The following is a 57,671-nucleotide window of genomic DNA, read 5'->3' as shown; positions in this document are numbered from 1 at the left end:
CGGCGAAGCGAGCGTATCAAGCATGGTGAAAAGCCGATCGAAACCAACCGTGGAACGATAGAGCGGGGAAAAATCTACGTGACGCATGTGTTAGCCCTCCTTTAGAGCGACATGATGCTTGTTTCAGCATGATCTTTTCCGAAGAGCGCTGAGCCCATTCGGGATCATACAGGGCGGCGAAATTCCCGTATGGCGAATTCCTTGGTGCCGGCGGCCCCTTCCAGGCGACCGCAAAACTCATTTGGGAACGGTTCTTTTTCATTTCAAGGCCGCACGCGCGTGACGATCGCGAAACGAAGCCTACACGCGCCGTCACTTTGCGTAACAACTCCTGATCGATAGGGGCCTATATTTTGGGGGATCGGCCGCACAATGAACCCAAAATGAACATCATCTTTGGCGAGCGTTCAGCCGCTTGGGGCTAATGTCCCACTATGCCTGCTGCAAAGCGGGTTCACTGAAGGATCACGGTTATGAGAAAAGCTGTTCTCGCTTTTGCCGCACTTGCCACCGTCGCGACCGGTTTCGCGACACCATCCCTTGCAGCCGATAGCGGCCTGCGCGTTCAGATCCAGTACTATGATGATGACGGCTACCGTCCGCCGCGTCCTTATCCAGGACCGCGTCCCGATTGGGATGGCGGCCCCGACCGCCGCCCAGGCTGGGGCGACGATTATGGCCGTCGCGACATTATGGGACCGCGCCGTATCGCACGCTCGCTGGAACGCCGCGGCTATGATGTCGGCGATATACGCCTCAACCGCGACACCTATTTGGTCCGCGCCACAAGACCGAACGGTCGCCGCGTCATCGTCATGGTCGACGCTTATTCGGGCCGCATCGTCGGTGAGCGTCGCCCCGGCGGATACTGAGCACTTCTTTCTTCACATTTTTCGATAGGCCAGCCGGCGTAACGTCCCTTGCATCGGCTGTTCTTTGAGCCGGAAGTTCGTTCTCGAACTTCCGGTTACTTTTTATCATCAATTGTCCCATTATGCTGGCAGCACCTATCTCAACCCGAAACAGAAAGGCCCGCAATCGGATGTCGGAACTGCTTTTCGAAACCGATGCGAATCCGATTCCGCATGGGATAAAGGCCGGGCTGCTTGAAGCAAAGGGCGGCAAAACTCTGCGCTATGCCATTCTGAAAGCCGAAACGCGACCGATACGGGGAACAGTGGTCCTGCTTCAGGGGCGCAATGAGTTCATCGAAAAATACTTCGAAACCATGACCGATCTGAGCGCACGCGGGTTCACGGTCGTGACTTTCGACTGGCGCGGACAAGGTGGCTCGCACCGGCTGCTGAAAGATCGCCAGCGCGGCTATGTCCGCAGTTTCGATGACTATTGCGATGATCTCGACTTTGTCCTTGACCAAGTCGCTTTGCCTGACTGTCCCCCGCCTTTCTATATTCTCGGCCATTCCGCTGGTGCCCTTGTTGCACTTTCCTCTATGGGCAGGCTGACATCGCGCATCAGTCGCATGGTTCTTTGTGCACCCTTCATGGGACTCGATGGGCAAAAACTCAGCGACGACAATGTACGCCGCATCGCCTCCGCCTTTCGATGGCTTGGCCTCGGCCAGGTTTACGCCTCCGGTGGACGCAGACTGGCTTCGCGCCCCTTTGCTGGCAATCCGCTGACCAGTGACCCGGCACGCTTCATGCGCAATATGGAAATTCCACGCCTCTATCCGGAACTGGCGCTTGGCGGGCCCACGGCACGCTGGTTATGGAGCGCACTCGAAACGGCGCGGCGCATCAATCAGCCAGACTTTTACAATGGGCTGACAGTACCCGTCCTCATCGTTGCCGCCGGCGCGGACCGCGTTGTTTCAACGCCGGTGATCGAACGTTTTGTGGCACGCACGCGCAATGTCTCGCTGACGACGATTACCGGCGCCCGCCACGAAATGCTTCAGGAAGCTGACTTTTATCGTGAGCAGCTCTGGGCGGCCTTCGATGCTTTCATTCCGGGCTCGTCGGAAGTGGAAACCTTACCGGAGACCATTGAGCCAGCGATCTCCGGTTTTTAGAGCGCGTTTCGATCTGAATGAATCAGATCGGCGCTCTAAACTTTTCTATTTGAAGCATAATCTTATCGATCCTCGTTTCACTCCGGTCGGATTATGCTCTAATCATCCATTCAGCAGATCAAGAGCTGCCCTGTGCAATTCGGGAGTAGCTGCGGCGACAACGTCACCGCCCTTTTCCGCCGGGCCGCCATCGCGTTGCGTCACCACACCGCCAGCCTGCTCGATCAGCGGAATGAGAGCAACGATGTCATAAGGCTGCAGACCAGCCTCGACCACGATATCCGCAAACCCGCCTGCCAACATGGCGAAGGCATAGCAGTCAACTCCATAACGTGACAACCGCACAGCGCCTTCCAGACGATCAAATCCCTTGCGGCTTTCCCCTTTGAAAAGGGCGGGCGTCGTTGTGAACATTGTCGCATCGGCCAGAGCGGCATTCTTGCGTACGGACAGACGACGTGGTGTGTCCTCGCCGCCATTGCGCTCGAGATAAGCGCCATTGCCGTCGCTGTAGAACAGTTCGCCCGTGAAGGGTTGCGACATCATTCCCGCCTTGGCATCGCCATCAACAGTCAGGCCCAAAAGCGTACCCCAGACTGGCAATCCGGAAATGAAGGCACGGGTTCCATCAATGGGATCGATAACCCAGACATGACTGCGATCGATATTCTCCGGCCCATATTCTTCCCCAAGAATACCGTGGTCGGGAAAAGCGCTGCCAATAACAGCGCGAATCGCACGTTCTGCCGCCCGATCCGCTTCGGTCACCGGATCGAAGCCGACGCTATATTTGTTGTCTATTTCCGTCAGCCGACGAAAACGTGGAAGCGTTTCACGGGCCGCAGCAGCAGCCACTTCGGAAAAAAATGCCTTATCGATCAGCAACCCCGAACTCCTGTTTCCAAGACATGGCGCATACTTGTGCAAACCATGCTAATTTTGCCTACATAATGAGCATACTAAAATTCGCTCAAAAAATATGCGCATTTTCTTGACGTTAATACCATTCAGACGTAACTTAAATCCCAGACAGGTTTTCCTGTCGATGCCTTTCGGGGCATTTCCTCCCTAGTCTTTGACCGCGCTCGTATCGTTCGGGCGCGGTTCTTTTTATCTGGGAGCGTACTTGATGAAGCGCGTTATTCTGCGGCCAGAGGCGGCGCGATAAAGAGATCATCCGGCAGGGACGTCAGATCGCTTAAGAAACCATACAAATCGGCGCAGAGTGTCTCGAATCCTGCAAGCTTGTGCAGGTTCTGCTCGTTCACATAGAGACTGCGATTGATTTCTATCTGCAGTGCATGGCAGGCCGTGGCGGGCCTCCCGTAATGCTCGGTGATGAATCCGCCTGCATAGGGCTTGTTGTGTGCAACAGTGTAGCCCAGATCCTGCAACAGATCGATCGCAGCCTGCGTTAGTCTTTCGCTGCACGACCGGCCAAAACGGTCACCAACAATGAAATCCGGGCGCGAGCCGACCTCACCGGGACGCACTCCTCCCGGCATTGAGTGGCAGTCGATCAGAACCGCATAACCAAAACGCTGGCGCGTGGACTGAAGCAGCACATCGAGCGTCTGGTGATACGGCTTGTAGAGGCCTTCGATGCGATAGAACGCCTCGGCAAGCGGAATGCGCCCCGGATAAATCAACTGCCCCTCACCGACCAGACGCGGCACCGTGCCAAGCCCGCCGGCAACGCGCGCCGACTGGCTGTTGACGAAAGGCGGCAGCGGCTCGGCAAACATGCGCGGATCGAGTTCATAGGCTTCACGGTTTACATCGAGAAATGCGCGCGGAAAATGCGCCTTGAGCAGAGGCGCCCCAAGCCGTGTTGCCGAAGCAAACAGTTCATCGACATAGCAATCTTCAGAATGGCGTATGCTCAATGCGTCGAGACGTGATGCCTCGACGAAGGAGTGCGGATAATAGCGTCCGCTATGGGGTGAATTGAAGACAAACGGAATGCGCTGTTCCGCCGGAGCGCATATCTCGAAGGGCGGTATCAGACTAAAATCGCGCTCCAAACTCATTCTTCACCCGTTTTCGACCGGAACACCCGAACCATCCGACGACGATCCTCGCTAGTAACACACCAAATTACGTCAGACAGCCCATGCGTGCAAATGGCAGGAAAATGAATCCTGCCGCCCTTTGCATGATGTGCATATGCGACAATCCTGTCACACTGAACAGCTTGTTGCCAAATACGCGCCATAACAATTAACATTCGCGCGAGCATTCATTCCATATTTACCAAAGAAGCGTTTTCTACGGTGGATATCGAGTCGTTAAGGGTCAGCTTTTGGGCGATGAACACGACACAGAATTCGGACGGAACAATGAAGAGAATCCTTCTAGCTGAAGATGACAATGATATGCGCCGCTTCCTCGTCAAGGCGCTGGAAAAGGCCGGTTATCACGTAACGCACTTCGACAATGGTGCGAGCGCCTATGAAAGATTGCAGGAAGAACCTTTCTCCCTTCTGCTGACTGATATTGTCATGCCGGAAATGGACGGCATCGAACTGGCGCGCCGTGCCACAGAAATCGACCCGGACCTGAAAATCATGTTCATTACCGGCTTTGCCGCTGTCGCGCTTAATCCCGATTCGGACGCGCCACGCGACGCAAAGGTGCTTTCCAAGCCGTTCCACCTGCGCGACCTGGTGAACGAAATCGAAAAAATGCTGATCGCCGCCTGAGGCGATCCGGCGGATTCGCGGCTCTTTGTTTTGTCATCAACAAAAAGACGAAAAACTTCAAAAAAGAGCATTGACGGGCGCAACGCGATATGGTGTATGCGCCACATCGAATGGGCGTGTAGCTCAGCGGGAGAGCACTACGTTGACATCGTAGGGGTCACAGGTTCAATCCCTGTCACGCCCACCATTCGATCTCCTTGAAGTTGTTCATATAATTTTGGCCAACATCGTGTTTGATCCAGAGCTGATTTACAGCCTGTCAAACTCAAAAATAATCGCGCTATGGCGCTCGCATCAGCAAACACGCTTTCCACAATCCCCTTGGTTTTCCCTGGTGTTCATTCAAACGATCTCAATATCCTGAACTGGTGTTGTATGGGGCTGATATGTTGAGAAGACCAACTCCTGCTCCACGACACTGCGTGGCCTGGTTAAAGCGGGATGGATTTTAACAGCCTAACTCAACAGCAAGAGCCGGTCACCTCACTGTCTGCTGCCACAATTGGAACGAGACAGAAGAAAGATGAGGTGTCGTCACCACGCCGAAATATCCGATTTCTTCGGCAATTCGGTTAGAGCACGTCCCGAAAAGTGTGAAACGGTTTTCGAAACAAGATGCGCGTTAAAACAAGCGGTTAGAGCGTCGATCTGATTCGATCAGATCGAAACGCGCTCTAGTGGCTTTATCCGTAAGCTTTCTCGCGGAACGGAATCAATTGCAGCGCAAGTTATAGTCATCACCAGCAAAACAAGCCGAAAGCTCAAACATACCGCGTATAGGTCCGGCTGGGCGACAGATTTCATCGTTTGCGGGTTGGACGGCAGGGACAACACCCACTGCCGGGATAGGCTCCATTATACTGATGGCACACCAACATACTTTTTGGTGCGCCTATGTTGTGCTTTTCGCAAAGATCTGAACTGGGGAACACGAAATTTTCTGCTGATCCGATTGGGCCTGTCGTCATTTTCTGCAGATGCACGAAGGAAAAGGATATCGATATGATTGTTAAGCATTCGACTCCTCATCTAGGATAACTAGATCTCATATATGCATCTTGACTACCAAGGAGCTTGAATGAATATCCGCCAATTGGAAGCGTTCCACAATACCATAGAAACAGGCTCCGTGACCTTGGCTGCTGAACGGATGCGCATTTCTCAACCCGCAGTAAGCAAGCTCCTGCGCAGCTTTTCGGATGCATGTGGGTTTCGACTTTTCGTGAGATCCGGTGGGCGCCTGACCCCTACGCTCGAAGCCCGCATGCTGGCTGTTGAAGTGGCAAAAATGTTTTCCGGCACGGACCGCGTGGCACGTCTGGCCGATGCGGTACGCAACAAGGAATGGGGGGAAATCACACTTGTCGCCCCGGCAGCTTTAACAACCCGGTTCCTCGCACAAGCGGTTGCTCCCCTGCTTTCAGAGCAGCCTGACATTCACTTCACCATGCGCAGCTTGCCATCGCCCCGGATCATCGAACTTGTTGCTGCACAACAGGTTGACATCGGCCTCAGCGTTCTTCCCTTCGAACATCCAAACGTTGAGGCCGAACGCCTGATGCGCTTTGAGATGGTTTGCGTCCTGCCTCCCAGTCATCCACTTGCAAGTAAATCGGTAATCGATCTGGAAGACCTGGGAAACGATCCTTTCATTTCGCTGGCTCGGGACGACTGCTCCTTGATGACAATTGATCGGGCATTTCAGATCAAGGGCGTACAGAAACGAAATCGTATTGAGGTGCCTCTTTCCGAAACAGCCTGTTGTTTTGTCGCTAACGGAGTTGGTGTTTCGATCGTGCCGTCCTTTGTTGGCCTCGATTTTGGTCCCGATGTTCTCTTGCGCAGAAGTATTTCACCTGAAACCACAATCGACCTTTGGCTTTATACGCCCAAAAGCCATCCAAAATCCTTAGCTGCGAACAAGCTCATTGAATTTTTACGTGAAGCTGTCGCCCCCTTTGACAAACGCCGATACCCCCTCAACCAGACGACCATTTCTAGTTCGACAACGTGATATGAGTTTTAGTTATAATGATCGGATAGTTTGCTATTTGACATTCATATCTCATCGGGCTTTCCTCCCCATCAAGAAAGAAAAGCAGGCCGCACAATCGGTCTGGCTGAATAAGGGGAATGAATATGAGAAAAGGTCTGGCTCGTGGGCTGGCATTAATGACCCTGGCGCTATCGACATCGGCCAATGCTGGAATTTTGTCAGTGTGTGTGGAAGGCTCACCAGAGATATTCAATCCGCAACTCAGCAACAATGGCACCACATCCAACGTACTTGGAAACATCTACGACAATCTGGTTTCCGTTAAAGCCGACAGTTCCGACATCGAACCTTCGCTGGCGGAAAGCTGGACAATTTCCGATGATGGCCGCACCTACACTTTCAAGCTGAGAAAGGGTGTGAAATGGCAATCTAACGATCAATTCACACCCAGTCGCGCGTACAATGCGGATGATGTTGTTTTTACATTCGACAGGATGATGAAGCCGGATCACCCTTATGCAAAAATTAACGGTGGTAATTATGTTACGTTCAATACGAAGCTTGCCGATATTCTGAAGTCAGTCACCAAAGTCGATGACTATACGGTGGCTTTTGACCTGAAAGAGCCACTGGCGCCCTTCATCGGCATCATGGCTCACCAATCTCTGGCCATTACCTCAGCCGAATATGCTGACGTTTTGTTGAAGGCTGGAACCCCGCAAAGCTTTGATCTCCTCCCGATCGGAACTGGTCCTTTTGCCCTGCAAGATTATCAGCAGGACGCGATCATACGTCTGACCCCCTTCAAGGACACCTGGGGTGCCGCCGCAGGGGAAAGGAACCGCACTCCGATGGTCGATACGCTGATCATGGCGATCAGCACCGATGCTTCGGTACGGTTACAACGTGCTCTGGCCGGAGAATGTCAGATTGCACTTTATCCCAACCTGGCCGATCGCGATCAAATCACGAAGAGTGAAACCCTCGATCTCATTCAAACACCAGTCGCTTCGACTGGTTTCATCGATTTCAATTTCCGTGATGACAAGTTCAAGGACAAGCGCGTGAGAACGGCCCTCGCTGAGGCAATCAATGTTCCCGCACTTGTTGATGCAGTCTATAACGGTATGGGCGTCGCGACCGGCGCCCTCATCCCACCGGTTCTGTGGGGGCATGACAAGGATCTGCCGCCACACGAATACAATCCGGAAAAGGCAAAGGCGCTTTTAAAGGATGCAGGCTTTCCAGATGGTTTCTCGACACAGATATGGGCGATCCCCGTTTATCGACCCTATATGCCCAACGGTCGGCGTGCAGCGGAGATGATCCAGGCAGATTGGGCCAGGATCGGCGTGAAGGCGGAAATCGTTTCCTATGAATGGGGCGAATATATTCAACGCGCACGCGCTGGAGAAGCAAAGGTGGCGATGTTCGGCGGCATCTACGATTTTCCCGATCCAAGCCAGATTCCGAACAACTATTTCATTTGTGATTCTGATGGCAAACCAAGCCCGTCCAATGTTGGCGCATGGTGCGATGAGGAATTTATTAGCCTGATGAACGAAGCGGGACGCGTTACCGATAAAGAAAAACGGACCGCCCTTTATAAAAAAGCGCAAGAACGTTTCCACGAAGAAGTGCCCGCAGTCATCCTCGGCGGAGCAGATACACTGATGGCTGTGAGCAAAACGGTGAAGGGCTTTCAGCCAGCCATCTTCGGAACTAGTCGCTTTTCGGGTGTAACTGTCGAATAGGCGGTTTCCGAGGCGAGACGCGCAGCCTTTAACATTGGGAGAAGATATGAAAGCCTTGATAATTGGTGCTGGCATTCTTGGAGCAAGCACCGCTTACCATCTGGCTCGAAAGGGCATCGACGTGGAAATAGTCGATGCCGAGCATGAGGGGAAAGCAACATGGGCTGGCGCCGGCATCGTATGCCCCTGGGCAACCAAGCTTGAGGACGGCGATTTCTACGACATGTATGCCGCTGGCGCGCACTATTATGCATCATTGATCGAGGGATTGAAGTCTTTCGGTGAAACAGAGCTGGGTTATGGCCAGGTCGGCGGACTTGTCGTCGCAGATGATAAGCAGGATTTTGACGCAGCGGCCGAACGTATTGTGCGTCGCGTAGCCAATGTTCCCGAAGCGGGCAACATCGTACATCTGAGCCCCTCTGCTGCGCGGGAGAAGTTCCCACCTCTGCGGGAAGGCACAGAGGCCATTTACATTCCTGGTGCCGCCAGAGTTGACGCGCGACTGCTGTCCGCAGCCATGGTCCGGGCGGCATCGTCTTTGGGTGCGAAAGTCCGAAAGGATCGTGTCTCACTCAGCCTGCAAGGCGGGCAACCGGTTTGTTCTGCCAGCGACGGAAAGGTAATTGAGGCCGACGAAATTGTGGTGACGGCCGGCGCCTGGGCTTCACAGATACTCGACCCTCTCGGCCTCAATCATCCTGTTGAGCCACAAAAGGGGCAGATCATCCATCTACGTCTGCCCGGCGTTGAGACATCGACCTGGCCGGTGCTCTTGCCAATGGGCAGCCACTATCTCCTGGCGTTCGACGATTCCCGTGTTGTGATTGGCGCAACCCGGGAAGACAATTCAGGCTTCGATTATCGCGTCACGGCAGGCGGGCAGGCAGAAGTATTGAACGCTGGCCTTGCCATAGCACCTGGCCTTGCCACTGCCACACATATAGAGACCCGAATTGGCTTTCGGCCTGCATCCCGAACAACGAAACCGATTCTCGGTCGGGCTCCAGGAACAAACGGGCTAATAATTGGCAACGGATTGGGAGCGGCCGGTCTGACCATTGGGCCTTTCGCCGGAAAACAGCTCGCCGACCTGCTCACGGACAACAAGACAGACATCAATCTTCAGCCCTATGCCCCTGCATAGAAGGCCTGACGGCTTATTCATTCACATACATGGAAGAGGTAAGGATATGGTAACGCGTTACCGGAAACATCGCATCATGCATGCGGCGGTAGAACACAATGGCATGATTTTTGTTGGAGGTCATGCTGCGTCGGATATTTCAGTTGGCATGAAAGAGCAGACCCAGCAGATATGCGAAAAGCTCGATAACGTATTGGCAGAATGTGGATCTGAAAAAACACAACTTCTGTCGGCCCGCATTTACTTGAGCGACATGTCCAAAAAAGAAGAGATGAACGAAGCCTGGCTCGAATGGCTCGATGGAGATGATCTTCCCTCACGTGCCACAATTGGCGTCGCGGATCTAGGTGATCCCAAGAGATTGATTGAAGTCGTTGTCGTCGCGGCCAAGAACTGAGACGTCTTTACCGGGGTGCATCACTGCATCCCGGTGTCGAATAGAGAGGATAACATGGGTAAAAAGCCAGCGCATATGGACGACCGTTACGTCACGACGGAAAGATATACGACAATGCGCGGAATTACCCAGGACGCCCGCCGTCATCTTTCCGATGTTTCCTGGAATTATCTGTGGTGTGGAACCGGCGACGAAATCACACTTCGCGAGAATACAGACGCCTTTGATCGATACCTGTTTGAACCGCCGCTTTTTGCCGGTGTGAGCAATCCGGATACATCGACGCGCGTCCTGGACTTTGATCTGAGCTTCCCTGCTTTCGTCGCTCCTTTCGGCGGAGGGGAAAGCACATTTCACCCCGATGGTCATCTGGCACTGGGCAGAGCCGCGGAAGCCATCGGTATCAAGCAGATGGTGCCGGTTGCTGCAGCTCACTCACTGGAAGATGTCAAAGCCGCCTCTTCTGCTGCCGTTATGTTTCAGATGACATTTGCTGGAGACGAACAAGCGGTTCTGGACATGATACATCGCGCCAAAACGGCGGGATATCAATACATTATCGCGACTTACTCTCCGATCCGACAATGGCGCGAAAGGATGATGGAGGATCGCTTTTCTGTCCGCGGCGACGATGGCCCCTCAAATTTCGGCCCCGGCAAATCCGACCCTGCCTCATTGACAGAACTGCTCGATTTTACCCGGCCACGCTGGAACTGGAAACAGGCCGAATATGTCATGCAACAATCGCCATTGCCTTGTATCGTGAAGGGTGTTGGAAGCGTTTGCGACGCCAGGGCAGCACTCGATGCCGGGGCAAAAGCGCTTTATGTATCAAATTATGGTGGTCGTTCCATCGATCGCACAGCCGCAGCTATTGATACATTACGTGCCATACGTGAAGCCGTGAGTAACGAAACACAGATCATATTCGACAGCGGAATTCGTCGAGGAAGTGATATAGCTTGTGCGATCGCACTTGGTGCGAACGCTGTGGCACTGGGGCGCGTGCTCGCTTTGGGACTGGCTGCTGACGGCGAGAACGGAGCACGGCGTGTACTGGAACTGCTTCAGCGTGAATTCTGGACTACCCTTGGGCATCTGGGCTGCTCCAGCGTCTGCGAACTGACACCAGACGTCATCACGCGCATCTAGCCACGCGCAATGTGCGGAAACAAACAGGAGCCAGACATCCAGTCTGCTTTTCGGCGGTATCTACTGGACTGATTTCCCTGCGTTCATAGTCTACACGCGGTATCCTTACATCTCGTTTCCAGAGCGCGATTCGATCTCATTGAACCAGATCGGCGCTCTAAATACTTGTTTTAATGAGAATTTTTCCCGAGAATCATTTCACACTTTTCGGGATGCGCTCTAAAATGCTTCCGCTGAAGAGTCACAACTCATTTGCCCCGCAAATCAAGAATTTGAGGCACGTAACCATGGCTAAACGCCCAGCAATGCTGGAAGCAGAAGCTGTATTTATCGGGGCGAAATATCTGGCCAGCGACTGACAACAACGGGCGGTGATTGTTATGTGCGCAATATTCCAGCCCCGGCGCAGAGCCAAGCAGATTGACCAGAACTGCGGTGATCTCACCGGAGCTCAGGATCGTTTCTTCGATAATCAGCAATTTCATGCACGTCGCAAGGAACTGAATTTGCAATCTTGACATATGTCATAAGTTAGAATTAGCTTGATTGAAATTGAGCAGATGCTGCTTCGAGGAGACCCACTCCAGGGTGAAGCACGTTGAGCTTGGGAGGAAATATTTGTGACTAAATTGTACATTGCAATCGTCGATTGCATGATTGCGGGCGGCTGTGTTTCACGCGAAACGACCGCCTGCAAATGGTTGGGCGCAGATCAAAAACTGGTTTGTGAATTGCAGGACACTTCGTCCGGTTCGGTGAAGTCTCTATGAGTTACGAATTCAGTTTCAGCTTCCTAAGCCAGTATTGGCCGCTGTTACTCAAGGGCACATTGGCGACCATCCAGATGTCCCTGATAGTTACGGCGCTCGGTTTCATCCTGGGCACGATCTGTGCGGTTGCCAGCATCAGCAAATACAAATTCCTGCGCATTCTCGTGGCAGTCTACGTAGAAGCAATTCGCAATACGCCGCTGCTGGTCCAGTTATTTCTGGTCTATTTCGGCCTGTCTTCGATGGGCATCAAATTTTCCGCCCAGACATCGGCGCTGATCGGCCTGACCATCAATGTCGGCGCCTATTCCAGCGAGATTATTCGTGCTGGTCTGCAAGCCATCCACCCCGGCCAACTGGAAGCTGCAGATACGCTGGGGCTGTCGCGTCTACAGATGCTTGCAGGGATCATGTTGCCGCCTGCGCTTGAGAAAGTTTATCCCGCTCTCGTCAGTCAGTATGTGCTGTTGATGCTGGCAACCAGCGTGGCATCGCAAATCTCGGCTGAAGAGCTGACCGGGGCGGCGTCGCGAATCCAGTCGATGACATTTCGTTCTTTCGAAGTCTATCTCGTCATTCTGGTCATCTATCTCGTCCTTTCCCTTTTGATGCGGGGGCTGTTCAAGCTTCTGGGGTTGGCGTTGTTTCCACGCAAGCGCCGCCTTGGCACCAATCTTTAGGAGGTCGGGATGTTCACGAATTTCTCCTGGATACACATCGAAGTTCTGCTGCAGGGACTGGTCTGGACAGTCTTGCTCTCCGCCATTGCCTTCATATTTGGTGGCTTGCTTGGCTTTGCTGTTTCATTGGCAGGAATAGCAAAAAACAAGGCTGTGGTTGCGCTGGTCGATGCCTATATCGTTCTGGTCCAGGGCACGCCGGTTCTGGTCCTGATGTTCATCGTTTACTTCGGCTTGCCGGTCTTTGGCATCGAGGTTTCCTCGCTCTTTGCCGCAAGCCTTGCAATGACAATCTTTGCGAGCGCTTTCCTTGGCGCCATCTGGCGGGGCAGCCTGCAATCCGTGCCACGCACGCAATGGGAAGCGTCCGATTGCCTGGCTTTGACCGGCTTGCAGGGACTCTGGCTTGTCATCATGCCGCAAGCCATGCGTATCGCGACACCTCCAACAGTCGGCTTCATGGTTCAGATCGTCAAGAATACGTCGCTCGCGTCGATCATCGGCATGGCGGAGATGACTTATATCGGCAAAGAAATCAACGCTTCGACGTTCCAGCCCTTCACGACCTATCTCGTGATCGCGTTCTTCTACTTTTGCATTTGCTTCCCGCTCTCAGCGGCCAGCCGGAAATTCGAGAGGATGTACAGTGTCAGCCGTCGTTAAGTTCGTTGACGTTCATAAAAGCTATGGCTCGCTGCCGGTGCTCAGAGGCATCAATCTCGAAATAGAGAAGGGGCAGGTTGTTGCACTGATCGGACGCAGCGGCTCCGGCAAAAGCACGGCGCTGCGTTGTGTCGATCGGCTTGAAACAGTCAATAGCGGAGATATCTGGGTTTGTGATCACCGTGTGAGCGATCCTGACATCAATCTGCGCGCACTGCGTCAGGACGTCGGCATCGTCTTCCAGAGCTACAACCTTTTCCCGCATCTGACGGTTGAACAGAACATCACTCTGGCGCTGCGCTGGGTCAAGAAAATGACGAGACCGGTTGCGCGGGATATAGCCGAAACCGTTTTGCGGCAGGTTGGGCTGGCAGAAAAGATCGATTCCTATCCTGAACAACTATCCGGTGGGCAACAGCAACGTGTGGCTATTGCCCGTTCGCTGGCCATGAAGCCGAAAGTCATGCTGTTCGATGAGGTTACCTCGGCACTCGATCCCGAGCTGACCGGCGAAGTGCTGAAGGTCATAGAGGACCTTGCCAGAAATGGCATGACGATGCTGCTCGTCACCCACGAGATGGATTTCGCCCAACGCGTCGCAGACAAGATTGTCTTCATGCATCAGGGCCAGATTTGCGAACAGGGCAGTCCGTCCATTTTGACGAGCCCGCAGACCCCTGAATTGCGCAGCTTCGTTGGCGCGCGCCACTGAACATCCAATCAAAGCATGTGGTGTCGATGAGGAGAGACATCATCAACAACAGGAGGAGGAAATATGACTATTCTGAACAAGAGAAAATTTCTGGCAATAATGGGCTTTGGCATCGGCATGGCCGCCATGATAACGCAGCCATCCTTTGCCGATCAGTTGGATACGATCCGTCAGAAAGGTAAGTTGCAGGTCGCCATCGATCTTGGAAACCCACCTTATGCGATGCGCGATGCACAATTCCAGCCGACAGGTTCGGAAGTGGAAACAGCGAAGCTGCTGGCCAAAGACATGGGCGTGGATATTGAGTTCCTGACGGTTCCGACCTCGGGCCGTATTCCGTTCCTGGTTTCGGGCAAGGCGGATCTGGCCGTGTCGACGCTGTCGATAACAAAGGAGCGGCTTGAGGTTGTGGATTTCAGCATCCCCTATGCTGAAACCGCAATCGTCGTCGCAGCCCCCAAAGAAGCAAACGTAAAGTCCTATGCGGATCTTACCGATGCATCGGTTGCGGTCACGCGCGGCACGGTCAACGACACCAATCTCACGGAAAAGACGGCAGATGTTTCCGGCGTCCAGATCGTGCGGTTTGAAGATGATCCGACATCAAGTGCAGCAGTAACCAGCGGCCAGATTGCAATCTATGCAACTTCGCGTCCGCTTCTGACCGAACTGATCAAGGCCAATCCCAAACTCGACCTCGAAGAGAAGTTTGTCGCCAAGGCTTACCCTCTGGGCGTTGCCCTTCGCAAGAATGAGCCGAAGCTCAAGGAATGGATCGACGGCTGGATCAAGACCAATCTCGACAATGGCAAGTTGGTCGACATCTACGAAAAGTATCATGGCGCTCGTCTGGACCCGCAGAAGCTGCTGGCCAGTGACTTGCCTCGGTCGTGACACAGGTGCCGTCGCGGGGCCGGTGCAAACCATGCCCCGCCACAGCAATTGCCTGAATGCTGATGGAACGGAACCTTGCTCTTGAGAACTTGGACGATCCCCGAACCAGTAGATGAGAGCGCATCCCGAAAAGTGTGAAACGGTTTTCGGAAAAGATGCGTGTTAAAACAAATATTTAGAGCGCCGATCTGATTCAATCAGATCGAAACGCGCTCTAACGTGCAGGAATGAAATGATGACAGACAAGTTCAGTGTAAGAGACAAGATTGCCATTGTGACAGGCGGGCTGGGGCAGCTCGGAACGCAGTTTAGCAAGTCGCTTGCAGAGGCTGGCGCCAAAGTGGCGATCTTCAGCCGCCGGGCAATCGACGCTGCCGATCTCGAAGCAAAATTTCCTGGTTTGACGAAGAACATTCGCGTCTATGTGGCGAGCGTTACGGACAAGGCCAGCCTGGAGCAGGCAACCGAAAAGCTGATTGCCGATTGGGGCGTACCGCATATTCTGGTCAACAATGCAGGCATCGATTCAAAGCCGTCAGGATCGGCCGACCAGAACAGTCCCTTTGAAATCTATCCGCAGAAATACTGGAACGAGATCATCGAGACCAACCTGACAGGTGTGATGTTGTGTTGTCAGGTCATCGGTTCGAAGATGGCCGATGCCAGACGCGGCAGCATCATCAATGTCGGTTCAATCTACGGCATCGTGTCACCAAATCAGGCGCTTTATGCGTATCGCGAGGCGCGAGACGGCGAGCCTTTCATCAAGGCGGTATCCTATGCCGCTTCGAAATCCGGCCTTGTCAACTTGACCCGCTATCTCGGCACCTATTGGGGAACCAAGAATGTCAGAGTTAACCTGATTTCCTTCGGCGGCGTGAAAACTGCAAACTTCGACAAGGAATTTGTGGATGCGTTTCTTGAACGCGTTCCCATGAACCGACAAGCGGAAATCGATGAATATAATGGCGTGATACAGTTTCTGGCATCCGATGCCTCGTCATATATGACAGGCTCGAATGTCGTTGTGGATGGAGGCTTTACGGCATGGTGACAGAACAGGCAGACAATCGAACTCTGACGAGGCGCGCGTTACCTGATCGTGACAAGCTGCACGTCTCGGTCGTTGAGACGCTGGAAGCACAGATTCTTTCCGGCAAACTCAAGATTGGCGATCGTCTGCCTGCCGAAGCCGCAATAGCGCGTGAATTCAATGTGAGCACGCGATCTGTTCGTGAAGCGCTGCAAATTCTCGAAACAAAAGGCCTCGTTCGCCGCAAGCATGGTGAAAGAGCGCTTGTGGTGCGCGACGATGTCGGAGAGTTTCTCGGTTCGCTTGCAACGACTGTGAAACAGCTCTTTGCCAATAATTCCGACTATCTCGTCCAGTTGATGGATGTGCGCCGGATCATCGAGACGGAAGTCGTGACGCGACTGAGTTCGGAAGACCTGGTGATGACGCCGGAAGTGGATGAGGCGCTCGCCAGTATGAGAGCTGCGGCCGAAGCCAATGACATGGCCCGGTTCACCGACAGTGACGCTGCTTTCCATCTTGGGCTCGTGCATTCCGTGGGCAACGAGATCCTCAATGTCGTCTATGACAATCTTTTCTCGATCATCATCGATGTCATCCGGGTTACGAGCCGTGTGCCGAACAAGTCGCTGGAGGACGGATTTGCCGAACATGAGGAAATCTACAACCTCATAAAGGCCAGAGAGCCCGAGACTGCCCGCCAAGCTATCCGCAGACAGATCGATGAAAGTTCGCGCTATCTCAAGGTCGCGCTGGACAATTCCAATCTCAAGAACAAGGTCAAAACCAAATGAGCAACTTCGATTATTCCGATACAGACTGGGCGTCGATCGAGCGTCTTTCGAAATGGTATTCAGGCGATGTCCATGACAGTCTGGAACAACTCGGCGGCTGGGGTTATCTGGACGGTATATCGTTGCAGGGTGAGTTGAAGCCGGGCGAAGTGGTCTGCGGTCCCGCCGTCACCGTTCAGTTTGCTCCAAGCGAACGTCGCAATCAGCCGCAGGATGTCTATCACAACGCCATCGACAACGCGCCGAAGGGTGGAATTGTTGTCGTCGATGCATCCTGCGCGCAAGGCTCCTGCTCGGGAGAGCTGATGAGCACAGGTGCGAAAACACGCGGCGCCGCGGCGACGATTGTCAACGGTACGGTCCGTGATATCGCGCAGGTTCGCCATCTGGGCTATCCGCTTTTCGGTCGCGCCCGGTCACCTGTTTCGGTGTCCGGTAAGATGGAACCGAAGCTTTCACAAGTTCCAATCGAAATAGCCGGTGTGAAAATTGCTCCGGGCGACGTTATCTTCGCGGATATTGACGGGGTTGTCGTCATTCCCAAGACCATGGTTGCCGCAGTCGCCGATCAGGCCGACAAGCTGGGTGCAAATGAAGCTTCGGCGCGTGACCGCATTCTCGGTGGTGAGAAGCTTCAATCGGTCTGGCCGGTGGAGTCGAAATACGGCGCGTAGCCGAAGCCGGAACGCATCTTCAAAGAGGCGAAGATCATAAATCAATCGTCATTAATGTTAAGAACTCACCCCATTGCATCATGCTGTGAGCTATCAGATCAGCCTGGTTACGGCAAAGGATAGCAAACACTTCGGCAAGCGTCATAAAGCCAAGGCACATGCGCGGTCTCGACACCGATTACATACAGAGGCGGCCAGTTGAGTGTGGCCGCCTCTTTCCAGGCAAATGTTCATGCAACTCGGCCCCATATTCAGACCACTTTTGCTGTCGTTCAGCGTCACATTTCCAGACCCGCTTTACGACTTTCCAGCGTGGAGATGAGGTTGAAGCCGATGGACCGGAGGGGTTCTGGAGCAATCCAGCTTGCTGTGCCCATGATGGCAGACATGCTTGTATGCTCGCCTTGGCCCAGCATAAGTTCTGCAAGATGTCGCCCCAGCATTGTTCCTTTGGCAATGCCGCTCCCATTGCAGCCGCCCGATGCATAAAGACCGTCTTCAACGCGCCCCCACCATGGCGCCCCATTCATTGTGAACGCTGTCGTACCAGCCCACAAATACTCCAATTGCATGTCTTTGAGATTTGGCCAGCGGCGTTCAAAGCGATCCCTGAGCTTATTCGAAGCCTCACGCTCACCGAGCTCGGCCTCATGCGCATATAGACTGCGTACCATAATCCGATTACGGCCAATGCGACGCAACGTCGTGCCAAGCCGGTGCGAGGGCAACAGGCCCCATGCCTCGGACTCGCCGAGTTCATCAAGCCGGTTATCAGCGATTTCTTCAGTCACGGCAGCATAAGTGTAAATGGTCGCCATGCGCGATTTCAGATAGCCGAATTTGCGGATAAAGGCATTGGTCGCCAAGGCAAGGTTCTTGCATTTTACAACGCCGCCCGGCGTCTCCAGAACCCATCCATCGCGCTTGACCAAGGTCTTGACCGGTGTGTTTTCATAGATCGCAATGTCGCTTGGCAACGCATCGGCAAGACCACGTATCAAGGCGGCGGGTTGTAGCAACCATGTATCCTGCATGTGGATGCCAAAGCGATAATAAGCACTCCCGATGCGACGATGGATGTCCTCTCGCGACAGGAGAGTGTGAGCAATTTTATTGACGCGAGCGACTTCCGCAACATTGCGTAACGACGCTTCGCCAAGTTCTGTCGCCGCACCGCGGATCGATCCTACCTGTCGCATGTCGCAATCAATGTTGTTGTCACTGATGATCTGCATCAGCCATTGGAAAGCTTCGTTAAAAAAGCCGGATTGAAGACGCGCCTTTTCAGCCATTTCTATCGAAGCATTGCGCGGCAATACATCCGAGCCTGTGAAACCCGAATTTCGGGCAGAGGAACCTTCCCCTATCGTAGTCGCTTCAATCACTGCGATACTGGCGTCAGGGTTCAGTTCACGCAATCGACGTGCGATGGCGAAACCAGTGAATCCGGCTCCGACAATTGCGTAATCGACCGTAATGTCTTGGGTGAGTGCGGCGCGCGGTTGGCGTGGCGGGAGCATGGCATTCCAGCCGCACAGGCTGGAATAGGAGGGATAGGTTAGCTTTGTCATTTTGGTGCCTGAAAGATTTCGGGATAGTGCACCGCACCATCCCGATTGTTCTTATCATTCCTTGAAGTGAGCTTGTTCGGTGAGTAGCGGGCCCAGCGACATCGAGCCCTTGAGCTCGAAACCCCAGTCAAGCTTTTCGTTCCTGATCCAGACCTGGGCGGTCTCTGTCACCGGCACAGCGCAAACATCAACCACAATCAATTTCTGCGCTTCCTGCCAGAGTTCGATCTGCTTTTTGGGATCGACCTCCGTGCGAGCGGCCTCAATCTGCTTGTCGGCAACCGAGCAATGGCTGAAGTTTGTTACTTGCCCCGGCGCACCAATAGCGCTGTTGGAGTGGTAGAACTGCGTTAGATAGGTGTCGGCAACAGGGAAGCGTGCCGCACCGTAATCCACAAGCGGACTTAAGTCCTTACGGATCATCTGATGCCAGGTCGCATGTTCAACCGGTTCAAGCTCAAGCTTGATGCCGGCCTTGGCAAGCTGCGCCTGGAGAAGCTGATCCGTGGTCGCATAACTGGGCATCTGGCTAGAAATCATCTTGACGGTAAGACCATTGGGAAAACCCGCTTCTGCAAGCAGTGCTTTGGCCTTGTCTACATCGGGTTGAACGAGGCCTGGATCGGGATTGAGGCCCAGATTGTTCGAAGGAATGACTGACTTTGCAACTCGCGTGAATTCAGGCCCACGGAACTGCGCAATCTGTGCAGGATTAATCGCGTAGGCAACGGCCTGCCGGACTCTGATGTCATCGAATGGCTTCTGGTTGCGGTTGATATGTACCACGGTCAATTCGGCAGGATCGAAGATATCGACCTTGGCGCCGGGTGTTTCCTTCATTCGCTGTAACCAGCGCCGATCAGTCGTACCTGCGGATACATCGATTTCGCCGGCTGTAAAAGCAAGGTCACGACCTGCCGCCGCGTTGAGAAAACGATAAGTCACCTTTTCGATCTTCGGCTTGCCACGGAAATACTTTTCGTGGGCAATAAAATGAACCGCAACACCGGGTTCGATTGATTCAAACTGGAAAGGCCCAAAACCAACAGGATTACGGGTAAAGCCCTCCCCGCGCTCTTCATACGCTTTCTTGCTGATGATGAAGCCGCCGGAATAGTTGGTCACAAGGCCAAGCAGACTTGGAACCTGATTTGCAAGCGTGATGCGCACGGTGTGCGGGTCTACGGCCTCGACGCTTTTGATCGCCTCATAGTCTGTTGCGAAAGCTGAACGCTTCGGATCTGCCGCCTTCTGCAAACTGAAAACGACATCATCGGCCGTCACTTCGCCGTAGCTATGTTGCCATTGCACGCCAGGGCGCAGCTTGAAGGTCCAGACCAGATTATTGTCTGTTGCTTCCCAGCTTTCGGCAAGGTCACCTTCGATAGTCGCCGGATCGGTAGACCCGGGCGCGAATCTGACCAGTCCTCCAAAAATCCATGCGACGAGGGTACGGTCCGATGTACTCGCGGCGAAGTGCGGATCCAGATTGCCGATATCGGCAGCGGCGGCACCAAGGCGTAATTCCGTCTGTGCTGCGTATGCCGAGAGCGTGCCGAGTGCCGTGAAGGCCATGAGAGCGGCAAGCGCCGGTGGACCCATGATGCTTTTCAGTTTCATGATTGTTCCCTTTTTATTGAATATTATTGTCTTGAGGCTTGGCAAGCGCACTGAGCAGTGAGGTAAATCCCGTTTCGTTCAGACTGCTAATCGCCGAAATAATACTGTCCTGGTTTTGGGGGCTCAGACTGACGCGTCCAATATTCTTGAACTTGTGAGCGACCTGATCCCAACTCATGGGATTGGCTACATCGCCAAGCGGATGGTCGATAACCAGTTCTTCAGCACCGTCGCCCTGATCGATCAGAACACGGGCTGGTGTACGCACTGGAAACGCTGTGACGAAATCGGTCGAAGCTTCGAGCTCGATCCGGTTCGCAAGGCCGAGCACCTCTATGTCTTTCAAGCTGTCGGGGTCGACGGGCTGCAGTGCCTCCGGCCCACGCAACGCCGCAAGCGCGCAACTAAAATAGAAACTATACTGGCCGCCTTCCAACGTGCTCGGTGCGCGCTCATTAGCGAGGCGAAGACCCTGCGGGAAGGTTTCGATACGGAGCCTGTGAATCTGGCGTCCGTCCCTGCGCATTTTCAGGATCGCATCGATGGCTGCGTGCATGTAACGACAGCAAGCATAAGGCTTGAGATAGCAGCGTTGCAGTTCCCAGACCTCGCCGAGCTGTCCCAGCAGAATTCTGCGATCATAACGCTCTTCATTGTTGAGCAGATCTACCGGCCCGGTTGCTCCTGCCTTCGCGCGATAAGCCCCGGTGATACCGGCAACCACGGCAGGTGGAATTCCTTCCTTCACCGTGCTGCCCTGAAACTTGGAGGAACCGGTTGGAAAAACGATAGGGCCTTCAGAACCTGCAATCGCCAACGCATGCGCCATCTCGTCGGCCTCGAGCCCGAGAAGCCGTCCGGCAGCCGCAGCCGCACCATAACTTACCCATCTGCCGCTTGCATAAGTTTCGATGGTGCTGCTGGGGCGTGATGTGGCAACACGCAGGGCTACGTCGTAGCCCAAAGCGATTGCATCAAGCATCTCGGTGTCCGACGCATCGATGGATTGGCCGACAGCAAGCGCCGCTGGAATGACACCAGCACCAGCATGGCCCGCCGCTCCACGATGACCGTCATCAATATCAAGCGCACTGGCAGCCGCGCTGTTTGCCATGGCAGCGCCGGCCACGCTCAGCTTCATATCTGTAAGCCAAACCTGAGCAACACCTGAGCCATATACATCGGACGCTGCTTGTCTCGCCGAGGCTGCCAGACGCGAATGAAGGCCCGCTGCGGTCGCTCCCATCAGATCGAGTAGTAGAAGTGAGATGGCTTCGCGCGTTTCCGACGGCAACGCGCCTTTAGGGTGGCCAGAAACAAATTTAGCAAGTTGAGTTAGGGCATGCATTTCCAGAAGACTCCAATCTAGCTCGCCATACGAATGAAATGACCGTCCGCAGCCATGCTCCAGCGCGCCGTTGGCGCGCTATAGCCGAGGGGCTTGAGCGGACTTCTTGGTGGACCAGCATCGGCAGCTCGCCGCTGCCGTATTCCGCGTTGATCGGGATGTGTTATGGGGATCGCCGAAAGCAGCCGCTGCGTATATTCGTGCCCCGGTCGTCCGATCACATCGTCCCGAGGACCAATCTCGACAATCTCACCAAAATACATGACCGCAACGCGGTTGCAGATGCGCTCGACGGCAGCCATATCGTGGCTGATAAAGAGATACGAAATGTCGAATTCTTTCTGGAGATCGATCATCAGCTCGATGATCTGCCCCTTGATGGCGACATCAAGTGCGGAAACCGCTTCATCGGCGATGATCAAACGGGGGGCCATTGCGAGAGCTCGTGCAATGCAGATGCGCTGGCGTTGTCCACCTGAAAATTCGTGAGGCAGGCTGGATGCGCGATTGGGATCCAATCCAACACGCTCCATCAACCATTCCATTTTCTGCTGTGCGGCTGCACCGGTCTCCAGACCGTGAACCTTCATTGGCTCCTTGATCGCCGAGCCGATGGTCTGACGTGCATCAAGCGAGCCGAAAGGATCCTGAAAGATCATCTGCACCTGCCGTCTCAATGAAGAAAGGCTTTTGCGATCCAGATAGTCGATTGTCTCCCCACCGACGGTGATCTTGCCATTGTGGACAGGTGCAAGATTGATGATCGCCTTGCCAATGGTGGATTTTCCCGAACCGGACTCACCGACGAGTCCAAGGGTCTCGCCCTTGCCTATGCTGAACGACACATCTTCGACCGCGTGCACTGCACCTCTGGCGCGACCAAAGAGACCACCGTGAACAGGAAATCTCACAGAAAGGTCGTTTACCTCCAGAACCGGTGTTGCGGTATTTGCCATCACCGGACTGTCGACAGGTCGCGCCGGAACCGTCCCGGCCTGTAACTTGCCGACTAGGCTGGGAGCTGCCTCGATAAGGCTGCGCGTATAGGCGTCCTTTGGATTGCTAAAGATTTCCATCACCGGGCCTTGCTCAATGACGCGGCCATGGCGCATGACCAGCACGTCGTCGGCGACTTCAGCAACAACACCCATATCATGCGTTATGAACAGAACAGCGGTTCCCGTTTCCTGCTGCAGCTCCTTCAAAAGCTGGAGCGTCTGAGCTTGCACGGTCACATCCAGAGCAGTTGTGGGCTCATCGGCGATGATCAGATCCGGATTGCATGCCAGTGCCATCGCGATCATCACACGCTGTCGCATACCGCCGGAAAATGTATGCGGATACTGATTGACGCGCTGCTCCGGATCGGGAATGCGCACCTTGCGCAAGAGCTCCAGAACGGCTTCCTGCAGGTCCCTTCCCTTGATCTTCTTGTGAATTCTCAGAACTTCAGCAAGCTGCGTTCCCACGGTCTGTACCGGATTGAGTGACGTCATCGGCTCCTGAAAGATCATGCTGATCTTGCCACCGCGTACTCGGCGCATCTCGGCTTCGGGCAATGTAAGCAAGGCCTGCTGGCCAAGCATCACCGCGCCTTCAGCTTTGGCGATGCGATCAGGCAGAAGACGCATGATCGCCAGCGAAGTAACGCTCTTGCCAGAGCCGGATTCCCCCACCAGAGCCAGTGTCTTCCCAGGCTCGATCTGAAAGCTGATCCCATGGACAACCGGCTTTCTGGCGAAGGAAATCTTGAGATCTCGAACGATGATTGCAGGCTGATCGGTCATTAGCTGGCATCCTTCAGTCGTGGATCGATTGCGTCGCGCAGACCATCGCCGATCAGGTTGAGAGCGAGAACGAGCACAAGGATTGCAAGGCTCGGATAGAGGGCCAGATGGAAGGAGCTCAGAATATTATCGAAGCCTTCGCGAACCATGCCCCCCCAGGTTGGTGTGGGCGGCGCGAGCCCCAATCCGATGAAAGCAAGCGAGGCTTCTGTGCGGACGGCAGTTGCCATCCATAGTGATGCCATGACCATAATTTCGGGCAGGATCGCAGGCAGAATATGGCCGAACAGAATGCGCGCGTGGGAAAAACCCATTGCATGACAAGCCTGGACATATTCACGGTCGCGCTGTGTCAGAACGCCAGCGCGTGCAATTCGCGCAAAGGCCGGTATCGCTGTAAATGCAATAGCGATAACAATGTTCGTCAGTGTTGCCCCCATCAGAGCAACGAGCGCCAAACCAAGGATCAGCGATGGAAACGCCAGCACGACATCCATGATCTGCATCAGGATGATGTCGGTCTTGCGACCCATATAACCAGCTATCATGCCCAGAAATGAGCCAATTATCAGCGCAACCACAATGGCCAGAAAGCCAATGGTCAGCGAATAGCGCGCTCCATAAAGCAATCGCGAAAGAACATCGCGGCCGAACTGATCCGTGCCCAGCAGATTCTCTGCGCTTGGTGGCGACAGATACACAATGATGTTCTGTTCGTTCGGATCGTACGGCGCCAGGACCGGCGCGAAAACCGCACACAGAATAAGCGTCAGGACAATGGCTATGCCCAGCCAGGTGGAAAAATTCAATCGACGTAGAAATTGCCATCTGGACTGCGCGCGTGGAGCGGCAGATGAATTGGTTGTAATGGATGTCATTTGTACTGAACCCTCGGATCGAGGAAACCATAGGTCAGGTCAGTCAGCATGTTCACCGCAACAACGATAAGCGTATAAATGACGATCATCCCCTGCAGCAGGGTATAGTCACGCTGAGTCAGGGCGTTGAGAATGAGCTTGCCCAGGCCCGGCCGGGAGAAGACGATTTCAGTCAGAACGGAATTACCGATCAGAATACCAAGATAGAGCCCTACCACCGTCGTAATCGGGATCATGCAGTTACCGAGCGCATGACGCCAAACAACTGCGTGATGTGAAGCGCCTTTGGCTTTCGCCGTACGCACGAAATCCTGATTTAGAACTTCGAGCATGGCCGAGCGCGTGACACGCGTGATGTATGCCATCATGATCAGCGCCAGCGAAATGGTCGGTAACGCCATTTGTCTCAGCCGATCCAGCAATCCATCACCGCCACCTGAGCTGATGACAGGAAACCAGCGCAGTTGTATTGCGAAAATCATCAGCAAGATGATCGCCGCAACAAAAGCTGGAAGGGAAAGACCCAGTAGCGAAACAAGACGCAACATCAGATCAGCAGGTTTATTTCGTTTCACTGCCGCCCAGACACCCGCAGGAACACCGAGCAAAATCCCCAATACGAGCGACGCGATCGTCAGCTCCATTGTATAGGGCAGCACGTTCATGATCTCGGCCGTGATCGAGCGGCCCGTTATCATGGACTTACCAAGATCACCTTGGAGAACGCCCAGCATGAAGTTTGCGTACTGAACAATGATCGACTGATCCAGGCCGAGCTTGTGATGCAGTGCAGCAATACTTGCGGGGCTGGCTTGATCGCCCAGGATGACAAGCGCCGGATCGCCCGGCAAAACACGAACAATTACGAAGACCAACGTCAACACGCTGAACAGCGTGAAAAGCGCGAAGCCCATTCGTTTGATCAGGAACGACACCATGCTGTTGTCCTCGCCTCAAACAGAGATGGGGGAGCATGGCAGGGGCGTGCGTCAACAACCTGAGATCAGGTGTAAAAGCAGCAATCTTTGAACGCTCCTCCCTCGGTTCAAAGACTTAACGCCGGAGTTGAATGACAACGAAAAATATGACAGAAGTCAACCTATTCCTTTTATTGGAATGAATTTTATTAAATGTTCTAATAGTTAGAACCTTGGAGTCGTCTGTGACTACGAACGCATCAAGCAATGCAGTACGCGCACTTGATATTCTAATTGTCCTGGGAGAAGCAGGTGCCGATGGTTTCGCATTAGCCGATATTGCCGAACGCATCGGCGAGGCCAAACCTGCAGTTCACCGCAGCCTCGTTTCGCTTCTTCAAAAGGGTTTTGCAGAGCCTGCTGGCAAGCACGGCTTTTACCGGCTTGGGCCAGCTATCCCAATGCTTGCTAGGGGGCAGGCCCGTCTCGAACCCCTGATTTCGAAATTCCGACCCGGAATGACCGAGTTTGCGCGGCGAAGCGGACACACTGTTTACATGATGGTACAGGCGGGCGTTGACGCCGTTTGTGCCGAGATGGTTTCGCGATTTCCAGACCGGCAGTTTACGATGGGGGTTGGCGGGCGCGTGCCGATGGGTGTCGCAGCTGGAAGCGTTGCTCTCATGTCCATTATGCCTGAAGCCGACTGTCTCGCGCTACTTGAGGCAAATGCACCACGTTATCTTAGTCATCCTTCCGTTCAATATGTCGATAAGGCTGTTGTCATGTCGCAGATTGAGGACGCGCGACGGCGAAGCTTCGCTGTCAACATGGCATATTATCTGCCTGGGGAAGGCGGACTCGGTTTGCCAGTGCGCGCCACAAGTCCCTATGAGCTAAATGCTGCGATTTCATTCACAGCACCGCTTGAGATGATGACGGAAGACTGGCTCCCCAAGATCATCGATGAGCTTCGCGATTGCCTTGGCGACGCGATACAACCTGTGCCCGCTTCATAAACAACATGAGAGCGGAATTTTTCCAATCTTCAATCCGGGAGGAAACCAAATGCAGATTGAACGACTTGATGTGAATCACCGCCGCAGCCGTCTGGTGAAATACAATGGCATGTGTTTCCTGTCGGGCCAGTTTTCGGATTCAGATAAGGACATCACTCAGCAAACGAGAGAAACTCTCGCCAAGATTGATGACCTTCTGGCACGCGCCGGGACTGACAAATCTCGTTTGCTTACGGCGCAGATCTGGTTGAGGGAAATGTCAGACTTCAAGGCGATGAACGAGGTGTGGGATGCCTGGATCGATCCGGCCAATCCGCCGACCCGATGCTGCGGGCAGGTATTGATGGCTGATCCAGACATGCGTATCGAAATCGTCGTCTCCGCTGCGATTTAGAGCGCGTTTCGATCTGATATGATTAGATCGGCGCTCTAACTTCTTCTATTTCAAGCATAATCTTATCGATCCTCGTTTCACTCCGGTCGGATTATGCTCTAAAGGAATGATGCAGGACCAGCTATCCGCCCATTCAAATATAGCGGGAGCGGAAGCTCCCCCATAAGCCACTCTACTCCGCAAACGAATGAGCGTTATATTCTCCACAAAGGAGAAATCGGATGGAAAATCTCACGGCTGCCTGCATCGTTCTGGTCGTTCTTTCCGGGTGCGTTACTCGAGCACCCGTGCCGGAGTACAAACAAATCCGATGCAAACAGCTTCTTCAGCGGACCGAATATCCCGCTTTGAGGGAAATCCAGCGGGTGCAGGCCAGAACTGAAGCGGTGCAGTTAGGTTGTTACAATTAAGCCAGTAAAGCGTTCGACACCCTCCTATGACACGACTTTGATCGTTGAGTGAGGTAAACATAAAGGAACTGTTCAATATCGAAGAATATTGAGAAGCCGCGGCAAAAACTCTTGGCTTCCCGGACGCAATCTCACTCAACTGAGCCGCAGGATTTCTTTCTTCAAATCCCAGACAAGGGGCATAATGCACTGAAGAAGCCAAATCCTTTGAAACCAGAGCAATTTTGGATCGACCGCCTCTTGCCAGCCCAATTGCCCCTCTTGTCTGGTCGCTGCTGACGTCATAGGGGACGGTACTTATCAGTCAAATGATTGCGGGCAGTTACAAAAGATTACCCCAAACACGCATGTGCAAGCCATTTCGATAATAGTGTCGCTACACTCCAGGGAGATGAAAGGAATGCTGCCTGCTTCGCAGAAGCTTCTGAACAAATGCTCAAGGGCGGAATAGGGCCCGGACATCGTTTACTTGGTTCAAATCAGCTAAGTATCGTTTCTACCCACACGGCTTGTCTATTGTGGATCTTGGCTCGGAATACGACATCGACCGATAGATTTTTGTGATGTACCTGTTGCAATACTTGAGCAACTCGCAGTTGTTCATCGTAGCCGACATCGTTCAAGCTCGGCTCAGCGTTTCGTCGGAGTGCCCGCAATTGAATGAATTGGATTGTGCAAATCACGCGGGGAAATCGCCGTTCCTGATGTTCGCTGAACCCACAACATATGATCGCCAGCAGGTTGCTGAATTATTCTTCTTCACAACCATATAGCTTTTGCCTGACGTCAAAGCCGTGGGAAGTTAATTCCCATTCCGGGAGGAAGACGCAATCTTCTTTCCTTCATTGCCTACAAAAATTGTAGATTATAGACCCTCCACTAAAGGAGGATCCTATGCCCAAAACCCTATCCAATTCTATCGAGCTTGGCACAATAGCGGCCGATTTCCTCCTAAGCGATGCAAATGGAGTAGCGCACAGGCTCTCCGATTTTGAAGCCGCGCCGGCGCTTCTCGTCGCTTTCATCTCCAATCGCTGTCCCTTCGTACAGCTCATTCGCAATGAATTTGCATCCTTCGCCCGCGAGTATCAGACCAAAGGCCTGCAGATAATTGCCATCAACAGCAACGATATCGAGGCCCACCCTGAAGAAAGCATCGAGGCAATCGGTCGGGAAGTCGATGAGATCGGTTACTCGTTCCCCTATCTGAAGGACGAGGAGCAAACGGTCGCGAAGGCTTACGGCGCGGCATGCACGCCTGATCTTTTCGTTTTCGATGGCGACCGCAAGCTCGCCTATCATGGCCAATTCGACGATGCGCGCCCAGGCAACGGCAAGGTGGTAACGGGCAAGGATCTCCGCGCTGCAACCGATGCAATACTTGCTGGCAAGAAGCCTGCGGCGGCACAAACACCCTCGATCGGCTGCAACATCAAATGGACTGCTGGCAACGAACCATCCTGGTTCTCCAATGTGGCATGACAACAGACAGTTACGCGGTCGCATACCCGCATAATGTTTTCCGGAAATCTCAATGTCATTGAAGCGAAAAGACCTGACAGGCGGTGATCCGCTGCATTTGCAAACGGACGTACTCGTACTGGGGGGTGGCCCTGCAGGTGCCTGGGCTGCTTTGTCTGCTGTGCAGAGCGGCGCCCGCGTCGTAATTGCCGACAAGGGTTATTTAGGCACCAGCGGCGCGACGGCACCGTCAAATACCGGCACCTGGACCGTACCGCCGGGGGACAATCGGGCACAGATCATTGAGCGGCGCTGGCAGCGTACAGGCAATCTTGCTGATCAACGCTGGATGCTGCGCACCGTTGATCAAGCCTATGAAAATCTGCTTAAGCTGGCTGAATGGGGATATCCATTTCCCGACGACGAAGATGGCAAGCTCTATATCGCCAATCTACGCGGGCCCGACTATATGGCTTTCATGCGCCGCCGCCTTCTACGAGCCGGAATTACGGTGCTGGACCACCATCCGGCCTTGGAACTCTATTTCGACGGCGAAGCGGTCACTGGCGCTGCGGGCATGGATCGCCAGCGCAATCGCGACTGGCGTGTTGATGCCGGTGCAGTCGTGCTCGCGACAGGCGGCTGCGCCTTCAACGAGCGCATCCTGGGTGCCGCGACCTTGACGGGCGACGGACATCTTATGGCCGCTGAAGCCGGCGCAGCCCTTTCCGGCATGGAGTTCACGGGCAAGTACACTCTGGCGCCCTTCGGTACGTCGCTCAACAAGGGATTACCGTTCCGCTGGGCTTCATTCTATCGCGAGGATGGCACGCCAATTCTCGATAGTGACGGCAATCATCTGCAGAACGGTATTGGTGAGCGCGAAAAGGAAATCGCCAAGGCAATGATCGACGCCCCGGTCTATGCGATACTCGATCAAGCAGAGCCTGCCCTGCAGGACTGGTTGCGCCGTGGTCAGCCGAACTGCTTCGTGCCCTATAACAGAATGCCGGTCGATCCTTTCCACGATTTATTCCGTGTTACTTTCCGCGCCGAAGAAACCGTGCGCGGCACCGGTGGTATCCGTATCGCCTCGTCCGATTGCGCAACTGACGTCGCCGGTCTCTATGTCGCCGGAGATGCCGCAAGCCGCGAACAGATCGCCGGAGCTGCTTCCGGCGGAGGGGGACCGAACTCTTCCTGGGCGATTGCCAGTGGCTGGTGGTCCGGCCAAGGAGCCGCATCTCATGCGAAGCGCCGAGGCGTGAGGGCCTTCAGGCACAATTCCAGCGCGCTCGGCCAGGCAGGTTTGCGTCCCGTCTCGGCGACCAAGGTTTCGCTCACGCCGAAGGATGTCATTGACAGCGTGCGTGCTGAGGTCACGCCCCTGGAGAAAAACTATTTCCGCGAAGGCAATCGCCTGACGGCCAGCAGCGAAAAGCTCGATGCGATCTGGAGCGATGTCAAACACCATCTTGCTGGATCAGGGCTTGATCGCCTGAAGGCGCGCGAGGCGGCAGCGATCGCTGCATCGGGACGCTGGTCAGTAACGGCAGCACTTGCCCGCACGGAAAGCCGTGGCATGCATCGCCGAAGCGATTTCAAAGGTAACGATAAGGCATTTTCTCAACCCATCACGTTACGTGGCATCGACGAGATCACCGTCTCGACCGCCATCTATGGGCATCAGGAGATCGCGTCGTGATTGAGATCATTTCCCAAAGCCGCTGCGTTGAATGCGATATCTGCGTGAAAGTCTGCCCGGCCAACGTCTTCGATGAGTCGGACGGTGTCCCCCTCATTGCCCGTCAGGATGATTGTCAGACCTGCTTTCTGTGCGAAATCTATTGCCCAACGGACGCTCTTTATGTCGCCGAACGGGCGGATGGCCCGCTTTCGATAACCGAGGCCGAAGCAGAAGAGCGAAACCTTTTCGGCAGCTATTCACGCGCGCTTGGATGGAAGCGTGGCAAACCCGGCGGAACGGAACTCGACCCGACACACCGCATCCGCGTTGCGCAAGTCTGAATGGAGAATCAAATGGACCGCATCACAGTGACTGACGTCCACAAGACATTCCGGCTGAAGCCCGGCCAGTCGGTTTTGGTCGATGGCCGCACCTCCGACAGCGTCACCGTCCTGAATGGCGTCGATCTTGCCATCCAGAGGGGTGAGTTCATAACGCTGGTGGGACCGAGTGGCAGCGGCAAGTCCGTCTTGCTCGACATTATCGGCGGGCTGACAGCGGCTTCCAACGGCATCGTCAGCATCGACGGCAAGCGTATCGTCAAGCCGGACCCGAAGACGGGTTACGTCTTTCAGCAATATGCCCTGTTTCCGTGGCGCACAGCACTGTCCAACATCGAATATGCGCTGGAACTGCATGGTATCTCGAAGCGGGAGCGCACCGATAAGGCGCGCTATTTCCTTTCACTTTTCGGGCTCTCCGGATTCGAAGACCGGTTCCCCAATCAGCTTTCGGGCGGCATGCAACAGCGCGTTGCAATCGCCAGGGCCCTCGTCACCGACCCTGAAGTTCTGCTCATGGACGAGCCCTTCGCAGCACTCGATGCGCAGACACGGGAGATTCTCCAGACCGAGTTGCTGCGCATTTGGGAGAAGATCAGAACAACTGTTGTTTTTGTTACCCACTCGATTGATGAGGCGATCTACCTCGCGGACAGGATCGTCGTCATGACTGCACGTCCGGGCACGGTGAAGGAGATAATCGATGTCGATCTTCCGAGGCCTCGTGGCAGTGATATCCGCGCCAGTTCCGAATTCAACCGGCACCGCAGCCGCGTGTGGGAAGCGCTTCGCGATGAAGTGAACAAGGCACAAAAGGACTGGGTGCTTTCGCCTGACTATGCCCACTGAAGGAGTCCACTACGATGGCCTATCTAACCGATAAGACCGCATTCGGTGCGCGCTCTTCTTCCAAGAGGGGAAAAGGGCGAGCTTGGAAAATCAAGCCACCCGAAGTCGGCACATTTGCGTACGGCCTGCCCCTGCTCCTGGCTTTCCTGGCACTATGGGAGATCGCACCGCGGCTCGGCTGGCTCAATCGCATCTTTTTTCCTCCGCTGAGCGAAGTATCAGAGGCGTGGTACGCGATGATGCTCGACGGCACACTGACGACCAATATCGGCATCAGTCTGCAACGGGCGGCGATTGGTTTCGTCCTGGCCGTCATCGTTGCGGTGCCGCTCGGCTTTCTCATGGGGCGTTACCCCCTGTTCGAAAAAGTTTCTGATCTTCTCGTGCAGACGCTGCGCAACACCTCGCAGTTTGCGTTGTTGCCAGTCTTCATCCTCCTGCTCGGTATAGGCGAAGCATCAAAGATTGCGATCACCTTCTATTCGTCGATCTTCTTTCTGTTGATCAATACGATCTCGGGCGTCAAATCCGTCGATCCGTTGCTGTTGAAGGCGGCACGCTCGATGGGCACATCGGACATCGATATGTTCCGGAAAGTCATTTTGCCAGCCAGCATTCCTTCGATCGTCTCAGGCATGCGGCTTGCCGTCAAAGCCTCCATCTTCGCGGTAATCGGCGCAGAGATGCTTGCTGCGAAATCCGGCCTCGGATTTTTGATCCAGCAATCGCAGCTCATGATGGAAACTGCCGACATGTATGCCGGCATCATAACCATGACCGCAATCGGGCTGCTGGTGAACTATCTGCTGGTCTGGTTCGAACGCTGGGCCACCGCCTGGAAAGGCAGTTCCGACATCTCCCCTGCCTGAGCTCACATCAACATCAACCTGGTCTCAAGGGAAACACCGTATGATCGTTTTCAATTCTCCCATCCTGCGCCGCGTCGTGTTGAGTGGCCTTGTGGCACTCGCACTCGGCAACCTCACCCCCTCATCGCCTGCTTTTGCCGACGACAAGCCAAGTGTGATCCGTATCGGCAGCACGGCACCCGGCCACTTGAAATTCATCCTTGAAAGACACAATGGCACGCTTGCCAAGGAATTTGAGGACGATGGCATCAAGGTCGAATTCATCGCTTTCACCAACGGTGGTTCCGAAGCAACAACGGCCCTTGCAACTGGAGCCGTAGAGTTCATTTGTACCGGCAACAATCCAGCGTTGCGGGTCGCCGCAGCCGGTGCGGATGTCAAAGCAATCGGCCTTTCCAGCTTCATCAAGGAAAACGGTTCAGCGATTATCGTCAACACAAACTCGTCGATCAGATCGCTGCAAGATCTGAAGGGCAAGAAGGTCGCCTATCTCACAGGGACAGTCCGTCATTCAATCTTCGCCAAGGCTCTCAAATCGGTCGGATTGTCTCTTAACGACGTGGAGTCTCTCAACCTCGCCTTTGATGCTTCAGGCCCGGCCCTGGTGCGCGGTGATGTGGATGCCGTCGTCGAAAGCGGCGACGTCGCCGCAAAACTCGTCGAAGCGGGTCAGGCCCGCGTCATCCTCGACGCCTCCTCGCACCCGGAATGGTCAGCCCCATTTCTCATTTCCGCAAATGGAGACTTTGTCCGCAAACATCCCGAGATCGTCAAGCGCCTCTTGAAGGTCGATATCGAGACAGCACGCTGGGCCGACGCCCATCCCGAAGAAACGATCAAGATTTTCGTTGCCGAAACAAAGTCGTCAGAGAAGTCGGTTCGCCAGACCTACCGGAATAACGTGTTTTACCAGGACCCCAGAATTACTCCCGAAGCACTCGCTTCGCTTAAAGTCGAAGAGCAATTCATGGCTGATGCCAAATTGCTCAAGGGTTCAGTTGACTACGACAAGTGGATCGACACCAGCTTCCTCGATGCGGCTTACAAGGAAGTTGACGGGAAACAATCCAACTAGTGGTCTGATTCCGACATTTGCATCCCCCGGCGACAAGCATCGGGCAAATGTCGGAATCAAAAAGACCACTAGCAAGTATATGTATCGAGTGGATTTTTCGAATTTGACGTTTGAAACAGCGTTTCAGTTGGTCGGGATTCAAACGTCAAATTCAATCCAACTAGAGCATTTCCTGTTTTGATTGAATCACTGGGAGTGCTCTATTCATGGTTCCGATCTATTATCCCCCGATCCTGTCGTTTCAGCCACGCGAGGCGAAGCCAGTATTGAGCGTTGAACGCCGCATCAGCCGAAGTGTTGCAGGATGATTACAGGCATAAAAACATGACTTATTTTATCAGGTAATTTCTTGCCAGTACAGATACATGAGTATAACGGTCATGATTGTTATACTCATGTTGGGAATATTCCATATGCGCTCAGACTGCACGCCTCTTCGCCGCACAATTCTGGCCGGTACCTCCCTGATTGCCCTTGCCGCTACGGCAATGGCGCAGGACCAGACCACCCCTCCTCAGGCAGAGAGTGGCGCAATCGTACTCGACAAGATCGTCATTGATGGCGGCAGCGGTGGTGTGATTGATGCAGACGGTTATGTGGCGCGCAGCAGTGCAACCGGCGCCAAGATCGACACCCCGTTTGTGCAGACCCCACAGTCTATTTCTTCCGTCACCCAACAGCAGCTTGAAGATCGTAATCCGCAGACCCTGCTCGACGCCATTGCCTATACACCCAGCGCGCGCGTTGGTGGCTACGGCTTTGATCCGCGCTTCGATTCCTTCACGGTGCGCGGTTTCGACGTCACTTATACCGGTGTCTTTCGCGACAATCTGCGCCAGCCGGGAGCGAGTTCAGCTCTCTTCAAGACAGAACCTTATGGTCTGGAAGGCGTTTCCATTTTGCGCGGCCCATCGTCAGCCCTCTACGGCGCGTCCGGTGCAGGCGGTCTGTTCAACCTGATCAGCAAGCGTCCGACGGAAACTCCGCTTCATGAGGTGCAGATTCAATACGGCACCAACAATCGTTATCAGACCCAGTTTGATCTGTCCGGACCGGTCAAGGAAGGTGACCCGCTTTACTATCGACTGACCGGCCTTTGGCGCAACGCCGATACCGAACAGCCGTCAGTTCCTGATGATCGCATTTACATCGCACCGGCTTTTACGTGGAAACCGGATGAAGACACCCGCTTGACCGTTCTCAGCGAGTTCTCCCGCATCAAGACCGGCGGCACTGCCGCTTATTATTATGATGCCATTACGGGCAAGGTGTCCGACATTTTTGCAGGCAACACCGCTTTCAACGACTCTGTACAAACACAGGGGCGCATAGGCTATGAATTTGAAAAGCGCATTAACGATACCTTCGTGTTCCGCCAGAATGCCCGCCTTGCCTCGACCAAGATCGGAGCCGATTGGGCTTTTGCCTATCAGGCCAATGAAGACGATCCATTCCTTCTCGACAGCAGTGCGGGAACTTTTGAAGAACGTCTGACCAGTTTCACCATCGATAATCAACTGGAAGCGAATTTCGATACAGGTAATCTGGAACACCAACTGCTGACCGGTATTGATCTGACAAAACTGCAATGGAAGGGATTGAACGGCTATGGCTATACGCCGCCGCTGGATACCAGACATCCGTCCATGGGGCGCCCTGTAGCGCCGATCGACTTCCAGACAAAAGACGTTCAGGACCAGTTTATGGCTGGCGTCTATCTCCAGGATCAGATCCGCTATGATGCCTGGACTTTCACCCTCGGTGGCCGCCAGGACTGGGTCAGCACCGACACCAAAAGCAGCGACCTGACAACCAATACATCCAGCGATTCTGACCAGAGCGACAAGGCCTTCACATGGCGTGCCGGACTGACTTACGAGACGCCTTGGGGTATTACGCCATATGCCAGCTATTCGACGGCGTTTTCGCCCAATGCCGGTGTAAACCAGGAAACCGGTAATCCGTTCAAGCCAACGGAGAGTGAGCAGCAGGAAATCGGGATCAAGTACCAGTTGCCCAACAGCAATACCCTGATAACGGCCGCTCTGTTCAACATCAATCAGGACAATGGCCTCTATTACGAAGTGGTTGAACTGGATACCGGGCCGGCCAACATTCAGGTACAGCGTGGTAAACTACGCTCGCGTGGTCTGGAATTGGAAGCCAGCACCAGTCTCGACAATGGCCTGTCTCTCATTGCGTCGTATAGCTATATGCAGACCAGCATCAAAGACGGGCCGGAAGGTACGGTGGGCAATGAAATCTCGTCCGTACCGACCCACATGGCATCGGCCTGGGCGCATTATAAGTTGCCAGAAAACAGCATCCTCTACGGTCTGGGCGTCGGCACGGGCGTGCGCTTTCTCGGTTCAAGTTACGGCAATGACGAAAATACCATGAAAAACAGTTCTCGCGCCTTTGTCGACGCAGCGATCGATTTCGACTTTGGCGCCATCAAGAAGGACTATGAAGGCGTAAAACTGCAGGTCAACGCCACCAACCTTCTCGACACCCGCAAGCCGGTCTGCTCGGCAGGTTTCTGTTATCGCGATCAGGGCCGAACGGTTGTCGGCAGCCTGAAATATTCATGGTAGACGCCGATACACAAAATGAAGCTCTCAGGCCGCAAGGCCTGAGAGCACTGTTCCATGGTGAAAATGCATGGTGCGCCGACACTATGATGCTGTCATCCGAACTGACTGACGGTATGCCTGTGCTGGAGTTTCTGCACGGCGCTCAATTGACAAAAACCCTGCATAAATGCGCGGCTACCTATCCCGATGCCGATCTGCGAGCGGTTTCGTCGTTCTGGTCGCTCTATTATTTTTCTCTGCTGGTCATTCCCTATATCTGCGCCAGACAGAACGGAGTGGCCCTTCCGGTCGAGCTGGAGAATATGACCATTGCCGTCAATGAGCAGGGTCTGCCACGTTCCTTTGGCTTGCTCAATGGCGGGCGGGCGTGTGATGCGCTGGATGTCATGGACGTGATCAGCCATGTCGCAAAAAATCACTTGAACACTGTTGTTCAGGTCCTCAAGGACCGCACCGGCATCTCGCCGCGGCTCGCCTGGAATAATGCGGCAGTCTATATCGATTATGCCGTCAACAGCGCGGCGGAAGATCATTCTGATGAAGGCTGGCCGTGTCGTCCGCTGTTTGAAACACAGACTTTCGCCGATGGAACGCGCAACCCGTTTGTTGGCTGTCTGCGCCAAGAAGCAGATCATGGCGCAAATCTGTGCCGCCGCAAGATCTGCTGTCTGCGCTACAAACTGCCGGGTGTTGCAGGATGCGGTGAATTATGTGCGCTACCCGAACTTAGAAGGCAATGAAATGATCCGTCTGGTTGTCTGTTTGACTGTGATGTGGCTGGCTCTCGGTAACAGCGCAATTGCAGAAGTGACTTATCCCATTCATGTCAAGGATGCCCTTGACCGGGACGTCACCATTCCCGCCCAGCCAAAGTCCATATTGCTTGGTAGCGGCTTCAATCTGATTGCATTGTCGCTTATCCATCCCGATCCCGTCAGCGTGCTGGCCGGCTGGGCTGATGACCTCAAGGGGGACAACCCGGAAATCTATGCCAGTTTCAGACAGCGTTTTCCGGAACTTGACAAGGTCCCGGTCATTGGTGACGGCATGACGGTTTCGGTCGAGAAGATCGTTTCTGTAAAAGCCGATCTGGCCATCCTTTCAGACTGGCAGATGCGCAATGACGAAGGTATGCAGGCGATCACCTATCTGGAGAAAATGGGCGTACCGGTGATCGTGGTCGATTTCGGCAACCATGCACTCAAAAATACCTCGAAGAACATGCGCCTGTTGGGCAAGGTACTCAACCGCGAGGAGCAGGCAAACGCCTTTGCCGATTTCTATGACGAGCGCATTGCGCGAATTCGTGATCGGGTGGCGACGAATGGGGCCGGGCCTACTGTATTGCTTGAAGCCTTTCCCAATTCCGAACAATGCTGCTACGCTTATGGGCGAGACAGTATGGGCGAGTTCATCACGCTGACCGGCAGCCGAAACATTGCCGCCGACGGTCCGTCCCAGGGGGCGGTGATCAGCAGCGAATATATTGTCGCCGCCGATCCCCAAGTTTACATCGCCACCTCATCCCCAGGGGGTAAATATAGCGGCTTCTCGATTGGACCGGGCGTAAGCGAGCAGGAAGCCCGCGACACACTTTCAAACGCCTTGAAAAACCCTTTCCGCGCCGGTTTGGAGGCCGTAGAGGATCGGCGCGTACATGGGTTGTGGAACTTTTTTAACGCCGTTCCCCTGAACATCCTGGCGGCAGAGGCCTTCGCTGTCTGGCTGCGACCGGAATTGTTTGCCGATCTCAGCCCCGAAACGACACTGGCGGAGATTAACCGCCGTTTCGCAGCCGTTCCCTTTGAAGGTTCATACTGGATCAGCCTCAAACCCTAACCCGTGGTGCTGCGTTTGAAACGAGCCGAACGCGGTGACCAAGATTATTGGTGCAAATCTGCTAGAGCATTTCCAGCAAAAGTGCGAAGCGGTTTTGCGTAGGATAATGCGTAAAAACAAAAGGATAGAGCGGTTCTACTGATTCCGTTTTAACTGGAACTGTTCCAAAATGAACCCGAAAAGCACACAGGGGCTTAGCGAACGCTAAGCCCCTGCTTATCTGCGTTGGTGCGTGACCGCTATTGGGTCATCTCATCGACCGTTTTTACGAGGGCAGGAAGTCCGTCTTCGGGGGTAAGATCACCCCGCATTACCTTGGCGATGACATCGCGTGCTGCTCGCCAGATGCGAACCGATGAACCCGTCGGATAACCTTCCCATGGTCGCGCCTGTTCTATCTCTGATGCCACCGTTTTGAAACGCGGCTCCTTTTCGTAGAATGGAGCAAGATAGTCAGCACCGTCAGCCAGCTTGTTTGTCGGCAGATAACCCGTTGTTTCCACCACGATAGTCTGCCCTTTCGGGCCGGTAGCGAATTTCAGATATTCCCATGCAGCTTTCTGCACGGCTTCATCTTGCGAAAGAATGATCCCGGCTGCGCCACCAGTGGGAAAGCCACCATTCTCCTTGTCGTCGAGCGGCACTGTCATCGTGTTCAGTTTAAAGCGATCTCCAACCAGACCGATGATCTGTGCGAGACGTGCCGGAGTGTCTACAAAATAGGCCGTCTGGCCCGCAGCGAACTGCTGGCGCGCTTGTTCGAATTCCAGCAAGGTCTCGCCACCATCGGTCACCATACGGCGAAGAATTTTCAGGGCTGCCAGGCCCTTTTCATTGTTGAAACCGGCCTTTCCTGTTTCGGGATCAACGAGTTGTGTCCCTTCCTGGCGCAAAATGGTCTGCCAGAGCCAGTCGTCGGGCCAGTCGTAGATTGTATAACCGATACCCGCCATTTTCGGGTCCGCGTCATGGATTTTTTTGGCGCGCGCCAGCAGATCGTCCCAACTGGATGGTACTTCCTTTGGGTCCAGACCAGCTTTCTCTACTGCGTTTTCATTCACATAAATAATGGGAAGCGACGCATTGAAGGCCATTCCGTATTTGACGCCGTCAACGATGCCCAAGTTGAGCATCGACTGCGAATAATTCTCCGTTTTCCAGCTTTCCGGTTCAGCATCCAGAAACGGTTTCAGGTCGGTAATCTGTTTGCGCTTGGACAATGTGCGCGCAAGTTCTGGCAGCAGATGGTAGCCTGGGAAATAGATGTCGGGCAACTGATTGGTCACGGCGAGCCGCTGCATCAGAAGGTGCCCTTCATCGTAATCCTTCGCCGGAGCCCGGAATTTTATTTTTATGTCTGGATGCTCCTTCATGAAGGCCTGTGCGATCGGATCGTGAAACTTTGCGAAGCCCGGCTGGGCATAGAGCACGTCCAGCGTTACGTCGGCGGCCAGCGTTGTTCCCGTCATCTGCATTGTCAAAACACCGGCAGCGATGAGTTTTGCTATGTGTTTCATTGGTTCCTCCCTGGATAAAACTCTTCTATTTATTGAGGCTTTTTATTTAACGCCGGTCATGGTGATGCCCTGAATGAAGCGTTTGCGAGCAATCAGGAAACAGATCACCAAAGGCGCAGTCAGCATGGCTGCTGCAGCCGTCAGTGCGCCGTAATTCGAACCGGTTTCGGCATCCGCAAAGAGCAGCATTCCAAGCGGTGGGGGTGCGAGCTGGTTGTCGGAAATCACAATGAGTGGCCAATAAAGATCGTTCCAATGCGCTACGATCGAAAAGACCGAGAATGCCGCAATGGCGGGCATGGCGCTTGGCGTGACAATGCGCCAGATGATTTCCAGCTCCCCCATGCCATCCAGACGCGCGGCATTAATGATGTCATCGGGAAAACTCCTGAAGAACTGCCGGAACAGGAAGATCGCGAAGGCCGACAGGAAAAACGGCAGCATCATCGAGAAATAGGTATTCAACTGACCGACCCAGGCCAGACCTATGTAAAGTGGAAGCGCCGGCACCTGTATGGGTATGGCCAATGCGAGCAGGATCAGAACGAAAAATACGTTGCGACCAGTGAATTCCAGCTTGGCCAGCGCGTAGGCGCAGGGAATGGCCACAATTAGCTGCACCAGAAGTATCCCGGCACAAACAATGACGCCATTCAAGGCAAAGCGAAGCAGAGGTGCGCTTTCAAGCGCAAAGCTGTAATTTTCGATGCCATAAAACTGCGTTGGCCATAATCGCAACTGCGCACTGAATATCTCGTTCGGCGGCTTGATCGATGTCACAAGCATCCAGACGAACGGCATGAGAATGAAGATCGCACCGAAGATCAGGATTCCGTGGACCGTCAGAAACATCAGGCCCTTTTTCAATCTCGTCGAATTTCGGGCTGCGGGGGTGCCGATTGCAGCGGTTTCGTTGTGTTGCGCTATCAATAGTGGACCCTCCTATCGATGAAAAAGGTCTGGATACCGGAAAAAATCAGAATAAATGTCAGGAAGACAAGCGTCAGGGCAGCGGCGTAGGCAGTCGAGAAATACTGGAAACCTTCCAGATAAATCGCATAGAGGATCACATTGGTAGAATCCTGCGGACCGCCCCGCGTTATAGCAACCACAGTATCAAACACCTTGAAGGCGGTGATCGACGTCGTGATGAGGACGAACATCGTTGTCGGTCCGAGCATGGGCCAGGTTACGGTTAGAAACCTGTCGATCACGCCCGCTGCGCCGTCAATATCTGCGGCTTCATAGAGATCTTTGGGGATTGAGGAGAGCCCCGCCAGAAACAACACCATATTGAAACCGACGAGCTGCCAGATGCCGATGACCGCTAGCGTCGGCAGCGCATAAGAGGGATCGCTGAGAAAATTCACCGGTTCGCAGCCCAGTGCAACGATAACTGCGTTGATAGGGCCGAGAGTAGGGTGGAGTAGAAATTTCCAAACCGACGCCATTGCGATGAGGGTCGCGGTGACTGGCAGGAAGAATATCACCTCATAGATCGCCCGACTTTGTTTTCTGCCGTGAATGAGGAGTGCAAACAAAAGGCCGAGACCAACCGAGCCAGGAACGACGATGGCTACGTAGATGAAGGTATTGAAAAGCGACCGTCGAAACGCATCGTCCTGCAAGGCGCTCGAAAAGTTCTTGAGGCCGACAAAATTCAACGCAAGGTCACCCAGTTGATAGTCGGTGAGGCTCAAAACGATCAGCATGATCAGAGGCACGATATGTAACAGCAGGAGCAGCAGCAGTGCTGGCCCTGCAAGCCCGAGCCCTGTCAGTTTCTCGATGAAAACTCGCCCCCCCTTTCCGAAGATAAAGGCATTTTCAGACGATGGAGCCATGTTTCGGCCTCCCTGCCTCATCGCCCGATAAAAGCACAGGCGTTTTTTCCACCCGACGTCCATCGGGACCGAAAATATGACAAAGAGCGGGATCGAAGGTGAGCCGGACGGCATCCCCTTCATGGATAACGTTATGAGAAGAAGCCGCCCGTACGATAAAGCTGTTCGCGTCAGTGCCGGTCAGATCGAAATGGTAGAGGAATTCGGCCCCCAGATTCTCCATGCGGCGCAAGCGCGCGTCGATGATCGACCGGCATGCGGATGTCCGCTCGTTCGTAAGCAAGCTGAGCGCCTCTGGCCTGATACCCAGGATCACATTCTGGCCCTGGGCCAAATCGACGGCGATACCGAGGGATCTGCCCTGTATCTCCACGCGACCGCCTTGTCCGACGGTGGCAACCATCGTGTTTATTGTCGGGCTTCCAATAAAACGGGCCACTTCCAGATTGGCGGGTCGCTCGTAAAGCTCAGACGGTGTTCCAAGCTGTTGTACCTTGCCGCCATCCATCATCGCGACACGATCCGACATGGTCATGGCCTCGGTCTGATCATGGGTGACATAAATGAAAGTCGCCCGCATGCGCCTATGCAGTTCCGTCAGTTCGGTACGCATATGGACGCGCAGTTTTGCGTCCAAATTGGACAGCGGTTCATCCATAAGGAAGGCACGCGGCTGGCGAACCATTGCTCTGCCAAGGGCAACGCGCTGACGTTGCCCGCCCGAAAGCTGAGCGGGTTTTCGCCCAAGAAGAGCTTCTATTTTCAATTGCGCGGCGACGGATTCCACCTGTTCGCCGATCCCGTGCATCAGCCTTTTACGCCGCGGTGACAGATATTTCAGAAGTGGAATTCGCTCGAAGAGACTCAGTTTTTCAACCGTTAGCGGAACGGCGATATTGTCGAAAACAGTCATATGTGGATAGAGCGCATAACTCTGAAAAACCATGGACACTTTGCGTTCGTGGGGACGCAAATGGTTCACAGACGAACCATCCACGCAAATCGTGCCGGAGGTTTGGCTTTCCAGACCGGCAATAATGCGCACCAAGGTTGATTTCCCACAGCCGGAAGGGCCGACGAGTGTAAGAAACTCCCCGTCACGGATCGAAATATTGATATCATCCAACACCCGAAGAGTGCCGAACGATTTGCTTATGTTCTGAATATCAACCTGGGACAAAAGCTCTCCTCCAGCATTCGTCGTCCGCCAATTTATCGCGGGGGGTAAACTTCGTGCACGACGTCGTCGATCCACATCATCGTCAGCTCTGGCAGATGGATGCGTTCGAATGTGAAACCCGCATCCGAGAATTCATAACGCACCGCGCCAAGCTGCTTTTCACCGCCCAGCGGCGGCTGCATGTCGGGACCGACTGCGAACGCAGCCGACGGACACCAGACGAATTGAACCCCATCGAGAACAAAATCGTGCGAAAGATGAAGATGGCCACTGGCAATGAGATCAACGCCGAAACGCTTGACCAGATCCTCCAGTCGGCCACGTGGTTCACGCTTGACCGACCAATAACCATTATCGACGTCATCCCAACTATTTATGAACAACGGCTGATGACAAAACCATGCGATGTGGCGGCCATTCGCATTATCCATCTGTTGTTCCAGCCAATGAAACTGCTCTTCTTCGGCTGCTAGACCAGAACTAAGGATCATGGAATCAAAACCGATCAGGCGCCAGTTTCCCTCGTCTTTCACCCAAAAATCCTTGCCAAACCGGCGGTTCCAGCGCTCCAAACGACGATTGTCAGTCGGCTGATGCACGCTTTTCGGTTCACCAACATCGTGATTTCCCGGAACGACAAGCATCGGAGCTGGCAGATCCGCCATGATCTCGTGACAGAATACAAAATCATCATCGACATCCGCACCATCCACGCTGATGTCGCCGGAATGAATAATGAGATCCGGATTCTGACTGACAAGCCATTCTCGCAAGGGTTGCCAGTTGCCCACGAAATGCGCCTTCTGGCGGCCGAGATGGGTATCTGAAATCTGTATGACGCGGGCCATTTTTTGTTCCCCAGATTGTAAACTGATTAGATCAATTCACCGCATCTATTAAAAAGCTTACAGTTGTTGGTGCAATCTTGCAAATGTAACACGGCGTTCAAGCCACCCTGTTCGCTTCACCGAGCACGTTATTGGCCGCAGATATCGCGGCCAGCAATTCTGCTGCACCATTGGCGATGAACGATGCCCCACTGGCCATCAGAAGGGATGCGCGATCAGGCCTCGGATCTGCCGGATCGACAAATCCTATTGCCACAGCTCCGGCCTCTACAGCGGCGACTATTCCATGCGGACTGTCATCGATCATCACGCAATGCTCCGGCCTGACCTGGAATTTCTCCGCGCAAAGCAGAACAAGGTCTGCAGCGGGCTTGGGCCTGGCCACCATTTGAGCGCTGAACACAGCCGGATAAAAATGCTCCCAGAGATCAAGCCTTCCCAAGCTTTTCTGCAAACGGTCTGGAGAACTGTTAGAGGCCACACATTTAGGGCGATTGATACTCGCAACCACCGCATCCATGCCCGGCATCGACCTAAGCGAACGGCCGAATTCCCGGTAGAGGTTTTCGTGCCAGGCTTCAAAACGCGCATCAACGTCCGTCAAACCGAACTCTTCTTCGCATATCCTGCGAATTGTCGGTTCCGAATTGCCAGTGAACCTGACATGCGCCTCCCGCGCGTCAATAGATATTCCGGCTTCCTGCAGCATTTCGGCAAGCGTCCGGCTGGCGAGGGGTTCACTATCGATCAGCACGCCGTCGCAATCGAAAATGACCAGCGCAATATTCTCGGGCTCGTTCGTCAAGCACATGCTGTTCATCGCGATCACCAAATTGCACCAAAATTGAGTCGGCAGGAGAAACCACGAAGCGGCTTCATCGTCTGGTTTGCTCGTGGCATAGCCTTCTTCTCCCATTGGCTTTCGGTTGTTGCCTTTAATCTAGAAGAGCGTTCATACAAGTGTCAATATTAATTTACACTTGTAAATTCCTATGCGATATGAGTTGGAAGGGAAGAAGGGCACGCTATGCAGCCGATCATGCAAATATCTTTTCGAACAAGGAAAGCGCTGCTAATCAGGGATGGACAGACGTCTTCAAACCAGGACGCCGAACAGCGAATTTGCATGACGGGAAAATGAGGTCCAGACGATGAACGGGAAGCCGACGCAAAATTCTTCAGTCGTTCACGCTGACGAGCGAATGCAGATGCGTGTAGTGTGGCAGTACTTCATGGAAGGCCGCACTCAGGGAGAAATAGCCCAGGCACTTTCCACCAATCGATTGCGCATCAACAAGATCATTGCCGAAGCGCGCCGGTCGGGGCTGGTGACGATCACGCTGAACTCCCGACTGGCTTCGTGCGTCGAACTTGAACAGCAGCTTGTAGCCGACTTTTCTTTGCATCATGCAAGCATCGTACCCACGCCCGACAACGCCGATCTCGTGCCGGTTCTGGTCGGGCAGGCAACGGCCGATTATCTTGTCACTCAACTGAACACCACCGAAATATCGGGAATCGGCGTTGGCTGGGGCGCTACATTGCGTGAAATGGTGCGCCATATTCCAATGATGAAGCGCCCTGACATCTCCGTGAACTCAGTACTGGGTGGGTTAACGCACGGGATCGAAATCAATACATTCGACATTGCGAGCGATCTTGCACGCCAGCTCAATGCCCAGTGCGCCTATCTCGCAGCACCGATCTATGCCGGCAGTCCTCAGTCGCGGGACGCGATCGTAAGCCAGGATGTTTTCGAGAATGCCTTCGAGCAGATTCGAAAGAACGATATTATCATCGTCAGTATCGGCGACATGACCCCGCGCTCCCTGTTAGTGCGCTATGGATTGCCCAGCGATGTCAAGCTGGAGGAGTTGATCGCGGCAGGTGCTTGCGGCGATATCATGGCGCAGTTTATCGACAAGAACGGATCGCCGATCAATCATCCGATCAATCAGCGCGCTATAGCGCCTTCCTTCGACACTTTGAAAAACGTGCCAACGGTAGTGTTTGCCTCGGGCGGCCTCAACAAGGCTGAGGCGCTTGCCGCAGCTCTGCTGTCCGGGACCGGCAACGTACTTATTTCCGACGAAGAAACTGCACGGCTCGCCAGCCAGATCGCGCTTGAAAGAAAGCGTTTGGGTTGAGAGGCACGCTTGGGACAGATCAGCATCTGTTTTGTTCTGGCTTCATGACTCTTGGCGCGTCGTCGGCGATCGTTCCGCTGCGTGTTCTTCACCCTGCTCCAGTTCAAACTGAAGCACGATCAAATTCAGCATTTATGAATCCAGTGGCTGCTCTGTCACCGGTCGGTATTGCGATCGCGATTTGCCATGCTGCGTGTCCCGATAAAGGAAGCGGAAGAAGAAGACATCGCCCGTTCCACGCAGGAGTCTGGCAAATATCGCGATCAGGAGCACGGAGAAAATCAGACGTCCAAACAGCACTACATAGATATCCGCGCCAAGAGCCACCACGATCAGCGTATCTTCGATCAGGCTGTGGCAGAGGCCCATGAAACTCGACGCGAGAAAGACATCCCGAGGCTGAATGTGCCCGCGTTGCGCTTCGCGAATGATGAGGCCCCCGCCATAGGACAGACCCAGCACCAGCCCGACGACGGTCAATGGAGCGGCATCCTTCGCTATGCCGAGCAGGCGCAACAGGGGCGAAAGAAGCAGGTTCAGGAAGCGCGTCACATCAAGCGCATCCATTGTCCTCAGCACGGCTACCAGACCAAGCAGAACAACAAATATCCAGACCAGCGTGGAAGCAGTGTCGGCGACGAAGCTGCTCCAGCCTGAATCGTAGTGGCCCGGCACCCAGCTCGGCGCAGCCGGTTCCGCCAACCAGCCGGTATGGCTGGAAATCAGGTTGATCCCCCATGCGAAGACAAGCCCGCCGCCAAGCCGGATCAGGGTAGAAACGATCAAGCGCGGCCCCGCTTTTTGCACGATACGCTGTTCAATGGGAATGGCGTGGGCGAAGAGGAAGAGCGAACCGAGGATCGTCACCTGCGCTGTGGTCAGCGTGTCGACCGGCAACACGGCGAACATCACCACCGCCCCGCTCCATACGCCAACGAGCAGGTTCATCGCCCAGACGAAACCCGCTTCCGGAGGCAGTCCAACGAACTGCATGACCGGAGCGAAGGCGGGCGAGATGGCCTTGATCAAACCCATCTCGATTGCCAGTTGTGTCAGGACCATCACCGGCAGCATGATCTTGATCAGCGTCCAGTAGACGCTGATCGCTTCGCGCAGGATAACCATGCCGAATACTGTCAGTCGCTTTGCCAATCCCCCGGCCATCGCATCTCCCCCGCTTTTATCCGGAGCACGCGACGTCTCAGGCCGTTTCACGCACGACGGATTGCGTCTTCGCCGCGGTCATCGTGGCGATTTGCGTCTCCGATACAAGCGTTCCATTGGAGAAAACACGCAAATGCGGTGTTCCGCCGGCCACGAAGCCGTCGATTCTTTCGGCTTTGGCGAGCAGAAAATCAGCCCGTGCGCCCCGATGCAAGCCATATTCCTTGAGCCCCATGAGTTTTGCAGGGATCGCCGTAATCATCGCGTAGGCAGTGGCAAGTTCGTCGCCCTTGAGATGCCCCGCGAGCAGGGTCCAGCGTGCGATTTCCAGCATGTCACCGGAACCGGTCGGAACGAAAGGGTCTTCGATATTGTCGGAAGCAGTGGCGATAGGCACACCGGCCCGCACGATCTCGGCCACCCGCGTCAGTCCGCGTGGCGGCAGCTTGTCGCAATCGCGCGCCTGCAGATAAAGATTGGCCGCAGGCAGCGTGACAACACCGAGCTTCAACGCGACGATCTGTTCAAGGATTGCTTCGAAATCCGGCCGGTCCATCGCACTGAGAACCGAAGCATGGCTGAGCACGGTGCGCGCCTCCAGACCATAGCGGCGGACCCGCTCGAAAACAGCATTAAAAAGCGGGCGTTGCGGGTTGAGATGTTCATCGAGATGCAGGTCGACTGGACGGCCATGCCGCGCCGCAGCGGCGAACAGGATATCGAGATAACGCTCCGGGTCTTCCGCCACTGCGGGCGTGCCCCCAACGGCATCAGCCAGCGCGACCGCGCGATCGATATTGGCCTCCAGCCAGTCCAGATCCTGCCCCGGATGCGGGATCATGAAAGCTACAAGCTGCAGCTTCACCCGGTCGGCCCAGTCCGATCGTAGTTTCGCTAGCGCCTCTATACCGTTGAAGCCCGCATCCTTGTCCACATTCACATGGCTGCGGATAGCCGTGGTGCCGCGGCTGAGACAACGCTCAATGGTTCTGGATGCCCGCTTGAAAATATCGTCGGGCGGGGCCTGTCGTGCATATTTTGCGAAAGCATCGCGCGCGCCCTGCAAAGTGCCCGACGGGTTGGGCGCGAAACGCAGTACGCCTGTCTTGTCGAGGTGCTGGTGCATATCCACCAGACCCGGCGAAACAATGCAGCCTTCCGCATCGATGAGCTGCATGTCGTCTTCAAGCTCGATGTCGGACGCAATATCCAGGATGACGCCCTTTTCGGAAATCAACATATCGGCCTGTCGGACATCCCTGGCGCCGACTGCGACCATACCTCCCCGGACAAGACGACGGCGCGGCGCGGCGGATTGCTGGAACAAATTGTCCATCGTGAAACCTCATTATCTGAATGGAACTGAAAGGGTAGAACGGCCTTATGTCGCCTGCCGCCTTCGGCGATGTCTGTGACGGCGGGTGCGAAGCTTCCGCTCGCAGGCCGGGCAGTACGCCCGGCCCCGTAGCTGGTTATGTTCAGCCGCCGTCTGTCTGGGACTTCGCCACGGCCAGATGACCATCATGTGCCTGATTGCGGTCTCCCAAACCGTTAAGGACAAGATTGAGCGTCACTGAAACCACGCAAGCGACCACGACACTCGAATGCAGGATAGACTGCGTCCAGTCCGGCAGTTGCTGGAACAGATTGGGTGACATGATCGGAATGAAAGCGATGGCCAGCGTCAGTGCGACAATCAGAATGTTGTACTGATTATTCGCATAATCGACCTTGGACAGCGACTGGATGCCAGCCGCCGCGACAATGCCGAACATCGCCACTGCTGCGCCGCCGAGTGCCGGTGCGGGCACCGCCGCGAGGACTGCACCGAACTTTGGAAAGAAGGCGATAACGCACAGCATAAAGCCGCACAGGGCGACAACCCAGCGGCTGCGCACGCCGCTCAAAATGATGAGCCCGACATTTTCCATATGAGCAATGAAGGGGAACCCTGCAAAGACACCGGCAACCGCGCTGGCCAGACCGTTGGCGCGCACGCCATCGGCGACCTGTTCAGGCGTCACATCCTTGTCAACGATCTCGCCGATCGAAATGAACAGCCCCATGGATTCAACCGTCTGGACGATCATGACGATGACGATCGTCATAAAAGGCAAGACGGCGAAAGTCGGCAGACCGAAATGGAACGGCGTTGGAACAGTCACCCAGGGAGCGGTTTCGACCGGACTGAGATTGCCCATCCCCAGGAGAAAGGCGACGATAGCCCCTGCCCCCATGCCGAAAAGCACGGCCAGATTTTTCAGGAGCGGAGATCCAAGCCGATTGAATGCAAGGATGACGATCAGGACCAGCAGCGCCACGCCCAGAAAGGCCGGATCGCCGAAATCGGACTGGCCCCGCCCGCCGCCTGCCCATTGATAGGCTTCCGGCAGAAGCTGCACCCCGATGGCGGTGACAATGCAGCCCGTTACGACCGGCGGAAAGAAGCGTCGCAGATGGCCGGTGATCGGTGCGATCAGCATGATGAAGATGCCGCCTGCGATCACGGCTCCGCAAATCCCCGCTATCCCCACCCCCGGCATGGAGCCGATAGCGATAATGGCCGAAACACTCGAAAAGGCGACACCATTCATGATCGGGAGACGCACGCCGAAACGCCAGAACCCGATGGTTTGCAACAGCGTCGCGATACCTGAACAGAAGAAGGTAACACTGATCAATATGATGGTTTCTTCGGAGCTGAAGCCGAGCGCATTGGCGATAATCAGCGGCACCGCAACCGATCCCACATAGGACACAGCAACGTGCTGCAGCGCCAGAGTGAGCATTTTCTTGGCTGGTAGTATTTCATCGACTGGATGTATTGCAGATGTCATCGTTGTTCCCCTTATTGAGTCAATTTCCAACGACTTGTGGCCGTTCCTTTCGTGACGTCTTGTCTTGACGTTTTCATCGCCTGTTCCATCAAACCGGCTTCGGAAATCATCCCCGCACCAAGCGATGCAGCGAATAAACTCCCGGCTCCGAAGCCGGTCGACTGCGGGTCATTATGCCCGACACGCTTCTATGCGGGCCTGCAACGAAGCCCGGTCGAGATTGCGCCCGATGAAGATCATCTTGTTCGAGCGCTGGTCTCCGGCCCATGGATGATTGGGGCGGAATTCGATCTCGTTGTGGACGCCGTGCAGGACATAGCAATAGTCATCGTCCTGCACGGAAAAGATGCCTTTCATTCGGAACAGATTCTCGTTGTTCTGTCGCTTGAGTTCTTGCACCCAGCGTGAAATTTTCTGCGGGTCCATATTGCCCGGAAGCTCGATGCCGACCGACGTGACTGACACGTCATGCGTATGGCTGGCATCCCCGAGCCATGCATGGTCGTGACCGTGATCCTCGTGGTCATGAACGTGACCATCGCCGTGCCCATCACCATGGTGATTATGATTGTGCACGTGCCAGTCGAAATCGATCTCGGCTGCCATTTTGCGATTGCGGTCGAAGGCCGCCAGCCCCAGGATTTTGGTCAGATCGATCTGCGCATAGCTCGACAACACGATATCCGCAGTTTCGTTCAGGTGGCGGATGCGTTTGGTCACATCAGCGATATCAGCATCCTGCGCCAAATCCACCTTGTTGAGCACGATGCGGTCTGCACAGACGATCTGATCGACCGCCTGATTGTCGATGCCATCCAGATGAATATCGTCCAGATGCTGGCGGATGTGCTTGACGTCGACCAGCGTGATGACACCATCGAGATTGGTTTCGTTGCGGATCGGATCGTCAAGGAAGAATGTCTGTGCAACCGGATAGGGATCGGCAAGTCCGCTCGTCTCGATAATGATATGGTCGAGACGCTCGGGTCTGGCCAGCAACTGACGTATAACCCGCAAAAGATCATCCCGCGCCTCGGCCACACAGCATACGCAACCATTGGTCATTTCGAAGATTTCTTCCGTACTGCCGACGACCAGATCGCCATCAATACCGATTTCCCCGAATTCATTCTCGATTACGGCAATCTTCATGCCGTGATTTTCCTTCAGGATGTAGTTCAGCAGCGTCGTCTTGCCGGAACCGAGAAAACCGGTAAGCACGGTGACCGGAATCTTGTCCTTGACTGTCTTCAACATCGTTTCTTCTCCCTTGGATTTTCGTTATCAGGGCGTCTTGAGCCACCGCCGCACGCCACCCGTCTCAAGATCGAAAAGATCGAGAACCCGGCCCACCGTGTGATCGACCATCTCCGCGATGCTCGCGGGCCTGGCGTAAAATGCCGGAACAGGGGGCGTGACGATTGCGCCCATCTGGGTGACGGTCAGCATGTTAGCGATATGGGTTTGCGTCAAAGGCGTTTCCCGGACCAGAAGCACTAATTTGCGCCGTTCCTTCAACGTGACGTCGCCCGCCCGGCTGATCAGGCTTCCCGACAGGCCGTGCGCTATTTCCGCCAACGTTTTCATCGAGCATGGCGCCACGACCATACCCATGGTCCTGAAGGATCCGCTCGAAATGCTGGCAGCCATATCGTCGGACTTGTAGAGATAGTTTGCCAGATCACGGATATCGGCGAGCTTATAGTCTGTCTCGTGGGTCATGGTCAGAAGCGCCGACCGGCTGACGACGACATGGGTTTCTATCTGGAGCCGCTGCAGAATTTCGAGAAGGCGAAAGCCATAGACGAAGCCCGATGCGCCGCTGATACCGACGACCATGCGTGGGCGGTATTCGTCTGGTCTTGGAGAAATGGCATTCATGTCACCGCTCCCCTCAGTTTTACCCCGGCCAGACTGCCCACCAGATCGCGCGCACGTCCCAGCGCATCGTCGCCGATGACCGCACGAATACCGTGGAAATCCGGGCTTCGGGTTGCATCGAGGGCGAGCCGTGACGTCGTGCCGTCGGCGCTTGAGGAAGGATCGAGCGGGCTACCCGGCAGACCGTCAATCCTGAAGAGATCACGATGCGGCTGGAAATGCGTGGCCAGTGCCCACAGCACCTGGCTGTCCTGGGTGACGTCTATATCGTCATCAACCGCTATTACGGTCTTCAAGTAAGGGTCCCAGCCGAGAAGGCCGAGCATGACCTGGCGCGCCTCGCCGGGTCGGCTTTGCTTCAGCGCCACATAGCAATGAAAGTGCGTGCCGGAAGTGGGGTAGTGCAACCGCGTCACCGATGGGAACCGTGCCTTCAGCTTTTCGAACATTTCGGCTTCCCGCGGCAGGCGAGCAAGGTTGAGATGCTCATCCGTCGCGCCGCCCACCACATCGACCAGCCAGGGCGCCTTGCGACGCATGACCGCCGTTATGTGAAACAGCGTATTGGTCGAACGATCCGAGGAATAACCGGAAAACTCGCCGAACGGGCCCTCCTCGACATGTGCGTTAGGGTCAAGGTGCCCCTCCAGTACATATTCCGCCGCCGCCGGAACGCCGATGGCGTAGCGTGGCGTCCTGACAAGACGTAACGGCTCGCGCATCAGCCCACCAGCAACTGCACGCTCATCGGCACCGAAAGGCAACCTTGCCGAAGCGGCCAGCATGAAAAGCGGATGCGCTCCGATCACCATCGCGACCGGCAACGGGCGACCGGCTTCACGCGCCGTCTGATACATGCGCCATAAATGACCGCGTGAATGCAGGCTCGTTGCCAGCGCCGACTGGGAGTGCCGCATCGATCTGTGATAGCTGAGATTGGCGATACCGGTTTCCGGATCGCTCGCAACAATGATCGCATTTGTGATGTAGGGTCCGCGGTCACTCTCGAAATGCCGGATCATCGGCAGTTTGTCGAGATCGACGTCCTTGCTCTCATCGACCTGTTCCATTACCGGGCCGTCGGCAACATATTCAGGCTCGATCGGAGTGTTGGCGCGTTTCTGATACTCGCCATGAAGCTCAGAGACACTCGTTCCGAAAATGCGGGCGATCCGTTCGCGCGACGCGAACACATTCGTGACCAGCGGCACCTCGCTGCCCGGAACCTGATCGCAGACCAGCATGGGTGTCTTGCCTTTTTCGGCCAGCGCGGCCACCAGAGCGGTGACATCGCGACCATCCTGCAGAGGTTCGCGGATATGAACAACGTCATCGGGATAAAGTTGCCGGTAGACGTTCGCGAAACCCTGAAAATCCTGTGTTCCCGTCTTGGTGACTGAATGCAGCTCGTTCATGACTCCTCCCGATGTCATTTCCTGAAATGTGCGGGGCGCAGGCGCACCCCGCACAACGCCTCAGACGTAGGTGGCCTTGAGACGTTTCTCCGCTTCCGCCAGATCCTTGGGAGGCTTGGTGGGTTCGATACCGACGAGACGGGCAATATTGTTACCCAGATAGTCTTCGAGAATATCTTCACTGAGGTTCATGCCTTGCGGCTCGGGCGAACACAGAACCTCCAGTTCGCGCAGCCACATGCCCGGATTGTTCGGCGGCGAATCAGTTCCGAACACGATCTTGTTTGGCGGCAGTTGCTTTGCGAACTCCACGATGCGCGACTGGAAGCACCAGCCGGACTCGCAATAGACATTCGGTGAGTCCATCGCCATCCAGAACGCTTCGAACGAGTAGTTACCGCCCGTCTGTATCCCGAAATGGCCGATGATGAAGTTTACCATCGGGAATTCGCGAATGATGGGATAGAATTGCGTCGGGATCGAATAGGGCCCGTCACCCGTGTGGATAAGCACGACGACGCCCAGCTCCGCACATTTCTTCATGGCAGGCCGGAGCCATTCCAATGCCCGGTCAGGGCGATAACCATGCATGTTGGAATGCAGCTTCAGCATTTTGAAGCCGTATTCCTTGACGTGAAATTCCAGTTCCGCAGCCCCGTTCTCCGGGCCCCAGCGAGGATTGAAGTTGAAGTTACCGATGAAGCGGTCCGGATATTTCTGGCAAAGCTCGGCGACATAAGACATGTAATCGCGAATGCCGTCGCGCCCGCGGCGGTTACCATCGCGATAACCCGTATTGCCGGGTGGCGGCTGAATGAAGCCCATATCGATCCGGCGCGGCTTGCCGTTGATCATATAGGGGCCGTCCATGAGCTTCAGCATACGCTCGCCGGTGAACGGCTCACCGGTATGACGCCAGGCCTCGTCGACCAGATTGGTTGGATGCAGATGGGTGTCGATGATCATGTGGATTCTCCGCTGAACTAGGCAAGGGTCGCCAGGTAGTGCTTGTTTTCGATGCCATGACGTTCAAGTTCGGCGACTGCATCCTGATAGGTGGCGGGCGGAGGGGTTGGCTCCATGCCCAACATGCGGGCGAGATTGTTGCCGAGGTAATCCTCGAGCGTGTCCTCGTCGAGATTCATCCCTTGCGGCGGTTCGTGGCAAAGCACTTCCAGAAGGTTCAGCCACATGCCCGGTTCGTTGGGCGGAGTGTCTGAGCCGTAAAGGATCTTGTGCGTCGGCAAATCCTTGGCAAATTCGACGATGCGCGACTGCAGGCACCAACTGCTTTCACAGAATACGTTCGGATATTCCATTGCCCATTGGAAAGGCTCGAAGCAGTAGACCCCTCCCGTCTGCACACCGAAATGAGCCATGATGAAATTGACGTCTGGATATTCCTTGATCAGCGGAATCCACTCCGTCGGAATGCTGTAGGGACCGTCACCTGTATGCAGCTTGACGAGCACGCCAAGCTCCCGACATTTGTCGAGTGCAGGGCGCAGCCAGTCCTTGGCGCGATCAGGCCGGTATGCGTGCATGTTGGCCTGCAACTGAACCATGCGGAAACCGTGTTCCTTCACGTAACGCTCGATGGCCTCGACCCCGTTGCGCACGCCGCAACGCGGATTATAGACGAAGCAGCCAATGAAACGGTCCGGATATTTTTGAACCATTTCAAGCGTATACGCCATATAGGCATCGATGGACTGACGCCCGTCGAGTTCCCCGTCCGTCCATGTATAGATGGTGTTGCCTTGTGGCGGCTGGATGAACGCCTTGTCGATGCGGCGCGGTTTGCCATTGATCGTATAGGGGCCGTCCATCATTTGAATCAGGCGCTCGCCGCTGAACGGATCGCCATCATGCTGCCAGGCCAGATCGACCAGATTGGTCGGATAGCAACTGGTATCGATGATCATTGATTGGTCTCCTTTTCCCGGTCATGAAGGACCGATCCACGAGAAAACCAACTGCGTCCCCCTTTGGTGCGACAACCGTTCGCCAAGCGACGGCAGGCTTATTTTTCGACAGCAGTGATTTTCGTCACTACCCACTATCGCCGCATAGATGGCGAGACGTACAATATCGCTTTCAGTACATGGTGAGACGATTTCGATATGGTTGGGACGCGGTTTCGACATCTGTCCGCCTCCGCCCCGAAAAGCGAAATCACGCAATAAAAAAGCCGACCCAAGGGCCGGCTGTAACGCGTGAGGGACAAGGACCGCCGCAGGCGATCACTTTGAAGACTGCTTGGTCCAGTCAAACAGCATGGTTGCGCTGAGAACAGCGAAGATAAGGATGATATCGAACACGTAAACCTCGAAAATGGGAAGCCACAGGGCCTTGTTGAACGGGCAAGGAATTTACCGGTCAGCTTCCTTTGAAGACCTCTCGGATCTCCACCCCCACGCCTGACATGCGCCTCATAAATGCAATCGGGTTACGAAATCAAGGTGTGTTTCGCGATTCTTCATCGTCACGGCAGGTCTCGAGTAAAGCTGGCAACACTGGCGAGTAGGGCGGACAGAGCACCCGTGTAAAGCGCATAAAGTGGCCCGAAATCGCCATAAAGATTGAACATTGCCGCCACGAGTGCCGCTCCGAGGGATTGTCCGGCAATGCCGACAAGCGTGGATATACCCCCAGCACTGCTGCTTCTGTCTGGAGGGGAGGACATTAGCATCGCCTTCATGTTCGGCGCTTGAAACAGACCAAATCCGGCCCCGCACAAAGCCAGTCTGGTGCCAATGGCGTGAACACCGCTGTCCGGCGGGAGAAGCGCCAGCAGAAATAGCCCCATTGTAATTGATAAAAGCCCGATGCCGCAAAGAAAGGCAGGCGACACGCGGTCTGAAATAGTTCCCGCAAGGAGCGATGTCAGCGTCGCAAATACCGGCCATATCGACAACACAAATCCGGCTTCTATCTGGCTAAATCCGAAGCGCTGTTGAAAAAGAAATGGCAGGGAAATAAACGCTGCAGCCATGGCTAGAAATGACAGAATGGCTGTCAGCGCCGACAGAGCGAATATGGGGTTGGCGAAGAGGTCGACCGGCAATGCTGTTATCAATGCTGACTTGCCACGGCGTATGAGAAAAATCAGAACGATTACACCTGACGCGGCAACAATCATGCTCAACTGTTGCTGGCTGTGCGCGAGGAAATGCAGGCTCAGACAGCAGATGGTCGTCAGCGCTGCCGCCAGAACGAGCCCGATCGGGTCAACGTCGCGCCCGACAGGACGAGCGGACGGCGGCATGGCATAAAGTCCCAGGACCATACCTAACATCCCAATGGGTACATTAATCAGAAACAACCATGGCCATGAAGCCACGCTCAGGATAAGCGATGTCAGAGTCGGTCCTGCCGCCAGCGACAGCCCGACCACAAACGCGTTGATACCCATGCCGACCCCAAGCAGCTTTTCCGGAAATATGAACCGCGTGAGTGCAATTCCAGTTCCAGCGATGCAAGCGCCCCCAATACCCTGAAGCGTTCGGCCGAATATGAGCGAGCCGAATGAGGATGAGAATCCGCATATTAGGGAAGCGAGGCTGAATAGAATAATGCCGGTTATAGCGATCCTTCTCGCCCCCAGTCTTTCCGCGTAGACAATCGCGGGCAATAGGGCAAACACCATGGATAGCTGATAAGAAGCAGTAATCCATATGGCTTGTGATGCGGTCAGCTGGAGGCTGAAGGCCATTTGCGGCAACGCCGTGTTGGCAATCGCAATATCGAGGTTGGCGACAGCCACATTCAGCAAAACTGCAACAATCGCGAGCACCCGATCCGCACCATGAAGCCCGTCCTTTGTTAGGTCGGTTGCGGTATCCGTGACTGAACCGGCATATTTCAGCCTGAAGGATAACACGCTTCGCTCTTTCCGTTGGCTGCGCTTTGATTTCTACGACTTAAAGATGTCGACAACAGTGTTTTGCATTTTCAGTCACTATCGCTCTGTCTCTTTTGAGACGTACAATATTGTTTGTTCGGGCTGGTGAGAGGTTTTCGATATGGCTTACAATCATCTGAAACCGTTCGATCTGCGAACGCTGCGTTACTTCCTGGTCGTCGCAGAGGAACTCCATTTCGGTCGCGCTGCCGTACGTTTAAACATGTCCCAGCCTCCTCTCAGTCAGCAGATCAGACAACTGGAAGACCGTCTCGACGTTGTGCTGTTCAAACGCAGCCATCACAATGTTGAACTGACTGCGGCCGGCCTAGCTCTGAAGGAGCAGGCCCCGCTGATCTTCCAGCAGTTGGAAAAGGCTGTTGTCACGACCCGTATGACTGCCGCAGGATCGATCGGTCGACTGGACATAGGTGTGATCAGTTCATCACTGGTTGGTATCATACCCAGGGCGCTTGATATCTTCACCAGCCGTTATCCGGATGTCGACTGGCAGCTTCACGAATTGACGCCAGCGCTCCAGATACAGGGATTGCTCGAACGTCGCATTGATATTTGTCTTTTTCGCATGCCGCCGCATCAGGAAGGCCTGCAACGGGAAATCATTATGCAGGAAGCGCTTATGGTAGCTATGCCGAGATCGCATCCTCTCGCCAGTCAAAACACCGTCTCCCTGATGCAACTGAAAGATCACCCCTTCGTCATGTTCGGCCTGCATCAGTCGAGATTTGCAGATTTCCTCTATCAGTGTTGTGTTAAAGCCGGATTCACGCCGAGAATTCGCCAGCAGGTTGTCGAGGTACAATCTCTTCTAAGCCTCGTCGGCGCCAATATCGGCGTTGCCCTGTTGCCCG

At 54.6% G+C, this 57,671-nt stretch carries 54 protein-coding genes and 1 tRNA gene (2 of these 55 running past the window's edge); 30 read left to right on the top strand and 25 right to left on the bottom strand.

Annotated elements, in window-relative coordinates:
- Positions 1 to 87 carry the beginning of an Hsp20 family protein gene (locus FIB18_RS16645; RefSeq protein WP_140021768.1) on the bottom strand. Its footprint begins 384 nt before the window's first position, so 87 of the gene's 471 nt are visible here — the first part of the coding sequence; the start codon lies at positions 85 to 87; the stop codon falls past the left edge of the window.
- A 386-nt stretch (positions 88 to 473) separates the two neighbouring features.
- Here FIB18_RS16645 and FIB18_RS16640 point away from each other — a divergent pair, with 386 nt between their 5' ends.
- Positions 474 to 872: a PepSY domain-containing protein gene (locus FIB18_RS16640; protein ID WP_140021767.1), complete on the top strand. Its 399-nt coding sequence runs from the start codon at positions 474 to 476 to the stop codon at positions 870 to 872.
- 170 nt (positions 873 to 1,042) lie between these two features.
- Positions 1,043 to 2,035: an alpha/beta fold hydrolase gene (locus FIB18_RS16635; RefSeq protein WP_140021766.1), complete on the top strand. Its 993-nt coding sequence runs from the start codon at positions 1,043 to 1,045 to the stop codon at positions 2,033 to 2,035.
- Between the two features lie 102 nt (positions 2,036 to 2,137).
- Here FIB18_RS16635 and hisN read toward each other — a convergent pair whose 3' ends face one another.
- Together hisN and FIB18_RS16625 are read right to left on the bottom strand one after the other, a co-directional pair.
- Positions 2,138 to 2,920 (bottom strand): histidinol-phosphatase, encoded by a 783-nt coding sequence (hisN, locus tag FIB18_RS16630; protein WP_140021765.1) that lies wholly within the window; start codon positions 2,918 to 2,920, stop codon positions 2,138 to 2,140.
- 254 nt (positions 2,921 to 3,174) lie between these two features.
- A complete protein-coding gene (locus tag FIB18_RS16625) occupies positions 3,175 to 4,065 on the bottom strand; it encodes an N-formylglutamate amidohydrolase (RefSeq protein WP_140021764.1) in 891 nt (296 codons plus the stop codon).
- Positions 4,066 to 4,374: 309 nt separating this feature from the next.
- On the opposite strand from FIB18_RS16625, the gene cpdR reads away from it, so the two are divergent.
- The 7 genes from cpdR (at position 4,375) to FIB18_RS16590 (ending at position 11,183) form a co-directional block, all read left to right on the top strand.
- Entirely contained in the window at positions 4,375 to 4,737 is a 363-nt protein-coding gene (cpdR, locus tag FIB18_RS16620) for a cell cycle two-component system response regulator CpdR (RefSeq protein ID WP_002966536.1), read from the top strand.
- A gap of 112 nt (positions 4,738 to 4,849) precedes the next feature.
- Positions 4,850 to 4,924, top strand: a tRNA-Val gene (locus FIB18_RS16615).
- Positions 4,925 to 5,815: 891 nt separating this feature from the next.
- Positions 5,816 to 6,751, top strand: a complete 936-nt coding sequence (locus FIB18_RS16610; RefSeq protein WP_140021763.1) for a LysR substrate-binding domain-containing protein — start codon at positions 5,816 to 5,818, stop codon at positions 6,749 to 6,751.
- A gap of 125 nt (positions 6,752 to 6,876) precedes the next feature.
- On the top strand, positions 6,877 to 8,487 hold the full coding sequence (locus FIB18_RS16605; RefSeq protein ID WP_140021762.1) for an ABC transporter substrate-binding protein: 1,611 nt from the start codon (positions 6,877 to 6,879) through the stop codon (positions 8,485 to 8,487).
- Positions 8,488 to 8,533: 46 nt separating this feature from the next.
- Entirely contained in the window at positions 8,534 to 9,634 is a 1,101-nt protein-coding gene (locus tag FIB18_RS16600) for an NAD(P)/FAD-dependent oxidoreductase (protein ID WP_140021761.1), read from the top strand.
- Between the two features lie 46 nt (positions 9,635 to 9,680).
- On the top strand, positions 9,681 to 10,031 hold the full coding sequence (locus FIB18_RS16595) for a RidA family protein (protein ID WP_140021760.1): 351 nt from the start codon (positions 9,681 to 9,683) through the stop codon (positions 10,029 to 10,031).
- A gap of 54 nt (positions 10,032 to 10,085) precedes the next feature.
- Positions 10,086 to 11,183, top strand: coding sequence for an alpha-hydroxy acid oxidase (locus tag FIB18_RS16590; protein WP_140021759.1), 1,098 nt, complete (start codon positions 10,086 to 10,088; stop codon positions 11,181 to 11,183).
- 248 nt (positions 11,184 to 11,431) lie between these two features.
- Here FIB18_RS16590 and FIB18_RS16585 read toward each other — a convergent pair whose 3' ends face one another.
- Positions 11,432 to 11,668 (bottom strand): hypothetical protein, encoded by a 237-nt coding sequence (locus tag FIB18_RS16585; RefSeq protein WP_140021758.1) that lies wholly within the window; start codon positions 11,666 to 11,668, stop codon positions 11,432 to 11,434.
- Positions 11,669 to 11,949: 281 nt separating this feature from the next.
- Here FIB18_RS16585 and FIB18_RS16580 point away from each other — a divergent pair, with 281 nt between their 5' ends.
- From FIB18_RS16580 to FIB18_RS16550, 7 genes are all read left to right on the top strand, one after another.
- The gene (locus FIB18_RS16580; protein WP_140021757.1) at positions 11,950 to 12,633 is read left to right on the top strand and encodes an amino acid ABC transporter permease; all 684 of its coding nucleotides are present in this window, start codon (positions 11,950 to 11,952) and stop codon (positions 12,631 to 12,633) included.
- 9 nt (positions 12,634 to 12,642) lie between these two features.
- Positions 12,643 to 13,296: an amino acid ABC transporter permease gene (locus FIB18_RS16575; RefSeq protein WP_140021756.1), complete on the top strand. Its 654-nt coding sequence runs from the start codon at positions 12,643 to 12,645 to the stop codon at positions 13,294 to 13,296.
- Positions 13,280 to 14,008, top strand: a complete 729-nt coding sequence (locus FIB18_RS16570; RefSeq protein ID WP_140021755.1) for an amino acid ABC transporter ATP-binding protein — start codon at positions 13,280 to 13,282, stop codon at positions 14,006 to 14,008. The genes FIB18_RS16575 and FIB18_RS16570 overlap by 17 nt, the downstream gene beginning before the upstream one ends.
- A gap of 63 nt (positions 14,009 to 14,071) precedes the next feature.
- Positions 14,072 to 14,902: a transporter substrate-binding domain-containing protein gene (locus FIB18_RS16565; RefSeq protein WP_235894906.1), complete on the top strand. Its 831-nt coding sequence runs from the start codon at positions 14,072 to 14,074 to the stop codon at positions 14,900 to 14,902.
- Positions 14,903 to 15,137: 235 nt separating this feature from the next.
- Positions 15,138 to 15,956, top strand: coding sequence for an SDR family oxidoreductase (locus FIB18_RS16560; RefSeq protein WP_235894905.1), 819 nt, complete (start codon positions 15,138 to 15,140; stop codon positions 15,954 to 15,956).
- On the top strand, positions 15,950 to 16,729 hold the full coding sequence (locus FIB18_RS16555) for a FadR/GntR family transcriptional regulator (protein ID WP_140021753.1): 780 nt from the start codon (positions 15,950 to 15,952) through the stop codon (positions 16,727 to 16,729). The genes FIB18_RS16560 and FIB18_RS16555 overlap by 7 nt, the downstream gene beginning before the upstream one ends.
- Positions 16,726 to 17,403 (top strand): RraA family protein, encoded by a 678-nt coding sequence (locus FIB18_RS16550; RefSeq protein ID WP_140021752.1) that lies wholly within the window; start codon positions 16,726 to 16,728, stop codon positions 17,401 to 17,403. Before FIB18_RS16555 ends, FIB18_RS16550 begins: the two co-directional genes overlap by 4 nt.
- Positions 17,404 to 17,681: 278 nt before the next feature.
- Here the strand turns inward: FIB18_RS16550 and FIB18_RS16545 are convergent, their stop codons facing one another.
- Genes FIB18_RS16545 through FIB18_RS16520 form a run of 6 tightly spaced genes read right to left on the bottom strand, consistent with a single transcriptional unit; the run spans position 17,682 to position 25,545 of the window.
- Positions 17,682 to 18,974: an NAD(P)/FAD-dependent oxidoreductase gene (locus FIB18_RS16545; RefSeq protein ID WP_140021751.1), complete on the bottom strand. Its 1,293-nt coding sequence runs from the start codon at positions 18,972 to 18,974 to the stop codon at positions 17,682 to 17,684.
- A gap of 54 nt (positions 18,975 to 19,028) precedes the next feature.
- Positions 19,029 to 20,594, bottom strand: a complete 1,566-nt coding sequence (locus FIB18_RS16540) for an ABC transporter substrate-binding protein (RefSeq protein ID WP_140021750.1) — start codon at positions 20,592 to 20,594, stop codon at positions 19,029 to 19,031.
- Positions 20,595 to 20,607: 13 nt separating this feature from the next.
- The gene (locus tag FIB18_RS16535; RefSeq protein ID WP_140021749.1) at positions 20,608 to 21,942 is read right to left on the bottom strand and encodes an MmgE/PrpD family protein; all 1,335 of its coding nucleotides are present in this window, start codon (positions 21,940 to 21,942) and stop codon (positions 20,608 to 20,610) included.
- Positions 21,943 to 21,959: 17 nt separating this feature from the next.
- Positions 21,960 to 23,729, bottom strand: coding sequence for an ABC transporter ATP-binding protein (locus FIB18_RS16530; RefSeq protein ID WP_140021748.1), 1,770 nt, complete (start codon positions 23,727 to 23,729; stop codon positions 21,960 to 21,962).
- The gene (locus FIB18_RS16525) at positions 23,729 to 24,607 is read right to left on the bottom strand and encodes an ABC transporter permease (protein WP_140021747.1); all 879 of its coding nucleotides are present in this window, start codon (positions 24,605 to 24,607) and stop codon (positions 23,729 to 23,731) included. The genes FIB18_RS16530 and FIB18_RS16525 overlap by 1 nt, the downstream gene beginning before the upstream one ends.
- Positions 24,604 to 25,545 (bottom strand): ABC transporter permease, encoded by a 942-nt coding sequence (locus tag FIB18_RS16520; RefSeq protein WP_140021746.1) that lies wholly within the window; start codon positions 25,543 to 25,545, stop codon positions 24,604 to 24,606. Before FIB18_RS16520 ends, FIB18_RS16525 begins: the two co-directional genes overlap by 4 nt.
- A gap of 224 nt (positions 25,546 to 25,769) precedes the next feature.
- Here FIB18_RS16520 and FIB18_RS16515 point away from each other — a divergent pair, with 224 nt between their 5' ends.
- The 12 genes from FIB18_RS16515 to FIB18_RS16460 all read left to right on the top strand — a co-directional run bounded on the left by FIB18_RS16515 (position 25,770) and on the right by FIB18_RS16460 (position 38,062).
- Entirely contained in the window at positions 25,770 to 26,543 is a 774-nt protein-coding gene (locus FIB18_RS16515; protein WP_140021745.1) for an IclR family transcriptional regulator, read from the top strand.
- Complete coding sequence (locus FIB18_RS16510) at positions 26,491 to 26,937, top strand: RidA family protein (protein ID WP_328596246.1); 447 nt, start codon at positions 26,491 to 26,493, stop codon at positions 26,935 to 26,937. The genes FIB18_RS16515 and FIB18_RS16510 overlap by 53 nt, the downstream gene beginning before the upstream one ends.
- 221 nt (positions 26,938 to 27,158) lie before the next feature.
- Complete coding sequence (locus FIB18_RS16505) at positions 27,159 to 27,347, top strand: hypothetical protein (protein WP_140021744.1); 189 nt, start codon at positions 27,159 to 27,161, stop codon at positions 27,345 to 27,347.
- An 894-nt stretch (positions 27,348 to 28,241) separates the two neighbouring features.
- Positions 28,242 to 28,829, top strand: a complete 588-nt coding sequence (locus FIB18_RS16500; RefSeq protein ID WP_140021743.1) for a thioredoxin family protein — start codon at positions 28,242 to 28,244, stop codon at positions 28,827 to 28,829.
- Positions 28,830 to 28,881: 52 nt separating this feature from the next.
- Positions 28,882 to 30,513 carry an FAD-dependent oxidoreductase gene (locus FIB18_RS16495; protein ID WP_140021742.1) on the top strand — a complete coding sequence of 544 codons (1,632 nt, stop codon included), beginning with the start codon at positions 28,882 to 28,884 and terminating at the stop codon, positions 30,511 to 30,513.
- On the top strand, positions 30,510 to 30,836 hold the full coding sequence (locus FIB18_RS16490; RefSeq protein ID WP_140021741.1) for a 4Fe-4S dicluster domain-containing protein: 327 nt from the start codon (positions 30,510 to 30,512) through the stop codon (positions 30,834 to 30,836). The genes FIB18_RS16495 and FIB18_RS16490 overlap by 4 nt, the downstream gene beginning before the upstream one ends.
- Before the next feature lie 12 nt (positions 30,837 to 30,848).
- Positions 30,849 to 31,685, top strand: coding sequence for an ABC transporter ATP-binding protein (locus tag FIB18_RS16485; RefSeq protein WP_140021740.1), 837 nt, complete (start codon positions 30,849 to 30,851; stop codon positions 31,683 to 31,685).
- Positions 31,686 to 31,699: 14 nt separating this feature from the next.
- Entirely contained in the window at positions 31,700 to 32,554 is an 855-nt protein-coding gene (locus FIB18_RS16480) for an ABC transporter permease (protein ID WP_140021739.1), read from the top strand.
- Between the two features lie 40 nt (positions 32,555 to 32,594).
- The gene (locus tag FIB18_RS16475) at positions 32,595 to 33,629 is read left to right on the top strand and encodes an aliphatic sulfonate ABC transporter substrate-binding protein (protein ID WP_140021738.1); all 1,035 of its coding nucleotides are present in this window, start codon (positions 32,595 to 32,597) and stop codon (positions 33,627 to 33,629) included.
- Positions 33,630 to 34,042: 413 nt separating this feature from the next.
- Positions 34,043 to 36,223, top strand: a complete 2,181-nt coding sequence (locus tag FIB18_RS16470) for a TonB-dependent siderophore receptor (protein WP_140021737.1) — start codon at positions 34,043 to 34,045, stop codon at positions 36,221 to 36,223.
- Between the two features lie 113 nt (positions 36,224 to 36,336).
- The gene (gene fhuF, locus FIB18_RS16465; protein ID WP_235894909.1) at positions 36,337 to 36,963 is read left to right on the top strand and encodes a siderophore-iron reductase FhuF; all 627 of its coding nucleotides are present in this window, start codon (positions 36,337 to 36,339) and stop codon (positions 36,961 to 36,963) included.
- 1 nt (position 36,964) lies between these two features.
- Positions 36,965 to 38,062: an ABC transporter substrate-binding protein gene (locus FIB18_RS16460; RefSeq protein WP_140021867.1), complete on the top strand. Its 1,098-nt coding sequence runs from the start codon at positions 36,965 to 36,967 to the stop codon at positions 38,060 to 38,062.
- Positions 38,063 to 38,301: 239 nt separating this feature from the next.
- On the opposite strand, the gene FIB18_RS16455 is transcribed toward FIB18_RS16460, so the two are convergent.
- From FIB18_RS16455 to FIB18_RS16430, 6 genes are all read right to left on the bottom strand, one after another.
- Entirely contained in the window at positions 38,302 to 39,579 is a 1,278-nt protein-coding gene (locus FIB18_RS16455) for an ABC transporter substrate-binding protein (RefSeq protein ID WP_140021735.1), read from the bottom strand.
- 42 nt (positions 39,580 to 39,621) lie between these two features.
- Positions 39,622 to 40,431 (bottom strand): carbohydrate ABC transporter permease, encoded by an 810-nt coding sequence (locus FIB18_RS16450; RefSeq protein ID WP_174977446.1) that lies wholly within the window; start codon positions 40,429 to 40,431, stop codon positions 39,622 to 39,624.
- Between the two features lie 74 nt (positions 40,432 to 40,505).
- Positions 40,506 to 41,423 carry a carbohydrate ABC transporter permease gene (locus FIB18_RS16445; protein WP_140021733.1) on the bottom strand — a complete coding sequence of 306 codons (918 nt, stop codon included), beginning with the start codon at positions 41,421 to 41,423 and terminating at the stop codon, positions 40,506 to 40,508.
- Positions 41,407 to 42,603, bottom strand: a complete 1,197-nt coding sequence (locus FIB18_RS16440; RefSeq protein WP_140021732.1) for an ABC transporter ATP-binding protein — start codon at positions 42,601 to 42,603, stop codon at positions 41,407 to 41,409. Before FIB18_RS16440 ends, FIB18_RS16445 begins: the two co-directional genes overlap by 17 nt.
- Before the next feature lie 32 nt (positions 42,604 to 42,635).
- The gene (locus FIB18_RS16435) at positions 42,636 to 43,451 is read right to left on the bottom strand and encodes a metallophosphoesterase family protein (RefSeq protein WP_140021731.1); all 816 of its coding nucleotides are present in this window, start codon (positions 43,449 to 43,451) and stop codon (positions 42,636 to 42,638) included.
- A gap of 97 nt (positions 43,452 to 43,548) precedes the next feature.
- Positions 43,549 to 44,271 carry an HAD family hydrolase gene (locus FIB18_RS16430; RefSeq protein WP_140021730.1) on the bottom strand — a complete coding sequence of 241 codons (723 nt, stop codon included), beginning with the start codon at positions 44,269 to 44,271 and terminating at the stop codon, positions 43,549 to 43,551.
- 331 nt (positions 44,272 to 44,602) lie between these two features.
- On the opposite strand from FIB18_RS16430, the gene FIB18_RS16425 reads away from it, so the two are divergent.
- Complete coding sequence (locus tag FIB18_RS16425) at positions 44,603 to 45,598, top strand: sugar-binding transcriptional regulator (protein WP_140021729.1); 996 nt, start codon at positions 44,603 to 44,605, stop codon at positions 45,596 to 45,598.
- Positions 45,599 to 45,730: 132 nt separating this feature from the next.
- Here the strand turns inward: FIB18_RS16425 and FIB18_RS16420 are convergent, their stop codons facing one another.
- From FIB18_RS16420 to FIB18_RS16380, 9 genes are all read right to left on the bottom strand, one after another.
- A complete protein-coding gene (locus tag FIB18_RS16420; RefSeq protein ID WP_140021728.1) occupies positions 45,731 to 46,762 on the bottom strand; it encodes a nucleoside recognition protein in 1,032 nt (343 codons plus the stop codon).
- A gap of 37 nt (positions 46,763 to 46,799) precedes the next feature.
- Positions 46,800 to 48,098 (bottom strand): amidohydrolase family protein, encoded by a 1,299-nt coding sequence (locus tag FIB18_RS16415; RefSeq protein WP_140021727.1) that lies wholly within the window; start codon positions 48,096 to 48,098, stop codon positions 46,800 to 46,802.
- 142 nt (positions 48,099 to 48,240) lie between these two features.
- Complete coding sequence (locus FIB18_RS16410; protein WP_140021726.1) at positions 48,241 to 49,599, bottom strand: nucleobase:cation symporter-2 family protein; 1,359 nt, start codon at positions 49,597 to 49,599, stop codon at positions 48,241 to 48,243.
- Between the two features lie 171 nt (positions 49,600 to 49,770).
- Entirely contained in the window at positions 49,771 to 50,856 is a 1,086-nt protein-coding gene (locus FIB18_RS16405; RefSeq protein ID WP_140021725.1) for a CobW family GTP-binding protein, read from the bottom strand.
- 27 nt (positions 50,857 to 50,883) lie between these two features.
- A complete protein-coding gene (locus tag FIB18_RS16400; protein ID WP_140021724.1) occupies positions 50,884 to 51,480 on the bottom strand; it encodes a UbiX family flavin prenyltransferase in 597 nt (198 codons plus the stop codon).
- Positions 51,477 to 52,895, bottom strand: a complete 1,419-nt coding sequence (locus FIB18_RS16395; protein ID WP_140021723.1) for a UbiD family decarboxylase — start codon at positions 52,893 to 52,895, stop codon at positions 51,477 to 51,479. The genes FIB18_RS16400 and FIB18_RS16395 overlap by 4 nt, the downstream gene beginning before the upstream one ends.
- Before the next feature lie 60 nt (positions 52,896 to 52,955).
- Positions 52,956 to 53,861: an amidohydrolase family protein gene (locus FIB18_RS16390; protein WP_105543700.1), complete on the bottom strand. Its 906-nt coding sequence runs from the start codon at positions 53,859 to 53,861 to the stop codon at positions 52,956 to 52,958.
- Between the two features lie 17 nt (positions 53,862 to 53,878).
- On the bottom strand, positions 53,879 to 54,820 hold the full coding sequence (locus tag FIB18_RS16385) for an amidohydrolase family protein (protein ID WP_140021722.1): 942 nt from the start codon (positions 54,818 to 54,820) through the stop codon (positions 53,879 to 53,881).
- Positions 54,821 to 55,380: 560 nt separating this feature from the next.
- A complete protein-coding gene (locus tag FIB18_RS16380; protein WP_140021721.1) occupies positions 55,381 to 56,778 on the bottom strand; it encodes an MFS transporter in 1,398 nt (465 codons plus the stop codon).
- Between the two features lie 142 nt (positions 56,779 to 56,920).
- Between FIB18_RS16380 and FIB18_RS16375 the strand changes: the two genes are divergently transcribed.
- Positions 56,921 to 57,671 carry the 5' portion of a LysR substrate-binding domain-containing protein gene (locus FIB18_RS16375; protein ID WP_140021720.1) on the top strand. 233 nt of this gene lie beyond the right edge of the window, so only the first 751 of its 984 coding nucleotides appear in the window; its start codon is at positions 56,921 to 56,923; its stop codon lies off the right edge, out of view.

Source organism: Brucella pecoris (assembly GCF_006376675.1).
In the GTDB taxonomy this organism is placed as follows: domain Bacteria; phylum Pseudomonadota; class Alphaproteobacteria; order Rhizobiales; family Rhizobiaceae; genus Brucella; species Brucella pecoris.
Note: the sequence above shows the minus strand (reverse complement) of the source record. Positions and strands in the feature narration are given on the sequence as shown.

Coding starts and splice junctions, on each gene's coding strand:
- FIB18_RS16605 (WP_140021762.1), top strand. CDS start 6,877: ATGAGAAAAGGTCTGGCTCGTGGGCTGGCATTAATGACCCTGGCGCTA.
- FIB18_RS16525 (WP_140021747.1), bottom strand. CDS start 24,607: ATGACATCCATTACAACCAATTCATCTGCCGCTCCACGCGCGCAGTCC.
- FIB18_RS16530 (WP_140021748.1), bottom strand. CDS start 23,729: ATGACCGATCAGCCTGCAATCATCGTTCGAGATCTCAAGATTTCCTTC.
- FIB18_RS16580 (WP_140021757.1), top strand. CDS start 11,950: ATGAGTTACGAATTCAGTTTCAGCTTCCTAAGCCAGTATTGGCCGCTG.
- FIB18_RS16470 (WP_140021737.1), top strand. CDS start 34,043: ATGCGCTCAGACTGCACGCCTCTTCGCCGCACAATTCTGGCCGGTACC.
- FIB18_RS16485 (WP_140021740.1), top strand. CDS start 30,849: ATGGACCGCATCACAGTGACTGACGTCCACAAGACATTCCGGCTGAAG.
- FIB18_RS16450 (WP_174977446.1), bottom strand. CDS start 40,431: ATGTTTCTGACGGTCCACGGAATCCTGATCTTCGGTGCGATCTTCATT.
- cpdR (WP_002966536.1), top strand. CDS start 4,375: ATGAAGAGAATCCTTCTAGCTGAAGATGACAATGATATGCGCCGCTTC.
- FIB18_RS16445 (WP_140021733.1), bottom strand. CDS start 41,423: ATGGCTCCATCGTCTGAAAATGCCTTTATCTTCGGAAAGGGGGGGCGA.
- FIB18_RS16550 (WP_140021752.1), top strand. CDS start 16,726: ATGAGCAACTTCGATTATTCCGATACAGACTGGGCGTCGATCGAGCGT.
- FIB18_RS16520 (WP_140021746.1), bottom strand. CDS start 25,545: ATGGTGTCGTTCCTGATCAAACGAATGGGCTTCGCGCTTTTCACGCTG.
- FIB18_RS16635 (WP_140021766.1), top strand. CDS start 1,043: ATGTCGGAACTGCTTTTCGAAACCGATGCGAATCCGATTCCGCATGGG.
- FIB18_RS16585 (WP_140021758.1), bottom strand. CDS start 11,668: ATGAAATTGCTGATTATCGAAGAAACGATCCTGAGCTCCGGTGAGATC.
- fhuF (WP_235894909.1), top strand. CDS start 36,337: ATGCCTGTGCTGGAGTTTCTGCACGGCGCTCAATTGACAAAAACCCTG.
- FIB18_RS16535 (WP_140021749.1), bottom strand. CDS start 21,942: ATGCATGCCCTAACTCAACTTGCTAAATTTGTTTCTGGCCACCCTAAA.
- FIB18_RS16430 (WP_140021730.1), bottom strand. CDS start 44,271: ATGAACAGCATGTGCTTGACGAACGAGCCCGAGAATATTGCGCTGGTC.
- FIB18_RS16575 (WP_140021756.1), top strand. CDS start 12,643: ATGTTCACGAATTTCTCCTGGATACACATCGAAGTTCTGCTGCAGGGA.
- FIB18_RS16555 (WP_140021753.1), top strand. CDS start 15,950: ATGGTGACAGAACAGGCAGACAATCGAACTCTGACGAGGCGCGCGTTA.
- FIB18_RS16545 (WP_140021751.1), bottom strand. CDS start 18,974: ATGACAAAGCTAACCTATCCCTCCTATTCCAGCCTGTGCGGCTGGAAT.
- FIB18_RS16600 (WP_140021761.1), top strand. CDS start 8,534: ATGAAAGCCTTGATAATTGGTGCTGGCATTCTTGGAGCAAGCACCGCT.
- FIB18_RS16510 (WP_328596246.1), top strand. CDS start 26,491: ATGAGCTTCGCGATTGCCTTGGCGACGCGATACAACCTGTGCCCGCTT.
- FIB18_RS16500 (WP_140021743.1), top strand. CDS start 28,242: ATGCCCAAAACCCTATCCAATTCTATCGAGCTTGGCACAATAGCGGCC.
- FIB18_RS16390 (WP_105543700.1), bottom strand. CDS start 53,861: ATGATCATCGACACCCATCTGCATCCAACCAATCTGGTCGACGAGGCC.
- FIB18_RS16640 (WP_140021767.1), top strand. CDS start 474: ATGAGAAAAGCTGTTCTCGCTTTTGCCGCACTTGCCACCGTCGCGACC.
- FIB18_RS16420 (WP_140021728.1), bottom strand. CDS start 46,762: ATGGCCGGGGGATTGGCAAAGCGACTGACAGTATTCGGCATGGTTATC.
- FIB18_RS16610 (WP_140021763.1), top strand. CDS start 5,816: ATGAATATCCGCCAATTGGAAGCGTTCCACAATACCATAGAAACAGGC.
- FIB18_RS16560 (WP_235894905.1), top strand. CDS start 15,138: ATGACAGACAAGTTCAGTGTAAGAGACAAGATTGCCATTGTGACAGGC.
- FIB18_RS16460 (WP_140021867.1), top strand. CDS start 36,965: ATGATCCGTCTGGTTGTCTGTTTGACTGTGATGTGGCTGGCTCTCGGT.
- FIB18_RS16475 (WP_140021738.1), top strand. CDS start 32,595: ATGATCGTTTTCAATTCTCCCATCCTGCGCCGCGTCGTGTTGAGTGGC.
- FIB18_RS16405 (WP_140021725.1), bottom strand. CDS start 50,856: ATGTTGAAGACAGTCAAGGACAAGATTCCGGTCACCGTGCTTACCGGT.
- FIB18_RS16415 (WP_140021727.1), bottom strand. CDS start 48,098: ATGGACAATTTGTTCCAGCAATCCGCCGCGCCGCGCCGTCGTCTTGTC.
- FIB18_RS16455 (WP_140021735.1), bottom strand. CDS start 39,579: ATGAAACACATAGCAAAACTCATCGCTGCCGGTGTTTTGACAATGCAG.
- FIB18_RS16540 (WP_140021750.1), bottom strand. CDS start 20,594: ATGAAACTGAAAAGCATCATGGGTCCACCGGCGCTTGCCGCTCTCATG.
- FIB18_RS16590 (WP_140021759.1), top strand. CDS start 10,086: ATGGGTAAAAAGCCAGCGCATATGGACGACCGTTACGTCACGACGGAA.
- FIB18_RS16495 (WP_140021742.1), top strand. CDS start 28,882: ATGTCATTGAAGCGAAAAGACCTGACAGGCGGTGATCCGCTGCATTTG.
- FIB18_RS16400 (WP_140021724.1), bottom strand. CDS start 51,480: ATGAATGCCATTTCTCCAAGACCAGACGAATACCGCCCACGCATGGTC.
- FIB18_RS16595 (WP_140021760.1), top strand. CDS start 9,681: ATGGTAACGCGTTACCGGAAACATCGCATCATGCATGCGGCGGTAGAA.
- FIB18_RS16395 (WP_140021723.1), bottom strand. CDS start 52,895: ATGAACGAGCTGCATTCAGTCACCAAGACGGGAACACAGGATTTTCAG.
- FIB18_RS16625 (WP_140021764.1), bottom strand. CDS start 4,065: ATGAGTTTGGAGCGCGATTTTAGTCTGATACCGCCCTTCGAGATATGC.
- FIB18_RS16565 (WP_235894906.1), top strand. CDS start 14,072: ATGACTATTCTGAACAAGAGAAAATTTCTGGCAATAATGGGCTTTGGC.
- FIB18_RS16480 (WP_140021739.1), top strand. CDS start 31,700: ATGGCCTATCTAACCGATAAGACCGCATTCGGTGCGCGCTCTTCTTCC.
- FIB18_RS16410 (WP_140021726.1), bottom strand. CDS start 49,599: ATGACATCTGCAATACATCCAGTCGATGAAATACTACCAGCCAAGAAA.
- FIB18_RS16435 (WP_140021731.1), bottom strand. CDS start 43,451: ATGGCCCGCGTCATACAGATTTCAGATACCCATCTCGGCCGCCAGAAG.
- FIB18_RS16505 (WP_140021744.1), top strand. CDS start 27,159: ATGGAAAATCTCACGGCTGCCTGCATCGTTCTGGTCGTTCTTTCCGGG.
- FIB18_RS16425 (WP_140021729.1), top strand. CDS start 44,603: ATGAACGGGAAGCCGACGCAAAATTCTTCAGTCGTTCACGCTGACGAG.
- FIB18_RS16385 (WP_140021722.1), bottom strand. CDS start 54,820: ATGATCATCGATACCAGTTGCTATCCGACCAATCTGGTCGATCTGGCC.